The 57,070-nt window shown below is 69.7% G+C and carries 47 protein-coding genes and 2 pseudogenes (1 of these 49 cut by a window edge); 27 read left to right on the top strand and 22 right to left on the bottom strand.

Annotated elements, in window-relative coordinates:
* On the top strand, positions 1-266 hold the 3' portion of the coding sequence (locus KY572_RS35230) for a sodium:solute symporter family transporter (protein WP_224248073.1). Its footprint begins 1,372 nt before the window's first position; the window shows 266 of its 1,638 coding nt (coding positions 1,373-1,638); the start codon falls outside the window, past its left edge; the stop codon is at positions 264-266.
* A gap of 82 nt (positions 267-348) precedes the next feature.
* On the opposite strand, the gene KY572_RS35225 is transcribed toward KY572_RS35230, so the two are convergent.
* Together KY572_RS35225 and KY572_RS35220 are read right to left on the bottom strand one after the other, a co-directional pair.
* Positions 349-1,104, bottom strand: coding sequence for a DUF4476 domain-containing protein (locus KY572_RS35225; protein WP_224248072.1), 756 nt, complete (start codon positions 1,102-1,104; stop codon positions 349-351).
* A gap of 66 nt (positions 1,105-1,170) precedes the next feature.
* Entirely contained in the window at positions 1,171-3,237 is a 2,067-nt protein-coding gene (locus tag KY572_RS35220) for a neutral/alkaline ceramidase (protein ID WP_224248071.1), read from the bottom strand.
* Between the two features lie 152 nt (positions 3,238-3,389).
* Here KY572_RS35220 and KY572_RS35215 point away from each other — a divergent pair, with 152 nt between their 5' ends.
* Complete coding sequence (locus KY572_RS35215; protein ID WP_224248070.1) at positions 3,390-4,958, top strand: HsdM family class I SAM-dependent methyltransferase; 1,569 nt, start codon at positions 3,390-3,392, stop codon at positions 4,956-4,958.
* 123 nt (positions 4,959-5,081) lie between these two features.
* Positions 5,082-5,672: a superoxide dismutase family protein gene (locus KY572_RS35210; RefSeq protein WP_224248069.1), complete on the top strand. Its 591-nt coding sequence runs from the start codon at positions 5,082-5,084 to the stop codon at positions 5,670-5,672.
* A 79-nt stretch (positions 5,673-5,751) separates the two neighbouring features.
* On the opposite strand, the gene KY572_RS35205 is transcribed toward KY572_RS35210, so the two are convergent.
* Together KY572_RS35205 and KY572_RS35200 are read right to left on the bottom strand one after the other, a co-directional pair.
* Entirely contained in the window at positions 5,752-8,037 is a 2,286-nt protein-coding gene (locus KY572_RS35205) for a glutamine amidotransferase (protein WP_224248068.1), read from the bottom strand.
* A gap of 33 nt (positions 8,038-8,070) precedes the next feature.
* Positions 8,071-8,829, bottom strand: coding sequence for a DUF4159 domain-containing protein (locus KY572_RS35200; protein ID WP_224248067.1), 759 nt, complete (start codon positions 8,827-8,829; stop codon positions 8,071-8,073).
* Between the two features lie 58 nt (positions 8,830-8,887).
* On the opposite strand from KY572_RS35200, the gene KY572_RS35195 reads away from it, so the two are divergent.
* From KY572_RS35195 to sitI6, 5 genes are all read left to right on the top strand, one after another.
* A complete protein-coding gene (locus KY572_RS35195; RefSeq protein WP_224248066.1) occupies positions 8,888-9,148 on the top strand; it encodes a molecular chaperone DnaJ in 261 nt (86 codons plus the stop codon).
* Positions 9,149-9,157: 9 nt separating this feature from the next.
* Entirely contained in the window at positions 9,158-9,865 is a 708-nt protein-coding gene (locus KY572_RS35190) for a hypothetical protein (RefSeq protein WP_224248065.1), read from the top strand.
* A 102-nt stretch (positions 9,866-9,967) separates the two neighbouring features.
* Positions 9,968-11,512 carry a DUF6250 domain-containing protein gene (locus KY572_RS35185; RefSeq protein WP_224248064.1) on the top strand — a complete coding sequence of 515 codons (1,545 nt, stop codon included), beginning with the start codon at positions 9,968-9,970 and terminating at the stop codon, positions 11,510-11,512.
* Between the two features lie 31 nt (positions 11,513-11,543).
* Positions 11,544-13,103: a beta-ketoacyl synthase N-terminal-like domain-containing protein gene (locus KY572_RS35180; RefSeq protein WP_224248063.1), complete on the top strand. Its 1,560-nt coding sequence runs from the start codon at positions 11,544-11,546 to the stop codon at positions 13,101-13,103.
* A gap of 74 nt (positions 13,104-13,177) precedes the next feature.
* Positions 13,178-13,894, top strand: a complete 717-nt coding sequence (gene sitI6, locus KY572_RS35175) for a SitI6 family double-CXXCG motif immunity protein (RefSeq protein WP_224248062.1) — start codon at positions 13,178-13,180, stop codon at positions 13,892-13,894.
* Positions 13,895-13,904: 10 nt separating this feature from the next.
* Here the strand turns inward: sitI6 and KY572_RS35170 are convergent, their stop codons facing one another.
* The 3 genes from KY572_RS35170 to KY572_RS35160 all read right to left on the bottom strand — a co-directional run bounded on the left by KY572_RS35170 (position 13,905) and on the right by KY572_RS35160 (position 16,249).
* A complete protein-coding gene (locus tag KY572_RS35170; protein WP_224248061.1) occupies positions 13,905-14,468 on the bottom strand; it encodes a hypothetical protein in 564 nt (187 codons plus the stop codon).
* Between the two features lie 43 nt (positions 14,469-14,511).
* Positions 14,512-15,072: a hypothetical protein gene (locus tag KY572_RS35165; RefSeq protein ID WP_224248060.1), complete on the bottom strand. Its 561-nt coding sequence runs from the start codon at positions 15,070-15,072 to the stop codon at positions 14,512-14,514.
* A gap of 85 nt (positions 15,073-15,157) precedes the next feature.
* A complete protein-coding gene (locus KY572_RS35160) occupies positions 15,158-16,249 on the bottom strand; it encodes a sigma-70 family RNA polymerase sigma factor (protein ID WP_224248059.1) in 1,092 nt (363 codons plus the stop codon).
* Between the two features lie 68 nt (positions 16,250-16,317).
* Here KY572_RS35160 and KY572_RS35155 point away from each other — a divergent pair, with 68 nt between their 5' ends.
* A complete protein-coding gene (locus tag KY572_RS35155; RefSeq protein WP_224248058.1) occupies positions 16,318-18,768 on the top strand; it encodes a DEAD/DEAH box helicase in 2,451 nt (816 codons plus the stop codon).
* A gap of 204 nt (positions 18,769-18,972) precedes the next feature.
* On the opposite strand, the gene KY572_RS35150 is transcribed toward KY572_RS35155, so the two are convergent.
* Positions 18,973-19,461 carry a helix-turn-helix domain-containing protein gene (locus KY572_RS35150; protein ID WP_224248057.1) on the bottom strand — a complete coding sequence of 163 codons (489 nt, stop codon included), beginning with the start codon at positions 19,459-19,461 and terminating at the stop codon, positions 18,973-18,975.
* Between the two features lie 44 nt (positions 19,462-19,505).
* On the opposite strand from KY572_RS35150, the gene KY572_RS35145 reads away from it, so the two are divergent.
* The 3 genes from KY572_RS35145 (at position 19,506) to KY572_RS35135 (ending at position 21,845) form a co-directional block, all read left to right on the top strand.
* Complete coding sequence (locus tag KY572_RS35145; RefSeq protein WP_224248056.1) at positions 19,506-20,735, top strand: Glu/Leu/Phe/Val family dehydrogenase; 1,230 nt, start codon at positions 19,506-19,508, stop codon at positions 20,733-20,735.
* 145 nt (positions 20,736-20,880) lie between these two features.
* Positions 20,881-21,258: a hypothetical protein gene (locus KY572_RS35140; protein WP_224248055.1), complete on the top strand. Its 378-nt coding sequence runs from the start codon at positions 20,881-20,883 to the stop codon at positions 21,256-21,258.
* Positions 21,255-21,845 carry a hypothetical protein gene (locus KY572_RS35135; protein ID WP_224248054.1) on the top strand — a complete coding sequence of 197 codons (591 nt, stop codon included), beginning with the start codon at positions 21,255-21,257 and terminating at the stop codon, positions 21,843-21,845. Before KY572_RS35140 ends, KY572_RS35135 begins: the two co-directional genes overlap by 4 nt.
* Before the next feature lie 3 nt (positions 21,846-21,848).
* Here the strand turns inward: KY572_RS35135 and KY572_RS35130 are convergent, their stop codons facing one another.
* Positions 21,849-24,323, bottom strand: coding sequence for a PAS domain-containing sensor histidine kinase (locus KY572_RS35130; protein ID WP_224248053.1), 2,475 nt, complete (start codon positions 24,321-24,323; stop codon positions 21,849-21,851).
* 213 nt (positions 24,324-24,536) lie between these two features.
* Between KY572_RS35130 and KY572_RS35125 the strand changes: the two genes are divergently transcribed.
* The 3 genes from KY572_RS35125 to KY572_RS35115 all read left to right on the top strand — a co-directional run bounded on the left by KY572_RS35125 (position 24,537) and on the right by KY572_RS35115 (position 31,874).
* Complete coding sequence (locus KY572_RS35125; protein ID WP_224248052.1) at positions 24,537-25,754, top strand: threonine ammonia-lyase; 1,218 nt, start codon at positions 24,537-24,539, stop codon at positions 25,752-25,754.
* A 50-nt stretch (positions 25,755-25,804) separates the two neighbouring features.
* The gene (locus KY572_RS35120) at positions 25,805-27,181 is read left to right on the top strand and encodes a peptidase MA family metallohydrolase (RefSeq protein ID WP_224248051.1); all 1,377 of its coding nucleotides are present in this window, start codon (positions 25,805-25,807) and stop codon (positions 27,179-27,181) included.
* A gap of 136 nt (positions 27,182-27,317) precedes the next feature.
* Complete coding sequence (locus KY572_RS35115) at positions 27,318-31,874, top strand: DUF6982 domain-containing protein (protein ID WP_224248050.1); 4,557 nt, start codon at positions 27,318-27,320, stop codon at positions 31,872-31,874.
* A 246-nt stretch (positions 31,875-32,120) separates the two neighbouring features.
* Here KY572_RS35115 and KY572_RS35110 read toward each other — a convergent pair whose 3' ends face one another.
* Entirely contained in the window at positions 32,121-32,744 is a 624-nt protein-coding gene (locus tag KY572_RS35110; protein WP_224248049.1) for a YceI family protein, read from the bottom strand.
* A 267-nt stretch (positions 32,745-33,011) separates the two neighbouring features.
* On the opposite strand from KY572_RS35110, the gene KY572_RS35105 reads away from it, so the two are divergent.
* Positions 33,012-34,652, top strand: a complete 1,641-nt coding sequence (locus KY572_RS35105; RefSeq protein WP_224248048.1) for a sigma-54-dependent Fis family transcriptional regulator — start codon at positions 33,012-33,014, stop codon at positions 34,650-34,652.
* A 36-nt stretch (positions 34,653-34,688) separates the two neighbouring features.
* On the opposite strand, the gene KY572_RS35100 is transcribed toward KY572_RS35105, so the two are convergent.
* The 5 genes from KY572_RS35100 to KY572_RS35080 form a co-directional block, all read right to left on the bottom strand.
* Positions 34,689-35,372, bottom strand: coding sequence for a DUF1751 domain-containing protein (locus KY572_RS35100; protein ID WP_317987942.1), 684 nt, complete (start codon positions 35,370-35,372; stop codon positions 34,689-34,691).
* A 218-nt stretch (positions 35,373-35,590) separates the two neighbouring features.
* Entirely contained in the window at positions 35,591-35,788 is a 198-nt protein-coding gene (locus KY572_RS35095) for a hypothetical protein (RefSeq protein WP_224248046.1), read from the bottom strand.
* Between the two features lie 96 nt (positions 35,789-35,884).
* A complete protein-coding gene (locus KY572_RS35090; protein ID WP_224248045.1) occupies positions 35,885-36,103 on the bottom strand; it encodes a hypothetical protein in 219 nt (72 codons plus the stop codon).
* A gap of 27 nt (positions 36,104-36,130) precedes the next feature.
* Positions 36,131-37,327, bottom strand: coding sequence for an acetyl-CoA C-acetyltransferase (locus KY572_RS35085; protein ID WP_224248044.1), 1,197 nt, complete (start codon positions 37,325-37,327; stop codon positions 36,131-36,133).
* A gap of 58 nt (positions 37,328-37,385) precedes the next feature.
* Complete coding sequence (locus KY572_RS35080; RefSeq protein ID WP_224248043.1) at positions 37,386-38,033, bottom strand: hypothetical protein; 648 nt, start codon at positions 38,031-38,033, stop codon at positions 37,386-37,388.
* A gap of 94 nt (positions 38,034-38,127) precedes the next feature.
* Between KY572_RS35080 and KY572_RS35075 the strand changes: the two genes are divergently transcribed.
* Complete coding sequence (locus tag KY572_RS35075; protein WP_224248042.1) at positions 38,128-38,613, top strand: hypothetical protein; 486 nt, start codon at positions 38,128-38,130, stop codon at positions 38,611-38,613.
* Positions 38,614-38,628: 15 nt separating this feature from the next.
* Here the strand turns inward: KY572_RS35075 and KY572_RS35070 are convergent, their stop codons facing one another.
* On the bottom strand, positions 38,629-42,348 hold the full coding sequence (locus tag KY572_RS35070; protein ID WP_224248041.1) for a serine/threonine-protein kinase: 3,720 nt from the start codon (positions 42,346-42,348) through the stop codon (positions 38,629-38,631).
* A gap of 361 nt (positions 42,349-42,709) precedes the next feature.
* Here KY572_RS35070 and KY572_RS35065 point away from each other — a divergent pair, with 361 nt between their 5' ends.
* From KY572_RS35065 to KY572_RS35055, 3 genes are all read left to right on the top strand, one after another.
* Positions 42,710-44,344 carry a hypothetical protein gene (locus KY572_RS35065; protein ID WP_224248040.1) on the top strand — a complete coding sequence of 545 codons (1,635 nt, stop codon included), beginning with the start codon at positions 42,710-42,712 and terminating at the stop codon, positions 44,342-44,344.
* A gap of 9 nt (positions 44,345-44,353) precedes the next feature.
* On the top strand, positions 44,354-44,572 hold the full coding sequence (locus KY572_RS35060) for a hypothetical protein (RefSeq protein WP_224248039.1): 219 nt from the start codon (positions 44,354-44,356) through the stop codon (positions 44,570-44,572).
* Positions 44,573-44,685: 113 nt separating this feature from the next.
* Entirely contained in the window at positions 44,686-45,249 is a 564-nt protein-coding gene (locus tag KY572_RS35055) for an imm11 family protein (RefSeq protein WP_224248038.1), read from the top strand.
* A 10-nt stretch (positions 45,250-45,259) separates the two neighbouring features.
* On the opposite strand, the gene KY572_RS35050 is transcribed toward KY572_RS35055, so the two are convergent.
* Entirely contained in the window at positions 45,260-45,784 is a 525-nt protein-coding gene (locus KY572_RS35050; protein ID WP_224248037.1) for a GNAT family N-acetyltransferase, read from the bottom strand.
* A gap of 83 nt (positions 45,785-45,867) precedes the next feature.
* On the opposite strand from KY572_RS35050, the gene KY572_RS35045 reads away from it, so the two are divergent.
* From KY572_RS35045 to KY572_RS35035, 3 genes are read left to right on the top strand one after another with little or no spacing between them, the layout of a single operon-like run.
* On the top strand, positions 45,868-46,764 hold the full coding sequence (locus tag KY572_RS35045) for a heme/hemin ABC transporter substrate-binding protein (protein ID WP_224248036.1): 897 nt from the start codon (positions 45,868-45,870) through the stop codon (positions 46,762-46,764).
* Positions 46,745-47,824, top strand: a complete 1,080-nt coding sequence (locus KY572_RS35040; RefSeq protein ID WP_224248035.1) for a FecCD family ABC transporter permease — start codon at positions 46,745-46,747, stop codon at positions 47,822-47,824. Before KY572_RS35045 ends, KY572_RS35040 begins: the two co-directional genes overlap by 20 nt.
* Positions 47,821-48,645, top strand: a complete 825-nt coding sequence (locus tag KY572_RS35035) for a heme ABC transporter ATP-binding protein (protein ID WP_224248034.1) — start codon at positions 47,821-47,823, stop codon at positions 48,643-48,645. The genes KY572_RS35040 and KY572_RS35035 overlap by 4 nt, the downstream gene beginning before the upstream one ends.
* Positions 48,646-48,742: 97 nt before the next feature.
* Here KY572_RS35035 and KY572_RS35030 read toward each other — a convergent pair whose 3' ends face one another.
* From KY572_RS35030 to KY572_RS47495, 3 genes are all read right to left on the bottom strand, one after another.
* Positions 48,743-50,560 carry a serine/threonine protein kinase gene (locus KY572_RS35030; RefSeq protein ID WP_224248033.1) on the bottom strand — a complete coding sequence of 606 codons (1,818 nt, stop codon included), beginning with the start codon at positions 50,558-50,560 and terminating at the stop codon, positions 48,743-48,745.
* Between the two features lie 32 nt (positions 50,561-50,592).
* Complete coding sequence (locus tag KY572_RS35025; RefSeq protein WP_224248032.1) at positions 50,593-51,492, bottom strand: DUF2381 family protein; 900 nt, start codon at positions 51,490-51,492, stop codon at positions 50,593-50,595.
* Between the two features lie 277 nt (positions 51,493-51,769).
* On the bottom strand, positions 51,770-52,495 hold the full coding sequence (locus tag KY572_RS47495) for a hypothetical protein (protein WP_263452262.1): 726 nt from the start codon (positions 52,493-52,495) through the stop codon (positions 51,770-51,772).
* A gap of 632 nt (positions 52,496-53,127) precedes the next feature.
* Between KY572_RS47495 and KY572_RS47930 the strand changes: the two are divergent.
* Positions 53,128-53,292: pseudogene (locus KY572_RS47930) on the top strand (FHA domain-containing protein); the annotation flags it as partial.
* A gap of 21 nt (positions 53,293-53,313) precedes the next feature.
* On the opposite strand, the pseudogene KY572_RS47925 reads toward KY572_RS47930, so the two are convergent.
* Positions 53,314-53,457, bottom strand: a pseudogene (locus KY572_RS47925) (hypothetical protein); the annotation flags it as partial.
* 486 nt (positions 53,458-53,943) lie between these two features.
* Between KY572_RS47925 and KY572_RS35010 the strand changes: the two are divergent.
* Entirely contained in the window at positions 53,944-54,627 is a 684-nt protein-coding gene (locus KY572_RS35010; RefSeq protein WP_224248030.1) for a hypothetical protein, read from the top strand.
* Positions 54,624-55,826, top strand: a complete 1,203-nt coding sequence (locus KY572_RS35005) for an XRE family transcriptional regulator (RefSeq protein WP_224248029.1) — start codon at positions 54,624-54,626, stop codon at positions 55,824-55,826. Before KY572_RS35010 ends, KY572_RS35005 begins: the two co-directional genes overlap by 4 nt.
* 67 nt (positions 55,827-55,893) lie before the next feature.
* On the opposite strand, the gene KY572_RS35000 is transcribed toward KY572_RS35005, so the two are convergent.
* Complete coding sequence (locus KY572_RS35000; RefSeq protein ID WP_224248028.1) at positions 55,894-56,259, bottom strand: peptidase M16 family protein; 366 nt, start codon at positions 56,257-56,259, stop codon at positions 55,894-55,896.
* Positions 56,260-56,903: 644 nt separating this feature from the next.
* Here KY572_RS35000 and KY572_RS34995 point away from each other — a divergent pair.
* On the top strand, positions 56,904-57,070 hold a 167-nt coding region (locus KY572_RS34995; RefSeq protein ID WP_224248160.1), incomplete at its 3' end, for an FHA domain-containing protein.

Raw genomic sequence — 57,070 nt, 5'->3', positions numbered from 1 at the left:
TCCAGGTGGACCTGCTCGGCCGCGCCGAGGCCCTCTTCCCCCTGAAGAACCCGGGCATCATCACCATGCCCCTCTCCATCCTCGTGGGAATCGTCGTGTCGCTGCTCGCCCCCGAGCCCGACGCCGAGGCCCGCTTCGCCGAGGTCCGCCACCGCATGCACGTAGGCCAGGGCACTCCGGCTCCCGCTCCCACTCCCGCTCCCGCCCGAACGCCGGAGCCGGCTCCCGCTCCATCCGTCCAGCCCGCTCCCGCGCGCGGCACGTGAGCGCCTGCGCCCAAAAGCACTCGGCCCGCCCCGGGCTCTCACGAGCCAGGACGGGCCGAGGATGCTTCAGGCGGGCAGAGCGCTATCTGCCGATGATGTTGCGCAGCTGGTCCTTCTCACCCTCGAACTTGAAGGCCCCGTAGAGCTGGTGGGCGTTCTCGCGGTCCAGCACTCGCGGCCAGAGCATCCGCACCGCATCCAGCTTGTCGTCTCCGAAGGAGAAGCGCTGGAGGATCTTCAGCACCTGCGGCACCAGGAAGTACTGGGTCGGCACCGCCGTCTCCAGCACCCGGAGCTTGCCATCGCCGAAGGACTCCTTCTGGATGGAGCTCAGCAGCTGCTGGAGCTGCCCCTCGGAGATCGGCTGCACCACCGGCGCGGGCGGAGGGGGCGGCGGCTGCGGCTGCGAAGGACGGCGCCGGAAGACCCGCAGGTCCGGGGCGTTGTTGACGTCCTGCCGAAGCCCGTTCATCTCCTCACGGACACGACGCAGCGCGTCACGAAGCTCCCGGTTGTCGCGGCCGTTGTTGCGGTCGGCGCGCTCCATGGCGCGGCCCAGGTTCTCCTCCATCCGCGCGAGCCGCTCGATGATCTGCTCGCGCTCGACGACGACCAGCCGGCCCTGCCGACGGAAGCCCGTGGGGACATCCCAGTCGTCGTAGTCCCAGCCGCCGCCGCCCTGCTGCGCGGGACCGCCCGTGGTGTAACCAGGAACCGGGGTGGCGGGCTGCGAAGGGCCCGTGGGTTGGCCCGGCGGGGGCGGGCGCTGCTTTTCCTGGGTCTGGGCCACGGCAACGGCCGACATCAGCATGACAACGGAGAGTACGAGAGCCCTCATGGCTTGGGTCCTTGTTGGGGGTAGCTGTCCCTACTGACGCACAAGGACGCTCCCCATTCAACTTTCTCAATTCACCGTGAACTCGCGCGAGTACCCCGTGTAGGGGCGGATGGCGCCGTCCCAGCCGGACTTCCAGTCTCCGTCGTGCCGGATGCGGTAGGTGCCCGGCGTCGCCGTGGAGGGGATCTTCCACTCGATCGTCACGTGAGAGCAGGCGAACGTGGGCACGCAGTTGTTGCGCTGCCACTTGTACTTCGTCTCCCAGTCCCAGTCGTACGCCACCGTCACCCACGAGGTGCCCGACTTGCGCTGCACCTCCAGGAACGAGCCCTGCCGCCGCAGGTTGTTCTTCGGGTGGGCGCCCCAGAACTTCACCGACACCGTCTGCCCCCGCGTGTACGAGGCGCTCGCGTTCGTCGCGACGCTGCCGAAGCTCACCGTGAGCAGCTTGTCGTCGAACACCACGCCCGTCTGCAGCGTCGTCTGCTCGTTGCGCAGGTCTCTCGGCGTGGGCCCCGCCGGAACGGAGGCGTCGTCCCGGAGCGCCGCCGCCAGCTTCTCCGACTCCTGCTGCACCGCCGCCAGCGTCCACGGGCCGAAGTGCGTGGAGGCTCCCTCGTAGTCCTGCTTCGTGTACTCCTCGCGGGTGACGAGGTAGCCGGCATAGGCGTTGGAGAGCCCGGCGATGACCACCTGGTTCACGCCGATGGGCGCCAGCTGGTTCAGCACCGCCTGGCGCAGCCGCCGGCCCGCCATCGTCGTCATCTCGAAGGGCACCGCCACCAGCGCCAGGTTGCCCACCGTCGCCACCTGCAGCGGCAGCACCTCGGGCGTCCACGGGTACGGCGTCATGCTCCCCATCTCCAGCACCACGGGCTTCTCGCTCTGGCACGGCGTGGTGGTCACCGCGCAGGTGAAGGCGTTCCATAGATTCTCGACCTGGGCGCAGGTGTTGCCCTCGCTGCCGAAGCCCGGCCCGTCCTCGGCGCCCGCGAGCATGGAGATGCCGATGGCCGCCGTGCACGTGGTGCGCGCGGTGCCGCCCGCGTACTGCGGGGCCACCTGCACCGCGTCCATCTTCACGTGCGTGTGCCGGTAGTCCACCGCGCCCGTGAGCAGCGTGGATGCGCCGTCGTAGAGGGACTTCGCCAGCGTGTACTGCTTGCCGCCGGAGAGCTCCACGCTCTCGAAGTCATTGGCGCCACCGCCGTTGGTGCCTCCGAAGATGTTGGGCGTCACGTCGCCCTCGTTGCTCTGGGCGAAGGCGGCCACGAACGTCTTCCCCGCCAGGTAGTTCGTCCCCTTGGCCTTCTCGAAGAGGTAGGAGGCGTAGCCCTTGTTGTCGCCGCTGATGAGCAGGTTGTCGTTGCCCATGGAGGTGGCGTGCACGGCGAACCAGTTGATCGTCCCCACCTCCGTCCCGTCCGAGCCCTGCAGCCGCAGCAGCGTCATCTTCTTGTCCGTGTCGTAGCCGTACTGGCTCCGCTCCGGAGCGGGGTTGTACAGGTACTGCTCCGGCGAGCGGTTGATGCTCGCGTTGAGCAGGTCTCCGGAAGTGACGCGGATGGAGCCCGGGGCCAGGTTGGTGTGCGCCCGGACGACGGCCTGGACGATGCCGTCCACCACGGCCTCGAAGTTCTGCTTGTCGTAGCCGAGGATCGTCAGGTTGTAGAGCGCGTAGTGCGAGAAGCCGCCCGGCCCGCTGTGCGTGTGCGTGGCGCTCAGCATCACGTTCGCGTCCGAGTACATCGCGCCGTAGCGCGCCTGCAGCCGCTCCACCACCTGCTGCTTCACGCCCTGGAAGATCTGCCCCAGGTCCGCGCTGACGAACACCAGGCGCTTGCCGTTGCACGGCGAGGCGAGGACGAAGGCACGCGCGCGCAGCCGCTGGTGGATGCCGGCCGTCTTCTGGTCGATCATCGCGTAGCCCATCATCCCCAGCTCCGCCGCCGGGCCGGTGATGTCGTAGATGCCCGAGCCCACCTGGAAGGACGTGTTGCCCGCGCAGGGCCCCGTCAGCCCGGCCTGCTGCGTGTCGAGGTTGGAGTCCTCATCGGACGGGAACTCCGGAGAGCAGGAGCCCAGCGCCAGCACCAGCGCCCCCAGGAGCAAGCAACGAGAAGATCTCTGCATGGTTCAACCCCCACCGCGAGCCAGAGGAGAATTCGTGCTTAGCACGGCTGTCCTGGGTCCACCCAGCGCTCGCGGGCCGCACTCCGAACGAAGCTTCCAGGAACAAACGAGAGGTCGGAACTGACTCCCCAAGGTGGATAGGATGGGCGGAGATGTCGCGCGCACGTCTCGCGCCGCCCGTGCTCGACGAGGAGGCGCTGGTCCATCAGTTCCCGGAGATCGACCGGCTGGCGCTGGGGGCCTTCTACACCCCCGCGCCGCTGGTGGAGCGCACGCTGAGGCTCGCGCTCGCGCACCTGGAGGGTGAGCCGCTCACCGTGGTGGACCCGGCCTGTGGCGCGGGCGCCTTCCTCTCCGCCGCCGCCCGGATGAGGCCCGAGGCCCGCCTGTGTGGCCTCGAGCTGCTGCCCGAGGTGGCCCGCGTGTGCCAGGCCCGCGTGCCCGAGGCGGACGTGCACGTGGGCGATGCCCTGCGCGGAGGCCTGGAGCCCCTGCTCGAGCGCATCCCCTCCGGCCACCGCGAGCTGTGGGTGGGCAACCCGCCCTACAACGGCACCTCCGCCCTCTTGAAGGACCGTGCCGCCTGGTCCCGCCTGCGTGCGCTCATGCCGCTCGCCCTGCCGCCCGGGACGAGCCTGCGCGATGACTTCGCCTTCTTCCTCCTGCTCGCGGCCCATCGACTCTCCACGCGCCCCGGGGTGCTCGCCTTCATCACGCCCTCCAGCCTGCTCGATGCCTTCCTCTACGCCCCGCTGCGCCAGGCCCTGCTGGGCATGCTGAAGCTCCGCGCCGTGGTGGACCTGGGCCCCGGGGCCTTCACCGGAACCCAGGTGCGCACCTGCATCACCGTCTGGAGCTCGCTGCCCGGCCGGGCCCGGCCCCCCTCGTTCGAGCGGGACGGCAAGCGCTCCACCTTCACGCCCGAGGCTCCCGAGTGGCGCCTCGCTCCCACGCCCGAGGAGGCCGCGGCGCTCGACGCGCGCTGGCGGGCCCAGGGAGAGCCCCTCACCACGCTCGTCCCCGTGAGCTTCCCGGGCCTGAAGACGCGCTTCGATGAGCTGCTCGTGGATGAGGACCCTCGGCGACTCCTCGACCGCCTGCGCCACTTCGCCCGGACTCCTCCGCGCGGCCTTCCCGCCTTCGCGCGAGCCCATGGCATCCCCGAAGCGCTCCTGCCCAAGCTCCGAGCGCTGAAGGACGGCCCGCCCCTGCGCCTGGAGGCCTCCAACGTGCGGCCCTTCTTCCGCTACGCCGGTGCCCGCCACCGAGGCTCGCTCCCGCCCGAGGCCCGCGCCTTCTGCTACCTGGACCGGCGGCTCATCCCTCGCGGCGATCACCGCCTGCGCGGCCTGTACGATCCGCACCTGGGCGCCGTGAAGCTCCTCTTCAACGTGCGCGAGCTGCCGCTCTCGGCGGCCCTGCTGGAAGAGGAGGGCTGCGTCCACGACCACCGTCATGCCCGCTTCGCCCCGCTCCTCGTGCCTCGGAGGATCCGCGACGAGGGGCTCTCCGTCGCCCGCGCCGCGCGCTCCCTCGAGGAGCTGGGGCCGCTCGTGCCCAACCTCTCCCCGAGAGGGCTGGCCTGGGCGGAGCAGCTCGGCGGCCCGCTACAGGTCTTCCGCGAGCTCGTGCGCTTCCTCAACGGCTCCGAGGTGCAGCAGCACTGGGCCCCCGTGTTCGGCGCGTCCCGAGTCGTCCCCGTGCCGTTCCCGCTCCGCTGAGCGCTGAACGAGGCTCCTGTTGAGCCACGAGCAGAGCGAACTTCCTTGCGAGCGAGCGCGCCCATCCATGGTTAGTGTGCAGCGCGCTTCGCAACACCCAACTTCCGATCAGGAGGAACGCTCATGAAGTCCCATGCACTGCTGACCGCCGCAACCCTCGCCCTCGCCGCTCCCGCGCTTGCCCAGAAGACCACCCCCTCGGCCGTGCGCGAGAAGACCGTCGAAGCGGCGAAGAAGGACGAGAAGACGGCCGCTCCCCAGGAGACGAAGGCCGGCGACACGGCCAAGGCGAGCCTCAAGGACGCCAAGGGCCAGCCGGTGGGCGACGTGACGTTCGAGCAGACGCCCCACGGCGTCCTCATCAAGGGCACCCTCTCCAACATCCCCGCGGGCACGCACGCCATCCACATCCACGAGGCCGGCAAGTGCGACGCCCCCGAGTTCAAGACCGCCGGCGGCCACTTCAACCCGAGCAAGAAGACCCACGGCATGCTGTCCCCGGGCGGCAAGCACGAGGGCGACCTGCCCAACCTCAACGTGGCCCAGGACGGCAAGGTCCAGTTCGAGTTCTTCGCCAACGGTGGCCTCACCGTGGCGTCGATGATGGACACGGATGGCGCCTCGGTCGTCGTGCACGCCAAGGCGGACGACTACAAGACGGACCCGGCCGGTGACGCGGGCGGGCGCATCGCCTGCGGCGTCGTCTCCAAGTAACGGCAGCCCTCGGAGCTCATCGCCAGGAGAGGGAGCTCACTTCTCCTGGCGCTTCGAAACGCTCGGGGCTCCTCGCGGCTCAGACGTAGCCGAACCGGCGGCGCAGGAACCACTCGGCGCCCGCCAGCCCCACGAGCACCACCAGGTAGTACCAGCGGTCCCACAGGGGCTGATCCTTCGCCCGACCCACCTCCACCACCGGCGGATCCAGCAGCGGCACCTCCGGCAGCGTGCTCTCCTGTTGCAGCCGGTAGGCCTTGCCGCCCGTCACCTTGGCGATCTGCTCCAGGAGCGCTGGCCGCACCGAGGCGTCCGACAGCTCCGGCCCCACCGCGCGCACCGCCACCGCGTCCTCGCCCTGCCCCAGGTCCGTCTCGCCCTTCTTCGCCGTGCCCAGCAGCTTGTACGGCCCCGGCGCCGGAGGCGCGAACTCCAGCCGCACCATCCCGTCCGGCCCCGTCGTCCCCGTCTGCACCGCCACCGGCTTCTGCGTGGCCACCGAGAACAGCTCCACCCGCACCTGCGCGTCCTGCGCCGCCTGGTAGTCCGCCGTCCGCGCCGACACCACCACGCCCACCGGCTTGCCCGGCTCCACCGAGGGCGGATCCGCCGTCACCTTCAGCGTCGTCAGGTCCGGATCCCTCACCAGCCAGCGCAGCGCGTTGCCCCAGAAGCGGTCATATGTCCGGTTCGGCGAGCCGCCCTTGTGGGAGGTGAAGGCCCAGTACCAGCTGGCGTCCGTGGCCAGGGCCATCGCCCGGCCCCGCCCGTAGTCCCACACCGCCACCAGTGGCGCGTTCTTCCCGTCCACCAGGTGGAACGGGTGGTCCAGCAGCACCGTCGCCCCCGGCCGCGCCCGCGTGGAGTTGATGCCCGGGATGGCCGGCAGCTCCGCCCACGCCGCCTCCGTGCTCGACACGCCCGTGCCCAGCGCCGTCACCGGGTGGCGCACGCCGTCCGGCGTCAGGCGCGCCTTGAAGGGCTCCACGTTGGCCGGCCCCGCGGCCTCCACCGGCAGCGCCTCCATCAGCGTGGGCATCGTCGCCCGCCCCTCGCCCAGCACGCTGTCGCCGCCGATCATCACGATGGCGCCGCCGTTGTGGACGTAGCGCTCCAGGTTGCGCTCGTACTCGGTGATGGCCAGCGACGGGTCCGCGTACCCGAAGTTCTGGAAGATGACGACGTCGAAGGTGTCCAGCTTCGTGTCGAAGATCTCCTCCATGGGGAAGGGAATCAGCGACAGCTCGCGCTCCTGGCTCACCACGCCCGGATCGTCCGTCATCGTCCGCAGGATGTAGAAGGACACCATGTCCACGTTGGCGTCCTGGCGCAGCAGGCCGCGCAGGTAGCGCTCGTCCCACGAGGGCCGCCCCACCACCAGCAGCACGCGCACGCGGTCGCGGATCACCTTCAGCGTGAACGAGCGCGTGTTGTTGTCGCTCACCGCCTCGTCCGGGAAGGTGGGCACCGTGACGGTGTAGACGAAGCGCCCCGTCTGGTCCGGCGTGAACGTGAACGCCACCGGCTGCACGTCGTCCGAGGACTGGAGGCGCACCGTCTTGCTCGCCACCGTCTTGCCCTCCTGGCTGAGCACCACGGGGATGTCCTTGCCCGAGAAGCCCCGGCCGTGGATCTCCACCTCCACCGTGAGCGAGTTGCGCACGAAGGCGAAGTCGTCCACCTTGAGCCCTTCGATCGCCAGGTCCTTCAGCGTCTCCTGGCCCACCAGGAAGGTGGACACCGGCACGCCCAGGTCCGTCAGCGCCGAGCGCGCCTTGCCCACCGCGCCCGCCGCCAGCTCCGCGTTGTCCGCCCCGTCACTGAAGAGCAGCACGCCGGACAGCTTGCGCGCGCCCTGCGAGCCCGCGCCCACCGCTCGCAGCGCCGAGAGGATGTCCGTGGTGCCCGCCCGCGGCGGCTCGTTCCGCAGCGTGGCCGGAGTCACCGGCGCCAGCTCCGGGTCGAACCCGTACACCTCCACCGTGAAGCGGTCCTGCAGCGCCGCCAGGTTCGGGGCGATCTTGTCCAGGTAGGTGCCCACCTGCCCCGAGCGCGAGGGGCCCCCCGGCTCGGCCGGGAAGCCCATGGAGGCCGAGCGGTCCACCAGCACCGCCACCCGGTTCTTCATCCGCGCCACCTGCAGGTGACGGATGCCGGGCTCCAGCAGGAAGAACAGCGCGGCCACCCCCGCGCCCAGCCTCAGCACCCAGAGCAGCCCCTTGCGCAGGCGCGAGGGCTCGCGGCGCACGCCCCAGGCCGCCAGGGCGATGCCCAGCACGAGCCCCACCCCCAACAGGACCATCACCCACACGGGCAGGGGCGAGAGGCTGACCAGCTTCCAGTCGTTGAAGGGCTGTGAGTTCATCAATCGCGCTCGGCGGGGAGCCAGGCCCCGCGGTCAGCGCCGCTTGTTGAGGATGATGTCCAGGTGGACGGCGTCGTCCTTGTAATCCAGGCAGAGGGCATACATGCACAGATTGATGCCCATCCGGATGGCTAACTCACGCTGCGGCTCTCCGCCAGGAGAGACGTCGAACTCGTAATCTCCCGCCTCGGTGCGGCTCCAGGCGCCCGCAAGGTCGTTCTGCGAGTACATCACCGCGGCGCGCTTGCCCAGCATGCAGGCCTGCAGGTGCGGCTTGTTGAGCAGCCGGCCCGGCGCCGCGTCCAGCAGGAAGAACGTCTTGAAGACGACGTGGGTGGAGGGCACCGTCGACAGCGGGCTCTGCGGCAGCACCCGCGCCATCTCCCGGCGGAAGCTCGAGTCGAAGCCGTCCCCGTCGCTGCCGTCGTTGGCGTCCGCCAGCAGGAAGCCGCCGAACGTCAGGTAGCGCCGCAGGTTCTCCACCTCCGCGTCGCTGAGCGCCGGGAAGCTGCCCTCGCCCCCGAAGTAGAGGAACGGGTATTCGAAGATCTCCGAGCTGTCGAGCAGACAGGGCCGGGCCTCGGGCAGCACCTCCACCGAGGTGCGGCGCTGCAGCTCCCAGGCGATGCGGCGCAAGCCGTTGAGGCGCAGGTCCCACCTGCCGCCGTGCTTCACCACGGCGGGGATGAAACGGCTCTTCTCTCCAAAGGCGGAGGCCCGCCGCGACAACAGCGGCAACAGCGCGGCCGTGCCGAGCAGGAGGTTGCGACGGGTGACTCGCCGGGCGCTCATGGTGGGGGTTGTATATACCGTCGACGCGTCCTTGCATTCCCCGCTATAGAGGCCCCCCATGGCGAAAGGCGGACAAACGCCCAAAGATCCGGCCTCCCCGGAGATGCTCGCCGCCTGGAAGCGGATGGAGGCGGGGGATGTGGCGGGGGCCCGGCGCGAGGCCTCTCGCATCCTGGCCGCCGACCCCTCGCCGGACGACCGGGCGCAGGCCGAGGAGCTGCTGCGCCGCACCCGGACGCCCCCGGCGGTCTATGCTTTCGCCGCGCTGGCGCTCGTCATCCTCCTGCTCCTCGTCGCGCTGGCGCTCTCTCGCTATTAAGGTGATGCCGTGGAAGCTCTCGTCCAGGCGCTCAAGGCCTACCAGACATACAACCCCCAGGGCTGGGTGGGCATCTACCGCCTCCTGCCGATGTGGGCGGGAATCGTGTGCTGTGCGCTGGGGCTGCTGCTGCTGCTCTTCGGCGGCGGGCGCATGTTCCGGCTGGTGGCGGGCCCCGTCGGCGCCCTCATCGCCCTGACGTGGACCGGCGTCATCGCCGCGAAGCTGGGGCTGACCGAGCTGGACCCGCGCCTGCCCAACCTGGTGGCGGCGATCCTGGCCGTCGCGGGCTTCCTGCTGCCCCCCATCATCACCTTCCTGGGCGTGGGCATCCCCCTGGGGCTGCTCGCCGGGCAGATAGCCGGGCCGCAGGACTTCCTGCTGGGCTTCGTGCCCACGCTGCTCATCAGCGGGCTGGTGGCGGCCATCCTCCACCGGGTGGTGGGCGCCATCGTGTCCTCAGTGGTGGGGGCGTGGATCCTCGTCATCGGCGCCCTGGCGGCGCTCTACCAGTTCGTGGGCCTGGTGGCCACGGTGGCCAACCAGCCCTGGGGCGTCATCATCGCCGCGGGCCTGTTCGCGCTGGCCGGCAGCGTGTACCAGATTGCCGTGCGCCCCTCGCCCGAGGAGATGGACCGCATCCGGGCCGAGAAGGAGCGGCTGAAGCTGCGCAAGGCCGAGCAGAAGGCACTCGAGCGCCGTTGGGGCGTCAAGTAGTCCGGCGGACAGGCCTCCAGGCGCCGGTCGGCATGCTTTACCTGACTTGCCGCGGCGCGTAGAGTCCGGCGCCCTTCCCACCTCCGGGGAACACCGACACCGATGGGTCAAGCCAAGCGCAAGGAAAAGGCGAAGGCGAAGAGCCAGGAGCGCGCTCAGCGGAAGAGCGTGGAGGTGGCGCGGGAGAAGCCCGCTGAGGCGGCTCCCGCGCCCGAGAAGCCCGCGGAGGGCGCCAGCCCCGCCGCCCCGGCGCAGGGCACCGCGTCCGAGGCCTCCTTCACCCCCTGGGTCAAGCCCCAGGGGCTGTCCCCGCGAGGTTGGGCCGTGCTGGTGGCCGCCATCCTCGTGGTGCAGTTCCCGCTGATTCACCGGGCGCTGCTGCGCGGCGAGCCCGAGGTCACCACCCAGGTGCCCTACCGGCAGGACTTCTCGGATCCCGGCGTGGTGGCGCGGGACTTCCACAGCATCGGCGGCTTCTGGCGCGTGGTGAATGGCCAGTTGCTCGCCCCGCAGGTGAAGAACAACCCGCTGTGGCTCGAGGCGCGGCTGCCGGAGGACGTCGTCGTCGAGTTCGACGTGCGCTCGGAGTACCCCGAGGGCGACATCCGCGTGGAGGTTTTCGGCAACGGCGTGGACCCGGCCTCCGGGTACGTGCTGGTGCATGGCGGGTGGAACAACACGCTGTCGGTGCTCGCGCGGCAGGACCTCAACGCGCCCTCGCTTCGCTCGCTCCAGCAGAAGGCGCAGACGGCGGCCCAGCGCCTGGGGCTGCCGTCCGCGGACCTGGTGAACTCGGGGGTCTACTTCGCGAGCACCAAGGTGCGCGTGGAGTCCAACACCCTGCCGGTGCAGGCGGGCCGCACCTACCGCTACCGCATCGAGCGGCACGGCGGGCTGCTGCGCTGGAGCATCGACGGGCAGCTCTTCCTGGAGTTCAACGATCCGTTCCCGCTCACGGGCCCGGGGCATGATCGGCTGGGCCTGTCCGGCTTCGAGTCGCAGATCTACTTCGACAACCTGCGCGTGCTTCAGCAGGAGGGCTCGCTGCCGCCGGCCGAGTCGCTGCGGCCGCCCCCGGCCCCGCCGCCCGGCCCCTTCGCCGACAGCTTCGATCGCGACACGCTGGGCGATGACTGGAACGTCACCAACCCGTCGGCCGTGAAGCTGGAGAACGGCGCGCTGACGGTGCAGCTGCTGCACAACCGGCCGGTGTGGCTCAAGAAGCCCATCCCCACCAACGCCACCATCGAGTTCGACGCCTGGACGGACAACCCGCAGGGCGACATCAAGGTGGAGGCGTGGGGCGACGGCCGCTCCTTCTATGCGGGGGACTTGCGGCTGCAGTACACGGCGACCGGCTACGTCTTCATCTTCGGCGGCTGGCGCAACAGCCAGTCCGTCATCGCCCGGCAGACCGAGCACACGCCGGACCGGGCCGTCCGGGACGGCAAGGCCGTGGAGCCGGGCAAGCGCTACCACTTCACCATCACCCGCCGTGGCGCCACCATCGAGTGGAGCATCGACGGCCAGCCCTTCCTCTCCATGCGGGATGCATCCCCGCTCGAAGGCCCGCGCAACCAGTACTTCGGGTTCTCGGGATGGGAGACGAAGGTGCACTTCGACAATTTGAAGATCCAGCCGCTATAGGCCGCGGCTGATGGACTCGAGGAACAGACACGTGCGCAGAGTAGGAATCTTCGGTTGGGGTGTCGTTGCCCCTCGTTCCAAGGACATCGAAGTCTTCGAGCGCAACCTCGCGTCCGGGGAGAGTTGGCTGTCCCCCTTCAACGGTTTCGGGCCCGACAACTTCCTGGTGGGGATGCCGGACTTCACCTTCTCCGAGTACAAGCCGTGGGTGGACGCCCGCTTCCCGTCCAGCCGCTTCGCGCAGCTCGAGAAGAAGATGGGCCTGCCCGCGCAGTACGCCATCGCCGCGTTCATCCAGGCGCTGCGGCAGAACCCGGGGCTCGAGCAGGAGCTGCAGTCGCTGGGCATCCGCTCGCACGTGTACGTGGGCACCGGCCTGGGCGACCTGCCGACGATCCATGACATCACCCTGGACCTGTACCGGGCCCAGCGGCGGTGGAACCGGTTCTGGGCGGAGCCTTCGCGCAACTCGGCGCTGCGCCAGTGGATGGAGACGCGGGAGGCGCGGCCCGGGATGCCTCCGGCGCCGGAGACGGTGGAGGAGACGGAGCGTGATCAGGCCGAGGAGGCCTGGTGGCAGTACTGGACCGCTCAGTCTCCGGAGCTGCGGGAGTACCTGGCCGAGCTGAGGGAGATCGAGGCGCTGGGCGTGGAGGGGGACGTGGAGTCCGCCAAGCTCGCCGTCATCAAGGAGAAGCGCACCCGGAACGCGCGGCTGCAGAAGAAGTGGGGAGCGCCCGAGCCGCCGTGGAACTCGGTGTCCTCCAACGTGTTGTGGAACATCCACAACAGCCCGGCGTCGCAGATCTCCATGCTGGGCAAGCTCACCGGCATGACGTTCGCGCCGGTGGCGGCGTGCTCCTCGTTCGGCTACGGGCTGAAGCTGGCGATGGATGCCATCCAGCGCGGCGACGCCAAGGCCGTGGTGATGGGGATGACGGATCCGCCGCCGCACCCGCTGGTGGTGGGAGGCTTCTACAACGCCCGGGTCATCTCGGCGGACGGCACGGTGTCCAAGCCGCTCACGGCGCTGCGAGGCACGCACGTGGCGGGCGGCGCGGTGCTGTGGATCCTGGGGGACTTCGAGCACTTCACGGCCAAGGGCTTCAAGCCGCTGGGCATGGAGCCGCTGGCGGTGGGCGTGACGGCGGACGCGGACCACATCATCACTCCGTCCAAGGACGGCCCCACGGCGGCGATGCAGGCGGCGCTGAGCGCGGCGCACTGCGCGCCGAGCGAGGTGGGCAGCTGGGACTTGCACGCCACGGCCACGCCGGGAGACTTCCTGGAGGTGGAGACGCTGCGGGGGCTGCTGCCGGAGTCAGTGCTCGTCACGGCGCGCAAGGGCACCTTCGGCCACGGCATGTCTGCGGGCGGTGGGTGGGAGCTGACGGCGCAGTACCTGGGCTATGCCCGGGGCCGCCTCTTCCCGACGCCGCTGCAGACCGCGGAGCTGAACCGGGAGATCGGCAAGGTGCACGGCCGCTTCGTCTACGACCAGGAGGTGCCACCGCCTCCGGGCGTGGCGGGCAAGCTCTCCATGGGCGTGGGCGGCATCAACGCCTGTGTCATCTCGCGCCCCTGGCGCTAAGCCGAGAGCCGAGCACAGCCAGGACCTGGAGAGCACCGTGAGAAGCCGACGATGCTCAGGGCTATTGAGGGGCCATGCGCTTCTACTGGCTTCGCCGTGTCGAGCGTCCACACTACTCGGGTGGCTACGATGACGAGCACAAGTGGGGCCTGCCCGGCATTCAGTGCCCCACGTGTCATGCCATCTGGTCGGACGGCTCGGATGCCTATCCCTCCGTGGACCTGTCCGGCTTCCCGGAGCGGGAGAAGTACTCGGCCCGTCTGGAGAAGGACTACGCGGAGTTCGAGCGCCTGCGAGAGCGGGTACGCCCGCTCGTGCCGCCAGGAGTCCAGCTCGGTCCGGGGACCAAGCTGGGTCCTCTGGTAGGCGCAGCCAGGGGAGAGTTCGGCCCGTTGTGCCTGCACAATCCCTGGACCCTGCTGATGCGGCCCGAGCCACTGGAACGACTGGCCTCCGAAGGCGTCCGGGGCTTGAAGGGGTACCGCACCGAGCTCCGTTTTCGTCAGAAGAAGCCGCCCGAGTTGCTGGAGCTCGAGCTGCTGCCGACAGGCCACGTGCACCCGGACTGCCTGCCCGCGGACCGTCCTGCCCCCTGTACCCGGTGTGGCCGGCGTGGCTGGACGCTGCCGGAAGCTCCCATCCTGGACGCCTCCACCCTTCCGGACCCGCCAGACCTGTTCCGGATGGGAGACTTCATGACGATGCTCATCGGCACCGAGCGCTTCGTGGAAGCCGTGCGGAAGCTGGGCTACGAGCAGGACATCCTCTTCCGCGAGCTGCCGCTCCGATGAGCTCCCTCCCTCACTTCGGGAACTTCGCGGCGGCCTCCTTCTCCAGGGCGGCCGCGGCCTCGGGCTCGATGGCCCGGAACAGCTCCCACTCCATCTGCAGATCCCTATCGGCGTGCCGCCAGACCTCCGTCTGGATGCGGTAGCCCCGGTGGGAGGAGTCGACCATGGCGCCCTGTGGGCTCGTGATGGGCCCCACCCTCCGCCCCTCGGAGTCCACCACCACCTGCCGCGCGGACAGCTCGTGGTGCAGCACCCGCAAGCGCGCCCCCCCGCCCTTCTCCTCCGTGCCCTGGATCAGGAACCGCCTGTACGAGCGCCCCAGCTGCGACGCTCCCCCGTCCATCGCCTTCCAGTCCGTCTCCAGCAGGTAGCCCTGCGAGGTGTCCTCGTCCCAGTAGTACCCCTGGTCATCCAGCACGGCCTTCACCCGCGGCCAGATCTCCGCCAGCGGCTTCGAGTAGACGTGCTCCGCGGCCCTGTCCCTCAGGTAGTTCTCCCGCTGACGGCCCGCGCAGCCCATCAGCCCGCAGAGCACCAGGACACCCCACACCGGCAACCGTGCACGACGCGTCATCAGTCCCTCTCACGTCAGGTGCTCCCAGGAGCACCGGAAGCACTCACTTCGGGTACCGGGCCTGGGCCTCCCGCTCCAGCGCGGCGGCGGCCTCCGGATCGATCGCCTGGAGGAACTCCCACTCCAGCTCGAGGTCCCGGAACGCCCGCTTCTGCACGGGCGTCATGCCCGTGGTGTTGCTGTTGGCCACGTCGTTCAAGGCACTCGCCGCGGCCCGCGCGCTGGAGACCGGCCCCGTCCTCCCCGCGTAGTTGACCGCCGTGGCCTGCGAGGAGGCATCGTTGCGCATCACCCGCAGCAGCGAACCGCCGTTCCTCGTCCGCATTCCCTGGATCAGGAAGCGCGTGTACGAGTTCCCCAGCGTGCCGCCCCCGTTCTCCTTCCACTCCGTCTCCAGGATGAAGCGGTTGGGCACCTCCCGCCAGAAGTACCCCTTCGACTCCAGGATGGCCTCCACCCGCGGCCACATCTGCCCCAGCGACTGGGTGTAGACGTGCTCCGCCGCCCTGTCCCTCACGTAGTTGTCCCGCTGTGTGGCCGCGCAGCCCGTCAGCCAGGAGACCAGCGCGGCAACCCACCACATCCCTCGCGCAAGACGCATCATGACGGCCCTCCACCGAGGCGTGAACGCCCGGTGTCGGGAGCATAGGCCCCGGCCCTCGCGCCGCGCATCCGGGCGGGCCCGGGTGTCAACCCTTCGGCACCGCCACCAGGTCGAAGTCCGGAATCTGTTCGCGCATGTACTCGCGCATCCGGTTGATGAGCGCCGCCTCGATCTGCCGGGCCCGCTCGCGGCTCACCCCGTACTTGTCGCCGATGTCCTGCAGCGTCAGCGGCTCGTCGGCGATGAGCCGGTTCTCGAAGATGAAGCGCTCCTTGCCCTCCAGCGAGCTGGCGAACTCGGCCAGCTTCTCGCGGAACAGCTCCTTGAGTTCCTCGTTGCCCAGGCGCTCCTCCGCCCCCGCCGCCGTCGAGGGCAGGTAGCGCTCCGCCCGCGTGTTCTTCGGGTCGTCCCCCAGCGGCGCGTCGATGGACAGCTCGTCGTGCCCCAGCCGCTGGTCCATCTCCACCACGTCCTGCTCGGTGACGTTGAGCCGCTCGGCCAGCAGCTTCGGGTTGGGCTCGAAGCCCTGGGCCACCAACTTGTCCTGCTCCTGGCGCAGCTTGAAGAAGAGCTTCCGCTGGGCCTCCGTCGTCCCCAGCTTCACCATCTTCCAGTTGTCCATGATGTAACGGAGGATGTAGGCCCGGATCCACCACGCCGCGTACGAGCTCAGCTTCACTCCACGATCCGGATCGTACTTCTTCACCGCCTGCATCAGCCCGATGTTCCCCTCCTGGATGAGGTCCAGCAGGGAGAGCGGGTTGCGGTGGTACTCGTGCGCCAGCTTCACCACCAGCCGCAGGTTGGAGGCCACCAGCCGGTAGGCCGCCTGGACATCCCCCGTCGCCTGGTACTTCTTGGCCAGGGTGTGCTCCTCCTCCCGGGACAGCAGGGGGTGGCGCGTCACCTCGGCCATGTAGGCCTGGAGGGGATCCTTCCGGGTGAGCCCGGACTCCCCGGCCGGGACCAGGGCGGCCGTCGGGACGGCCGGAGCCTCGTCTATCTCGGCGTCCACCTCCGCCAGCTCCTCGGGCTCGGGCTCGAGGGCCTCCGGGTCGGCGGACGCCTCGGCCTCCGCCTCGGCCTCTGGGGCCTCTCCCTGGGGGGGAGGGGCCGCCGGACGCTTCGTGCGGGGCCGGGAGGCCGGGTTTTTGGTTCTCTTCCTCCCATTCGCCATGGGGACTCCATACAGCAAAGTACGGCTATTGTTGCCAGAGGGTAATGCAGGGGCTATGCCCCTGCCTGATGAGCGACATTCCTCAAGACCCGTCCCCCTCTCCGAGCGCCCCCGAGGCCGAGGCGCCGAGCCGTCCCGCTGAGTACGTCGCGGACATCCGCTTCGAGGACATGAACCTCTCGGAGCCTATCCGACGAGCCATCGCCGAGCGCGGCTATACCAACCCCACTCCCGTCCAGGCCAAGGCCTTCCAGCCGGCCATGGAAGGCAGAGACTTGATCGTCCGCAGCAAGACGGGCACCGGCAAGACGGCCGCCTTCGGCCTGCCCCTGCTGGAGAAGATCTCCCCCGAGGACAAGCGCGTGCGCGCCCTCATCCTCTGCCCCACGCGCGAATTGGCGCTCCAGGTGGCCGAGGAGCTGCGCGCCCTGGGCAAGCACAAGGGCATCAAGGTGGCGGCCATCTACGGCGGCGCCTCCATGAAGCAGCAGGAGGACGCGCTCGAGGAGGGCACGCCCATCATCGTCGGCACGCCGGGCCGCGTGTTCGACCACATCAACCGCGGCAACCTCAAGCTCGAGGGGTGCGATCACGCCGTCCTGGACGAGGCCGACGAGATGCTCAACCAGGGCTTCTACGAGGAGGTGACGCGCATCCTCGACCGCCTCCCGAAGAACCGGCAGGTGCTGCTGTTCAGCGCCACGGTGCCCACGGACATCCAGAACCTGATTGCCCGCTACACGACGAACGCGGAGACGCTGCTCTTGTCCGGCGACGTCTTCACGGTGGAGCACATCCACCACATCCGCTACGACGTGTCGGACGCCTTCCCCAAGCCGCGCAACCTCATCTACGTGCTGGAGAAGGAGGAGCCGCAGAACGCCATCATCTTCTGCAACACGAGGGATGACACGGCGCTGGTGACGGCGGTGCTCAACCGCAACGGCTTCGACGCGGAGCTGCTCAACGGGGACCTGCCGCAGAAGGAGCGCGAGCGGGTGATGGCCAAGGTGAAGCGCGGCGAGGTGGCCTTCATGGTGGCCACGGACATCGCGGCGCGCGGCATCGACATCTCCGGGCTGGAGTACGTCATCAACTACTCGCTGCCCGAGGATCCGGCGGTGTACCTGCACCGCGTGGGCCGCACCGGCCGCATCGGCAACAAGGGCACGGCCATCAACCTCTTCTCCGGCCGCGAGCTGGCCACCTACACCGTGCTGGAGAAGAAGTACGGCATCAAGTTCGAGAAGCGCGAGATGCCCGCCCCCGAGGAGGCGATGCACCTGTGGACCGAGCGCCACCTGAGGGAGATCCGCGATGGGGCCTCGGGCACCGTCTTCGAGGGCTTCCTGCCGCTGGCCACCCAGCTCAAGCAGCGCTCCGACTCGGATGACCTGATCGCCTTCCTGCTCAAGTACTTCTTCAGCCACCTGCGCATGGAGAAGGTCCAGGCGGCCCAGGAGTCCGAGAAGCAGCCGGCGCCGGAGCGCAAGTTCGAGGGCAGGTCCGAGGGCCGCTCCGAGGGCCGACGCGAGGGCCGGGAAGGCCGCGAGGGGCGCGAGGGCCGCAAGGAGCGCGGCGAGCGCCGGGACAAGGACCGGGATCGCGAGCGCGACCGGGACCGTCCGCCTCGCGCCGAGCATGGCGAGCGTCAGCCTCGGCCGCCGCGTCGGGACGAGCCCCGGCGTGGCCCCCCGCCCATGGAGGCGGGCCCCGGCGAGGCCAAGCTGTGGGTGAACCTGGGCACCGCGGACGGGCTCGGGCCCGGCAGCGTCGCCACGGCGATGGAGGATGCTGGCGCGCCGGTGGGCAAGGTGCTGCGCGCGGAGCTGCGCCCCACCTTCGGCTACGTCTTCGTGGCCGAGGAGGACGTGGCGGCCTTCGAGGCGCTCAACGGCAAGCAGCACGGCACCAAGACGCTGCGGGTGGAGAAGAGCAAGCCTCGCAGCGAGCGCACCGAGGACAGGCCTCGTCCCGCCCCGTCGCCCGATGCCGGCCCCGGCGAGGTGAAGCTCTGGGTGAACCTGGGCATGGATGACGGCCTGGACGACGCGAAGTTCATCGCCGCGCTGGAGGCCGCCGGGGCTCCCACCGGCAAGGTGCTCAAGGCCCTGCTGCGCCCCACCTACGGCTACGCCTACGTGGCCGAGGCGGACGCGCCCGCCTTCGAGGCCGCCAACGGCAAGCCGCATGGCGAGAAGGCCCTGAAGATCGAGCGCCACCGTCCCCGTGGGGCCCGCGAGGACCGCCGCCGCGAGCGCCGCGAGGAGGTTCCCGAGGTGCCAGGGCAGACCCGCCTGTGGGTGGGCCTGGGCAAGCAGGAGGGGCTCGACGAGGCGGGCGTCACCGCAGCGCTCGAGGGGCTCGGCGCCCCGGCCGGCAAGGTGGCCCGGATCGATCTGCGACCCACCTACGCCTACGTCTTCGTCGCCGACGAGGACGTCGCCGCCTTCGAGGCCCTCAACGGCAAGCAGCACGGCGAGAAGGCCCTGAAGATCGAGCGCGCCAAGAAGCGGTAGCGCGCGGAGCCCAGGGCGGCAGCATGGCCACGGAGCCGGGGCAGCTGGTGCCCCCGCCCCGTCCTCCGTCGCTCATCCATTTCAGGAAGGTCCCTGAAGAGGAGGCCCTGCCGGGCGCGACTTGTCCGAACCGGTCTGCTTGTCATACCAGTTCGGTCCTGGTTCGGCCCGACAGGGGGCACTCACCGACCTACCAGAAGGGGTTCAGGGAGCGGGGCTCTTCGCCCGACGGGCCCGGTGGTAGTGGGCCACGCACAGGCCTCGGGCCAACACGGGCCGGCCGCAGCCCGGCTCGGCGCAGCGGGCAGGGTCCGGCAGCCGCTCCTCCTGCCGAGGCCCCACTCCGGCGAACATCAGCTCCGCCACCGTGAGCAGCCGGTCCACGTCCTCGCGGGACAGCTGCCGGGCGCGGATGAAGTGCACCAGCCGGTCGGCGCCCGTGTCGTCCTCCTCCTCCAGCCGGAACAGCTCGGAGGGGGGCAGCCCGAGCGCCGCGGCGACCTGGAGCAGCGTCTCGTAGCTGGGGCTGCGCTCGCCGCGCTCCAGCAGCGAGGCGAAGCTCACGGAGATGCCGCAGCGCGCGGCGAAGTCCTCCTGCGTCAGCCCTCGGCGCTCGCGCAGGGCGCGGATGCGGCGCGCGAGCCCCTGGAGGTGTCCGCTCGTGTCTGGGGCGTGCGTCGGGCCGGGCCGCATTCCGTTTCCTATGGTAGCGCACCCCATCTGTTAAGGTCGCGCTCATGAACGCCGTCGAGGAGACCAACTACTACTTCCGCAAGGCCGCCCGCATCATGGATGTGGGCACTCCCATCGAGACGTTGCTCGCCACACCCTTGCGCGAAGTGAAGGTGCAGGTCTCCATCGAGATGGACTCCGGGGAGATCCGCACCTTCACCGGCTACCGCATCCAGCACGACAACAGCCGCGGCCCCATGAAGGGCGGCCTGCGCTACCACGCGAAGCTCGATCAGCACGAGTGCGCCTCCATGGCCTCGCTGATGACGTGGAAGACGGCGGTGGCGCACCTGCCCTACGGCGGCGCCAAGGGCGGCATCACGTGCGATCCGTCCCAGCTCAGCCTCAAGGAGCTGGAGCGCCTGACGCGCAAGTACGTGGATCAGGTGCAGGACGTGATTGGCCCCACGCGGGACATCCTGGCGCCGGACGTCAACACCAACCCCCAGGTGATGGCGTGGATCATGGACCAGTACTCGCGCTACCACGGGCACTCGCCGGCGGTGGTGACGGGCAAGCCGCTGGAGCTGTACGGCTCCAAGGGCCGTGAGGCGGCCACCGGGCGCGGGCTGCTCTACATCTGCCGGGAGATCCTCCGGGACGTGCACCTGCCGATGAAGGGCACGCGCTTCTCCATCCAGGGCTTCGGCAACGTGGGCAGCCACATCGCGCGGCTGCTCTGGGAGGACGGGGCGGTGGTGGTGGCGGTGTCCGACGTGCTGGGCGGGGTGCGCAACCCGCAGGGGCTGGACATCCCCAACCTCTTCGAGCACGTGCAGCGCACCGGCACGGTGACGGGCTACGCCGGGGGCCAGGCCTGCTCCAACGAGGAGGTGCTGACGGCGGACTGCGAGGTGCTCATCCCCGCAGCGCTCGGCCACGTGCTCACCAAGGAGAACGCCACCGCCGTGCGGGCGCGGCTGGTCATCGAGGGCGCCAATGGCCCCACCACGCCCGAGGCGGACGAGCTGCTGGAGAAGCGCGGCATCCTCGTGGTGCCGGACATCCTGGCCAGCGTCGGCGGCGTCACCGTCAGCTACTTCGAGTGGGTGCAGAACCTCCAGCACATGTCGTGGGAAGAGGATCGGGTGAACGCCGAGCTGGAGCGCACCGTGAAGGAGAGCTACGAGCGGGTGACGCAGATTGCCCGCTCGCGCAAGGTGCCGCTGCGCACCGCGGCCTTCATCCTCGCCATCGGCCGGGTGGGCAAGGCCACGGTGATGCGCGGCATCTGACCGCGCTTCCATCCCCGCCCGGGTCACCTTGAGCGCGATGCGGAGAGCCCATGGCGGCCGAGCGGGGTGGAGCCCCCTCCGTGCGTGGCTCGCTGTGCCCGTGGCGCTGCTGCCCTGGATCAGCTGTGTTCACCCGGGAACACCCATGAGCTCCACCTGCCGCGAGCTCCCCACCGTGGAGGAGTGCCAGGCGGCCGCTCAGGCCATCACGCATGACTGCCTCAGGACGTGCGTGGAGCTGCAATGCTCGGGGGTCAAGATCAACTGCGGGAGCGCGGAGATCCAGAAGCTCTGCAAGGCGCAGAGCAGCGAGGGCATCGTCGCGCTGGGTTATGTCGTGAGGTTCTCCGATCGTCCCACCTCGTGTGACAACCCCTCGAGCGAGATCAACTGGTGTGAGCAGCCCGCTTCACGCGACTGCCGGGCCAAGGCCATGGTTCACGAGCTGGCGCACTCGTGCGGATGGCGCCACAACCAGGGACTTGGCGTGCCTGGGGATGATGGGAACCTGCCATGCGATTGAGTCTGTCTCCTCTGCTGGCCGCACTCTTCCTGGTGCTTGCAGGTTGCAAAGGCCTGCCCTTCTTCTCTCACGCCCCGACGAACACGAGCGACGCAGGGCAGAGCACTCGGACTGTCGATGGAGCGTTCAAGCGAGCCCGCCTGGAGCTGCAGGAGCCCTCCTATGACGGAGAGAGCCTCCGTGGCCGCCTGCTGCTCAGCCCCCTCGAGGCCGAGCTCCGCATCGACAAGCGCCTCATCGAGAGCATCGACCTGACGGTGGACTCCGTCGTGGCCTGCGATACAGGAGCCGCGCTCCCCTACGTCATCATGGACGTCCTGGCGCCAGCCCGCCGGGACGAGGACATCCTGCTTCTCGAGCCCGGCTTCTGGTACGGCAAGGAGGTCCGCATCCTTCTCTTCGCCGAGCACGCCACGCGGCAGCCGAGCCCTCAGTGCGTCGAAGCCGAGGTTGCGTACCATGCACTCGACGTCAGGAACGTCGCTCGGGTGCGCATCCGCGCCGAGCGATCCTCACCGCACTCTCCAGATGCGGGGGTTCCCACGGGTGGAGCTTCAGAGGGGCCCCCCAGGCCGGAGAGTCCATGAGGCTCAGGGGCGCGGCGCCTCCGGGCCTCGCAGCGGGAGCTCCACGGTGAAGGTGGAGCCCCGCTCGAGCTCGCTCTCCACACCGATGGCCCCTCCCAGCGCCCGGACGATCTGCCGGGTGATGTAGAGCCCCAGCCCCAGGCCTCCGTAGTGGCGATCCGACACCGCGCGCTCGAACTTCTCGAAGATGCGCGCCAGGTGCGGAGCGTCGATGCCAATCCCCTCGTCCCTCACCGTCAGCCGGGCGCGCTCCCCGTGCAGCTCCGCGCGCACGTGGATGGGCTTGCCCGGGCCGTACTTGAGGGCATTGGACAGCAGGTTCGTCACCACCTGCTCCAGCCTCAGGCGATCCCAGCGCCCCACCAGCGGCGCCTCCACGTACACCTGCAGCCTCCCTCCCGCTCGCTCCGCCTCCGCCTCGAACCGCGCGGAGACCTCGCGCACCAGACTCGCCAGGTCCACCTGATCGAGCTCCAGCCTCAGGCGTCCACCGCTGATGCGCGCCACGTCCAGCAGGTCGCTGATCAGGTCCGACAGGCGCCTCACCTGCCGGCGCATCCCATCCAGGTCTCTCCCCAGCCGCTGGGTCAGCTCCTCGCCCTGCTCGGAGCTCACCAGCCGCGCCATGACCTGGAGCTTGAGGCTCAACGGCGTGAGCGGCGTCTTCAGCTCATGGCTGGCGATGGAGAGGAAGTCGTCCCGCAGCTGCACGGCCTGCTGGGCCGTCTTGAGCAGCCGCACGTTCTGGATGGCCAGCCCCGCCCGGTCCGCCATCTCCTGCAGGAACTCCTGGTCCTCCACCGTATAGGGCCAGTCGGCTCGCCCGCGTGAGACGCCCAGCGTCCCGATGACGGCCCCCTGGGCCCGCAGCGGCACGATGAGCACGCTGTGCAGGCCATAGCGCTCCGTGAACGGGCGCGCCTCGGGAACCAGGGACTCGAGCAGCCCCTCCTGGGGAACTCGGGCCAGGAGTATGGGCTGGCCTGTCCTCACCACCCGCATGGCCGGCCCTCCCTCGTTGTCATAGGAGTCGTGCATCGTGGCCTTGAGCAGCCGCCGGGCCTCGGGCTCCGGGTGGTACGAGGCCACGATGTCGAGCACCTGCCGCTCCTCGTCCACCAGCGTCAGCACGCAGCACTCCCCCAGCGACTCGCTGGCCAGCCGCGCCAGATCCTCCAGCGCGGTGCTGAAGTCCGTCGAGGCCTGCGCCAGCGCCGTCGACGTGTCCGCCAGCGCCCTCAGCCGCTCCTCGGCACGCCGCTCCTGCTGGATGTCATAGAAGGCGATGACGCCCCCCGTGATGCGCCCCTCGTGGCGGATGGGTGCGCCCTCCACGCGGATCCACCCCTGGGTGCCGTCCCCTCGCTGGTAGAGGAAGCGCTCCGCCGGCACCGTCTCGCCCCGGAGCGCCCGCGCCAGCGGCCACTCGCTCCCGTCCACCCGCCGTCCATCCGGGTGGTAGCCCACCCACTCGCCATACTCCTCCACGCTCGGCGAATGGAGCACCGGGTGGCGCAGGATGCGCTCGACCTGCGCGTTGCCCAGGACGATGCGCCCGGTAGGAGCCTCCGCCAGCAGCACCCCGGCCGGGATGTTGTCCAGCACGGCCCGGAGCCGCGCGCGCTCCTCGCCCAGCTCCTTCACCAGCTGCTCACGGTCGCGCTGCGTCTTCTTGAGCTCGGTGATGTCCACCGTGACGCCCATCATCCCCACCGGGGTGGCGTCCTCCGCGTGGACCACCTGCCCGCGCGCCACCACCCAGCGAGTCCCTCCCTCGGGGGTGACGACGCGATACTCCGCGGAGTAGTCCTCCCCGCGGGAGATGGAGCGCCCCACCGCCTCCTCCATGGCGGAGCGATCCTCCGGGTGGATGCAGGCACGCAGCCGCTCGTACGACGACAGGTCCGCGTCCGACGGCAGCCCGAAGTTGGCCTTGCAGCCCTCGGAGACCGTGAGCCGCTGCGTCCGCAGATCCAGCTCCCAGTGCCCCAGGCCTCCCGCCTTGAGGACCAGCTTCAGCCGCTCCTGCTCCACGTCCCGCACCGTCCACTCCGCCGTCACGTCCTTGTAGGCGATCACCACGTGGCGGATCTCCCCCTCCTGCGTCTTCAGGGGGAAGCAGGTACAGGAGATGGCCGCCCGTCGCGCGTCCGGCACCTGGACGTGCCCCAGCTCCTTCGGGTCGTACCAGAAGACCGGCGTCTCCACCGTCTCCCCCTGGAAGGCCTGGCGAAACAGCGCGGCGACGCCCAGCCGCTCGAGCACCTCGTCCTCGAAGACGCTGTACGACGCGGGCGGCTCCCGGCCGAACATCGCCCGGTACGCAGGGTTGGTGAGCAGACAGTGCCCGTCCGCCGTGAAGAGGCTGTAGGGCACGGGCGAGTGAAGGAACAAGCCGTCGAGCAGCCCCACCGGATCGGCCAACTCCGCCAGCACTTCCTGGAGCGGCCCGGGGTGCTTCCGGTTGGCAGGACGCACGGAGGCCTCCGAACCGGTCATTCCGTCTTGAACTCGCACCATGGGCTCCTCGCTGAGGACGTGCATGACAGCGTGAGCCACGCCCTTCCCTGTCAGTAACACGGGCTGCACCGTGAACCCATCTGCCGAGGGGTCGTCCTGCTTGCATCTCCAACGTCCCGTACACGCCCTCCCCCTTTCCCACCCGCCCCGCATCCGCTATGGGGCCGGGCAATGGTGAAACTCCAGGACATCCTCGCCGCGCGAGAGCGCATCCGTGGCGCCATCCGTCCCACGCCCTGTGAGGCCTCGGACTACTTCACCGAGCGGACCGGCTGCTCGGCCATCTGGTTCAAGATGGAGAACCTGCAGCACACGGGCGCCTTCAAGGAGCGCGGCGCGCTCAACAAGCTGCTCACCCTGAGCGCCGAGGAGAAGGCACGGGGCGTCATCGCGGCCTCGGCGGGCAACCACGCGCAGGGGCTCGCCTACCACGCCCGCAAGCTGGGAGTGAAGGCCACCATCGTCATGCCCGAGCGCACCCCGCTCATCAAGGTGACGCGCACCCGCGACGAGTACGGCGCCCACGTCGTCCTCCAGGGCGCCAACTTCGACGAGGCCTACGCCGAGGCCCTGCGCATCCAGAAGGAGCAGAACCTCGTCTTCGTCCACCCCTTCAATGACGCGCAGGTCATCGCCGGCCAGGGCACCATCGGCCTGGAGCTGCTGGAGCAGACGCCCTTCATGGACATGGTGGTGGTGCCCATCGGCGGCGGCGGGCTCATCTCCGGCATCGCCTGCGCGCTCAAGGAGACCAACCCGCGCATCCAGGTGGTGGGCGTGCAGACGCAGGCGCTCGGAAGCATGAAGGCCTCGCTCCAGGCGGGGCACGTGGTGGAGCTGCCCGCGGGCGCCACCATCGCGGACGGCATCGCGGTGCGCAGGCCCGGCGAGCTCACCTTCTCCATGGTGCGCAAGTACGTGGACGACGTCGTCACCGTGGACGACGAGGAGATCTCCAACGCCATCCTGGTGATGCTGGAGCAGGAGAAGAGCGTGGTGGAGGGCGCCGGCGCGGTGGGCATCGCCGCGCTCATCAACAACCACATCCCGGCGGCCAACGACAAGAAGGTGGTCGTCCTGCTGGGCGGCGGCAACATCGACATGAACGTCATCAGCCGCATCATCGAGCGGGGCCTCGTGAAGGCCGGGCGCCTGGTGCGGCTGGAGGTGCGCATGCCGGATCGCCCCGGCATGCTCGCCGGCCTCACCTCGCAGATCGCCGAGCAGCGCGCCAACATCGTGGAGATCCACCACAACCGCGCCTTCTCCAAGGCGAGCCTGGGGGAAGTCATGGTGGAGGTGACGCTGGAGACCACCGGCCGTCCCCACATCCAGGAGCTGATCGACGCGCTCAGCCGCCAGGGCTGGCAGGTGGCCGAGGAGACGTAGCCCCAGGGGCCCTTCAACGCCGCACCGGGGCTCGGCCATACTGGGTGGGCATGAGCGCCCTCCTCCTCGCCCTCCTCCTCACCGCCTCGCCTCCTTCGGCCCAGAAGGCCCAGCAGCTCGCCAAGAGCAAGGCGTGGGAGGACCTGTACCTCACCTACTCCTCGGCGGACCCCAAGGGCTACCCGGAGGCCGAGCGCAAGGCCATCGCCGGGCCCCTGCTCAAGGGCTGCGAGGCGCTGGTGGGCAACGACGCGGTGATGGCGTACTCGCTGGGCGAGCGCGCCGTGGCCTTCGAGGAGACCGCGGGCGGACTGCGCTGCCTGGCTCGCGCGGCGCTCGCCACGGATCAGCGCGGCGCCGCCGAGGAGGCGCTGCGCAAGGGCCTGGCCACCTACCCCAAGGAGGGCGCCTTCGGCCTGGAGCTGGGCAAGCTGCTGCTCGCGGAGAAGGACGGAGCCGGCGCGGCGGAGGCGCTCGGCAAGGTGCCGCCCCGCTCTCCCCAGGCCGCCGAGGCGAAGAAGCTGATCCAGAAGGCCAGAAGCCTCTCCGCCGAGGACACCCAGGCGCGCGCCCAGGCCGAGAGCCTCGAGCGGCGCATGAGCGGCGAGGACGGCCCCTCCGGCGGCAGGTCGCGGCCCGCCATCGCCCGGGACGAGGGCGACACGCGCTCGGCCAGCCTCACCTACGAGTCCGGCGTGAGCTCGGACGGCATGCGCACCCGCTCCAACCGGCGCTTCGTGGTGAAGTACTTCAACAACAACCGCGACTTCGGCCAGCGCGCCGAGTACGAGGGCCGCGTCATCGCCACGCTGGAGGAGGCCTACGAGCACACCCGCGACATCCTCGGCGAGGCGCGCGAGTCCCCCGTGGACGTCATCCTCTATACCCGCGAGGAGTTCCGCACCCACCAGGGCGCCTCGCTGGCCCGCGCCGCCGCCGGCCTCTACTCGGACGGCGCCATGCGCATCAACGATGCCGCCGAGCTCACCCAGCAGACCAAGGCCACCCTCGTGCACGAGTACGTGCACTCCGCCGTGGACGACTTCTGCGGCGGCGCCGACCACCAGCTCCCTACCTGGCTCAACGAGGGCCTGGCCGAGTACGTCGAGTGGCGCTACCTCGGCGGCGACGGCCCGCCCGTCCTCATCGGCAACGCGCTGCGCAGCGCGGCGCGCGGCGGCAGGCTCCCCAGCCTCAAGAGCCTGGCCCAGGGCGCGCTCATCCAGAGCTCGGACCCCACCATGGCCTATGCCACCTCCGCCGTGGCCGTCCGCGAGCTGATGCGCCGGGGAGGGGCCCCTCGCCTGCTCGCCCTCATCCGCGAGGTGGGCCAGGGCACGCCCTTCGAGAAGGCGCTCCAGTCCCACTACGACATGGATGTGGCAAAGCTGGACGAGGAGGTGAAATCGGCCCTCTCCCACAGGTAGCGGCCGATCGAGCCATTCTGGTCCGTTTACCGGTTGATGAGACTCTCCTACACTCTCGCCTCCAAATTTGCGCTTCGGGCGTTATGGCGGGAACCTCGCACCGCTTACGCCTTACCCCCCGTAGCAAGGTGGACGGATGTCCGACACGCGCGCGGCGATGAGAGAGTTCCGCTTCCTCGATGAGAAGCGGAAGATGGGGAGCCTTTCCCCAGTAGAGGAGGCTCGCTGGAACGAGCTGCGTGGACTCCTGGGAGTCCAGGACGCGCCGATCCAGGAGCCCCCTCCGGCCGAGGCCTACCCTCAGCAGCCCCAGGGCTACTACGGCGCGGATGGCCAGTGGTACGCCTACCCCGCCGGCTACCCCCAGCAGCCCCAGGGCTACTACGGCACGGACGGCCAGTGGTACCCCTCCCCGGCGCCGGCCTATCCGCCTCAGCCCCAGGGCTACTACGGCGCGGATGGCCAGTGGTACGCCTACCCCGCTGGCTATCCCCAGCAGGGCTATGACCCGAACCAGGGCTATGCCCAGGGCTACGACCCGAACCAGGCGTACGCTCCCAACCCGGCCTACGGCGCCTATCCCGCCCAGGGCTACGACGCCAACCAGGCGCAGGGCTACGATCCGAATCAGGCGCAGGGCTACGATCCCAACCAGGCGCAGGGCTACGGCGCCTATCCCACCCAGGGCTACGACGCCAACCAGGGCTACGCCGCCACTCCGGGCTACGACGCCAACCAGGGCTACGCCGCCGAGCAGGGCTACGATCCGACCCAGGCCGCCTATGCCGCCCCGGGCTACGCGACCCAGGGCCAGCAGTCGCCGTACCCGGCGGACCCCAACCAGGCCTACGCCGCTGGCTACGAGCAGCCGTACTACCCGGAGCAGACTCCGGCGGAGCCGGCCTGGCCTGCTGCGTCCGAAGGAGCGTATGAGCAGCCGGCTCCCGCCGCCGCGCCGGAGACGGCCCAGCCCGCGGCGGAAGAGGTCGACTTCAGCTCGCTGAGCGGCTCGTCCGCCTGGAGCACTCCGCCCGAGACCGCTCCCGCTCCCGTCGAGGCTCTCTCCGGGGGCCAGGCCGAGCAGGACGCCGTGCCGCAGGCCGAGGCGGATGACGTCGTCGAGGTCTCCGCCGACGAAGTGACGGATGTGGAGAGCGTGGAGCCGGAGAGCGCTCCGGACTCCTCCTTCGCGGACCTGAACAGCGACGTCCAGGTGTCTCCGGCGCAGCCCGCGGAGGCTCCCGTCTCCGAGTTCCCAGCGGCCAGCATCGCGCCGGAGGCCCACCTCGAGGCCCAGCCCGCTCCCGAGAGCGATCTGCCCGAGCTCCCGGCCGAGGAGGCCGCGGACGCCATCGAGCTGGAGGCGGACGACGTCTCGCTGATCGAGCCCGACGCCGAGCCAGAGCCCGCGCCCTCGGCGCCCTTCGCGGAACAGTCGGCTCCCGCCCAGGCCGAGCCTCAGCCCGCCTCGGACGTCGTGCTGGAGACCTCCTTCTCCGAGATCGCCGAGGAGGCCGCTCCGCAGCCCGAGCCTCTGCCCGAGCCCCAAGCCGAGCCGCAGCCTCTCACGGCCATGCCGGTCGAGGAGCTGTCGCTGGACGATGTGCAGCCGGAGCCGCCTTCCGCTCCGACGCTCGAGACCGCGCTGCCCGAGAGCCAGCCGGAGCTCACCGCGGAGCCCCTCTCCTCCGAGACGGACTCCTGGAACTCCGCGCCGCTCGCCGTGGACACGGCGGCGGAGCCCGTGAGCCCCCAGCCTCAGCCGACGCTCGAGGCCGCGCCCGTGGCGGCCATGCCCGCCGAGCCTGTCTTCGAGGCCGCGGAGGAGATCTCCCTCACCTCCGAGGACATGTTCGACGACGCGGCATCGGCTCCTGCGGCGACCGCGCCCGCCCAGCCCGTCGCGCCGCCGGCGATGGAGCAGGACCAGTCGGCGGAGAGCCCCGACAGCACGCCGGTCTTCGAGGCGACTGCCATCGAGGAGGAGCCCCCCGCGCAGCCGCAGGCCTCCGCCAGCGCCGAGCAGCCGACGCTCGAGGTCTCCGAGTTCGAGATGGAGCTGGGCGCGGAGGTGTCTCCGCCCCCCGCCGCCGCTGCCGAGCAGGCCCCTGCTGCTCCCGCCGCGGCCCCCGTCCCGGAAGAGGCGCCCACCTTCGACGTGGCCGATCTCGGCGCCGAGGTCGAGCCCGAGCCCTCGGCACCGCCCCTCTCGGCCAGCATCGAGCCTCCGTCGCTCGAGCTCCGTCCGGTGCAGGTCGGGCCGGATCTCCAGGCGGACACCATCGAGCTCACCGAGGATGCCGTCGAGTCCTCGCAGCCCACCGCCAGCGCCAGCGAGGCATCGCCTCCCTGGGAGACGTCCGCTCCGCAGGAGGCCGCGGCGGAGGCTGCCCGCGCCCATGCTCCCCTCGAGGACGTGGACCTCTCCGGCAGCCCCGAGGAGGCCGTCCCGCTCGCGACCAACGCGGACCTCGTCCCGAGCGCGACCGAGGGCAGCGCGTGGGAGGCCTCGGGCAGATCGCTCGAGCTCTCTCCCGAGCCTTCGCAGGAGTCTGGCGGCGACGTCATCGAGCTCACGGAGGCCTCGGTCGAGGCCGGCCCGCCCGCCGCGGCCATGGTGAGCTACGAGACCTCGACGGACTGGGCCAGTCCCGAGGCCGGCAGCGAGCCGCCCGCCGCGAGCATGCAGGCCTCCACCAGCGAGGCCGCGCCCGCGACGGACTGGGCCGCTCCTTCCGAGGGCGCTCAGCCCGACTGGCTGGAGACATCTCGCTCCGCTCCTCCCACCACGGACATGGCGCCCGAGTGGGGCGCTCCGGCCCCCGCGCCGGAGAACCCCTGGGCCGAGCCTGGGTCTTCGGCTGCCTCCTCCGACTGGACCACCTCGCCCGAGGCGAACGCCACGCCCGAGTGGGGCGCCGCTCCCGACACGAGCGCCACGCCCGAGTGGGGCGCCGCGCCCGAGGCGAACGCCCCGCCGGAGTGGAGCGCCACGCCCGAGACGAGCACCACCTCCGACTGGAGCCCGACGCCTGAAGCCAGCGCGAGCACCGACTGGAGCCCGACGCCCGAGCCTCAGGCCACCCCCGAGTGGAGCGCGTCGGCGCAGGAAGAGGCTCAGCCGGTCCTCGAGGCGACTCCCGAGGAGCCGGGGCAGCCCTGGGAAGCGCAGCCCGAGCCCGCTGCCCAGGCCGAGTGGTCCGCCACGCCCGCCGAGGACACGAACTGGCAGGGCTCGCCGCCCCCGGCCCCGACGCAGGGCTGGGAGGCCACGCCCGTGGAGCCCGCGCAGGAGTGGTCCGCGCAGCCCGCCGAGGCGCCACCCGCGCCGCAGGAGCCCGAGCGCGCGGAGTGGGCCGAGCCCGAGCCCGAATGGATCAAGGATCCGCCCGCGCGTGACGTGTTCGGCGCCACCTCGGAGATCGCCAAGCTCTCCGCCGAGCAGGAGAACGAGTACGCGCCCCGCGACCAGTGGCCCGCGGGTCCCAGCCCCTTCGCCGCGCCGATGGACGATCTGGGCGCCGGTAGCCAGCAGCAGCACTACCCGGCGGACCTCACGGCCTTCGGCTCGCCGATGCAGAACCTCTCCGAGCCGGAACGGGGCATCGCCCGGAGCGCTCCTCCGCCGCCCGTCGAGGCCGCCGAGCCCGAGCCGAGCATCGACGTCAGCTTCGATGACGCGCCCCCGGCACCGCCCATCGAGGCCGCCGAGCCCGAGCCGAGCATCGACGTCAGCTTCGACGACGCGCCTCCGCCCCCGCCCCCCGCGGCGAGCGCCAGCGAGGAGCTGCCCGTCATGGACATCGGCGAGGTGGAGTTCACGGAGGAGGCCGCTCCGGCCCCCGTCCCGATGCCGCCTCCCAGCCCCGTGGCGGCGGTGGCCCTCCCGCCTCCCCCGCCGGCTCCGGCCCGGGCGCCCGTGGCCATCCCCAAGCCTCCGTCCGCGGCCGCCGTGCCGATGCCGCCTCCCGCGCCCGCAGCGGCTCGGGTGCCATCGTCCCCGGCCACGCACGCGGGCGCGGTGGTGGTGCCGCCACCGCCTCCTCCGACGGCCCGTCCGCCTGCCGTGGCCGTGCCCCTGCCCTCTCCGGGAGGCGCACGCCCCGCCCCGGGCATGCCGTCCATGAACGCCGCGGTCCCGCTGCCCCCGGCCGCGCCCCCGCCTCCGCCCGCTCGGGCCGCCGCGGCGGCTCCCGTGGCGCTGCCTCCTGCCCCTCCTCGCGCGGCGGCTCAGACCGAGGCCGCCATCGCCATCGAGGAGGCGCCGCTCTTCGAGCCGAAGGGTGCGCCCCTGGCGCCCTCGGAGGCGGGCCCACGCTCCTGCTTCGTGGAGGGCGAGCACCGCGTCATCATCCACACCGTGGAAGGCCAGGTGAAGCGCGGCATCATCCGCGACGTGGATCTCCTGGACGAGGCCATCGCGCTCGAGCAGCAGACCGGCTTCACCCCGGAGCGCATCCCCGGCAAGCGCGTGAAGGCCATCTTCTTCATGCTCCCGGCCGGTGCGCGCCTGCCGCAGGCCGCGGGGCAGAAGATCCGCGTCACCTTCAACGACGGCCGCCAGGTCGCGGGCTTCTCGCAGGACTTCAAGGACGGCGGCCAGGGCTTCTTCCTCATCCCGGCCGACAACCGCACCAACACCGCGCGGATCTTCGTCTACCGCTCCAGCGTCCAGGCCGTCGCCGAGGGCTAGCCCTCTTCAGGGAAGCCGAGTCAGGGGGCAGGCAGCGAAGGCAGGCTCCCCCTCCCTGTCGGCCGGATTTGCCGCGAACTGGTATGACAGGCATACCAGTCCGTGGCGCTCGGGCCCGACACGGGCACCTGCCCAGGAGGCGGTGGGACTCGGGGGCGGTGTGTGCGTCGTGCCACCCCGCAATGAAAAGAGGGGCCTCGTTCGCCGAGGCCCCTCCGTCAGCCCGCACCCAGGTGCGGACGGGAACTACTTGGTGGTCTTCGCGGTGGGAGCGGCGTCCTTGCGGGCCAGCTCGATCTCGAGCGTCACGGCCACCTCGTCACCGACCAGCACGCCACCGGCCTCCAGGGCCTTGTTCCAGTTCAGCCCGTAGTCCTTGCGGTTGATCTTGGTGGTCGCGGTCAGGCCCGCGGTCGGCGTGCCGCTGAACGGGTTCTTGACCTCCTTGGTGGGGCCATCCACATCCAGGACGACCTCCTTGGTCACGCCGTGCATGGACAGGTCGCCGGTGACCTTGAGCTTGTTGTCGCCCGCCTTCTCCACCTTCTTCGACTTGAAGGTGATGGTCGGGTACTTCGCCACGTCGAAGAAGTCCGGGCTCTTCAGGTGGCCGTCGCGCTTCGCATCGTTGGTGTTGATGGTGGTGGCGTCGATGGTGGCCTCGACGGTGGACTTGGTGATGTCCTTGTCGTCCACGTTGACGGTGCCGGTCACGTTGCTGAAGTTGCCCTTCACGTTCGAGACCATCATGTGCTTGATGGTGAAGTTGGCGGACGAGTGGGACGTATCAATCGTGTAGTTGGCGGCCAGCGCGAGCGAGGGGGCGGCGAGGACCACGGCGGCGATGGCGGACTTCCACAGCGTCTTCATGACTTCCTCCAGACTGCGGTTCGGATGCGCGACGTGCCGCCATTCCAGGGCGGGTCGCGTGGTGAAAACCCTCGAGACGATGGACCAGGCCTTCCTCGGTGAGGGCATCTCCGAGGACGAATCCCTTTGTTGGGGCGAGGAATAGCAACAGCCGCGCCAGTTTCCAAACACCCCAAGTGCTTGAAATCACGTACGCCCCGCCACTTCAAGGTGCAGGGAGGCTCTCAAATTGATAGTCAGTCGCATCGTTCTGGAAGGAGCGGAGTCATGGCGGGGCGACTGGAGCTGGACCTGCGGGAGCTGCTGACCTTCGAGCCCGCGGGCGGCCTCATCCACTTCGCGGGACAGCGGGCGCTGCTGATGGACGCGGTGGCGCTGGGGCTGCTGCGCAAGGAGCTGATTGGAACCCTGGGGATGACGGCGGCGCGCGGCATCCTGACGCGGATGGGCTACGCGCACGGCTGGCGCACGGCCGAGGCGATGAAGACGGCCTTCCCCTGGCCGGACGAGTCAGCGTGGCGCCGGGCGGGCGGCCGGCTGCATACCCTCCAGGGACAGGTGATGTTCGAGCCGGTGGAGCGGCGCCCGGAGGATGGGCCTCCCCCCTTCGCCGAGGCCCAGTGGCGCGAGTCCTACGAGGCCGAGCAGCACCTCTTGCACCTGGGCCGGGCGGACCAGCCGGTGTGCTGGAGCCTCACGGGGTTCGCCAGCGGGTACATGAGCTTCTGCCACGGCAAGCAGATCTACTGCCTGGAGACACGCTGCGTCGGGAAGGGGGACGCCATCTGCCAGATCGTCGGCAAGCCGGCCGAGGAGTGGGGCCCGGACTGCGTGGAGGCGCTGCGCTTCTTCGAGACCCAGTGCATGGAGGGCATGCTCGGAGAGGTGACGGACGCGCTCAAGCAGGCCGAGCTGAAGCTGCGGCAGAAGCGGCGGACGCTGGCGCGGGTGACGGGCACCACGGAGGATCCGTCCGGCCTGGTGGCGCGCACCGAGGAGATGAAGCGGGTGCTCGGGCTGGCGCGCCGGGCGGCGAAGGTGGACTCCACGGTGCTGATCACGGGCGAGAGCGGCGTGGGCAAGGAGCGCATCGCCCGGCTCATCCACGACGAGTCCGGCCGGGTGCACAAGGCCTTCGTGGCCGTCAACTGCGCGGCCGTCACCGAGAGCCTCCTGGAGAGCGAGCTGTTCGGCCACGCCAAGGGCGCCTTCACCGGCGCCACGCATGATCGCCCGGGCCTGTTCGAGGCGGCCAGCGGCGGCACCCTCTTCCTGGACGAGGTGGGCGAGGTGCCCCCGGCGATGCAGGCCAAGCTGCTGCGCGCGCTGCAGGAGAAGGAGGTGCGGCGCGTGGGAGAGAACCAGAGCCGCAAGGTGGATGTGCGCGTGGTGGCCGCCACCAACCGCCACCTGCTCGAGGAGGTGAACGGGGGCCGCTTCCGGCAGGACCTCTACTACCGGCTTCGCGTCATCGAGCTGCGGGTGCCACCGCTGCGAGAGCGGCGCGAGGACATCCTCCCGCTGGCGCGCCTGCTGCTCGTCGAGGCCACGGAGCGGCTGGGGCGCCGGGTGATGTCCTTCTCCCCCGAGGCGGCCGATCAGCTGCTGCGCTACGCGTGGCCGGGTAACGTGCGCGAGCTGGGCAATGCCATCGAGCGCGCCGTGGCGCTGTGCGAGGGCACCCGCGTGGAGCGGGAGGACCTGCCCGAGGAGGTCCGCGCCGCGCCGCCCAGCTTCCTGCCGGGGGCCACGCCGCGGACGCTGGAGGACATGGAGCGCGAGTACATCTTCGCGGTGCTGGCGCGCAACGGCGGCAACCGCTCACGCACCGCGGAGCAGCTCGACATCGGCCTGGCCACGCTCTACCGCAAGCTCAAGCAGTACGGGCACCCCGAGGCCCCGAACTGACGGGCGGGGGGCCCGCTGACCAGGCCCCCTCCCCGCTCAGTTGAGGAACCGATCGTTGCTCGGACGCTCGGAGGAGACGACGCGCAGGTTGCGAGAGCGCCCCCGGAGCTGGCGCTGCAGGCGCCAGTGGTTGAAGTGCAGCCACAGCCCCCGCGGGCTGCCGCCCTTCACGTAGCCGAGCGCGAGCAGCAGGCCGATGACCTCCGGCAGGTGGGCCAGCAAGCCCACCAGGGGGCTGCCTCCCGTGGTGAGGATGCCCAGCGCCACGAAGCCCGCGCCGATGCCCGCGAAGGCATTGCCCGACAGGGGAATGCCCCAGAAGTTCGTCTGCCCCCGCCCGATGACGAGCCCGTAGGCCACCCAGAGGATGGACGCCATCACCGTGCCGCCCGCGTAGCCGATCTCCAGCGGCGGCAGGATGAACATGGCCAGCGAGGTGAGGAAGCCGGCCGCCACCGTGCAGCCCACCGCCAGCATCAGCATCCGCCGGGAGCCCCACACGCCCTCCAGCCACCCACCGATGCTCCAGATGATGAGGCCGCCGAAGAGGATGCCCAGCGGGCTGGTCTCGATGAAGCCGTAGGTGAAGGGCTGCCAGAGGAAGCCCCCGAGCGAGCGGGGCGACAGCAGCAGCAGCCCCCCGCCGCCTCCCCGCGTCAGCAGGTACAGCACCGAGCCCGCCACCATGGCAATCGCCAGCTTGGCAGCGGTGGACTCCACCCCCGGAATCCCCCCGAACCCTCCTCCACCTGATCTGCGCACCGGTCGCATCCGTACTCCTCCGCGCTCGAAGGCCGAGCCGTCCAAAGGTGGTGGAAGCCGAGCCACTTCGCAACCACTTCGTCAGCCATTCATCGCCCGAAATGGTGAAGGGCGCCCACCCCGGTCCCGGGAGAGCGCCCTCCTTGTGTCGCCTGTCTGTCAGTGAGGCGAGCGGCTCAGCTCCTGAACTTGTAGAAGAGCGTGATGGTCAGACAGTGGAACTCCTTGTCGGAGGACTGCGTCACCACCTTGTCCACCACCTCCACGTTGGGGTTCTCCTTGAGCCACTTGGTGATGTTCTCGCCCATGTTCTCGCGATCGCGCGCGAGTGTGGTGGAGAACACCTTGACTCCCGTGAAGTTGATAAGCCCCATTCCGACCCTCGTTTAAACCAGAGATTCCGCAGGTTTAACCCGAGTCTACACCCCGAGCAAGAAACGGCGCGGGGTTTTCTGGTAGAGGCCCCGGCCTCAGCGGATGGCGGCCGCCGCCCGGCGCTGCTGGCAGGAGACCTCGTCCTTGCAGGACGGCCCGATGCCATCCGGGTGGGGCCCCAGCGGCGTCTTGTCGCTCTCCTCCACCCCACACACCACACACTTGCGCTTGCGGTTGCGGCGCTCCGCCCGGCGCTGCTCGGCGATCTGCTTGGCCCGCTCGCGGGCCGTCTTGGCATCCACCTCGTTGCTCATCTCATGTCCCGATTGGAAGTCTGTTGCTCAGAGCGCCTCGACCAGGACGGCGATTCCCTGGCCGCCGCCGATGCACGCCGAACCGATACCATAGCGGGCACCCCGGCGCTTCAGTTCATAGAGCAGCGTCATGGTGAGCCGCGCCCCCGAGGCGCCGAGCGGGTGTCCCACCGCGATGGCTCCCCCGTTGACGTTCGTCTGGGCGCGTGGCAGCCCCAGCTCCTTCTCCACCGCCAGGTACTGGGGCGCGAACGCCTCGTTCACCTCGAACAGCTCCACGTCCCCCAGCTTGCACTCGGCGCGCTCCAGCAGCCGGCGGATGGCCGGCGCGGGGCCAATGCCCATGAGCTTCGGCTCACACCCGGAGATGCCCCAGTTGACGAGCCGGCCCAGCGGCTTCAGCCCGTGCTTGTCCACGAAGGAGCGCGTGGCCATCACCATGGAGCCGGCGCCGTCGCAGATGCCGCTGGCGGCGCCCGCGTGCACCACGCCGTCCTTCTTGAAGACCTTGGGCAGCTTGCGCAGGCTCTCCACGGTGGTGTCCGGGCGGTTGTGCTCGTCCTTGCCGAACACCGTCTCGCCCTTCTTGCCCTTGAGGGTGACGGGCGAAATCTCGTCCTGGAGGCGGCCTGCCTCCTGGGCCGCGGCGAAGCGCTTCTGCGTCAGCACCGCGTACTCGTCCACCGCGTCCTGGGAGAGCTGGTAGTCCACCGCGAGCTGCTCGGCGGTGAGCGCCATGGCCTGACCGGTGTAGCTGTCCGTCAGCGCGCTCCACAGCATGTCCTCGAGGCCACCCTTGCCCAGGGGGATGCCCCAGCGCGCGCCGCGGATGACGTGGGGCGCCTGGCTCATGGACTCGGTGCCGCCGGCCAGCACGCACGAGGCCTGCTCGGTGAGCATCAGCTCCGCGGCGGTGACGAAGGCCTGGAAGCCCGAGCCGCACAGCCGGTTCACCCCCAGCGCCGGCACCGGCACCGGCACCCCCGAGCGCAGCCCCACGTGCCGCGGCAGGTAGATGGCGTCCGCGCTCGTCTGCACGACGTTGCCGTACACCACGTGCTGGATCTGCTCGGGGGACACCTGCGCCTGCGCGAGCGCCGCCTTGGCCGACTCCACGGCCAGCTCCGTGGCGCTCAGGTCCTTCAGGCCGCCCCCATAGGTGCCAAACGGGGTGCGCTTGCCGGACAGGAAATAGATCTCTTCGCTCTTCGAAACGCTCTTCATGGGAAATGCGGCTCCGGGACCGGGAACGAAGGCTCCTTAACGTGACCTCTGAATCCCTTCAACGGGCACGCCCGCCGAGAAAGGCGCTGGCGACGATGGCAAGCGCCGCCACCGTCCACAACAAGCCGGGCAGGTTCTGTCTGCGGATCTCCCTCTGTCCGAGCCCTCGGTACCATGAACGCCCGGCTTCCACGCGGCCTTCCCAGGTGAACTCTCCCGTGGGGCTCAAACCATCCAGCCGCTTGAGGTGGGCGCGGAAGAGGCGCTCGGGCGAGGCGTCCTCCAGTCCACCGGAGCGGTAGCGGCCGGGAATGTCGAGCGCCGGACGCCGATAGCCGGCGGTGATGACGAAGCCCTCGGGCGCCAGGGGCGTGAGCAGGTAGAGACGCGGCGTGTCGTGAGGGCCCATGTGGAGCGTGGCGAAGACGCGCTCGGCCGGGTGCGCATAGTCATAAGAGACGCTGGTGCGCCGCAGCAGCGGCTTCTCCTCATGACTGCCGAGCGGGATGAAGCCGATGGCCCGAAGCTGTTCGGCGACGGGGACGAGCTCCGCGGGCAGCTCCATCTGGTCGCCGGGCGCATCCGGCTCCACGCGGACGCGAGAGGGGAACAGAAAGAGGATGGCGCGCCAGAAGTTGAGCACCAGGAGCATCACCGCGAGCCCCAGGCCCGCGACCGCGGTCGCCAGCTGGACGAGGACGTTCATGGGCGGGCTCCGCGCATCGAGGCCATCTCCCCACCGTAGCGACGGGGCCCGGCCCCGTCCACGGTCCACTGGATGAAACGGCCGGAGGCCATGTATGACCGATAGTACCTTGAACGCGTTCCATGATCGCTCCACCCGACGCCTCACCCCCGAGGAGCCGCCTCCCATGACGGGTCGCCCGCCGCCCTCGGAGCCGCCGCTGGTCCGCAAGGACGAGCTCGAGTTTCGTGCGCATCCGCCGGAGCTGGAGGTGCTCGTCTGGGACTACCACGCGGATCCGGTGCACCTGTCCCTGACGGACCTGGACACGCTGGGGCTGGTGGCCACCGAGGAGCGCGCCCCGTCCAGCTCGAGCCTGGTGGCGCCCTGGCGCCGCGCGCTGCGCGAAGGCCGGGGGCGGGACATGCCGCTGCCGCAGCTCAGCGACGAGGCCAACGCCCGGGCCGTGCACCTGGGAGGCCTGGCCCTGCTGCCCGTGGCGGAGGGAGTGGACGTGTACGTCGTGAGCTACCACTCCGCGCCCGTGCGGCTGGGAGCCGCGCACCTGACGCGGCTGGGGCTGCGGTACCGGGACGCCTGAGGCACCCCGAAGGCGCTACGCCGTCGGCCGGAGCAGCCCGAGCTTGTGCATCACTTCCTCGCGCAGGCTGGAGATGCGCGAGAGCCAGAAGGGGGCGCGCGCCGCGTTGAACAGGCGCTCCGCCGCGTCCAGCACGCGCGAGGCCTCCATCGGCGAGCGCGGCAGCAACAGCTCGGCCAGGCCCAGGTTCACCAGGCCCTGCTGCAGCACGTTGCGAGACTCCGCCGCCAGCGCGAGCGCGCGGTTCAGGTGCGCCATGCCCTCGTCGACGGGCACCAGCGGCGCCAGGGCCCGGCGGGCGAGGATCTCGTCGAAGGGGTTCTCCATCTCCGGATTGAGCGCGCGCGCCAGCGCCTCCTCGGCGGCCTCGAGCGCGGCGGCCTCGCGGCCCTGGGCCCGCTCGAAGCGCGACTGGTAGACGCGCACCAGCGTCTCCATGCGGAACTCCCCGGAGTGCGCCAGCGTGAGGGCCCGAGGCAGGGACTCGCGCGCGGCGGCCGCGTCATTGGCGAGCACGTCCCGGCAGGCCGAGTACGCCTGGACATAGAGCTGCAGCCACCGATCGCCCGGCAGCACCTTGGCCAGCGTCTGGCCTCGGGCGAGCACCACCTCCAGCTGATCCAGCTCGCCGCGCTCCAGGTAGTAGGGCGGCGTGTAGATGGCGAGGTTGCGCTCGGGCAGGCGCGGGTTGCCCAGCCGGCGGATGAGCTCCTGCTTCTCCACGAGCACCGGCGCCAGCGCCGTGGCGTCCCCGGTGAAGGAGGCGCGGACGATCTGCGTGAACAGGTGGTAGATGCGGATGTCCGTGAAGCCGAACGTCTCGGCCAGCTCGAAGCCATCCTGGGTGGCCTCGGCGTCGAGCGGCTCGCCGCGCAGGCCGCGGACCATGTTGAGGAAGTAGCACCCCATGCCCAGGGCCCACGCCAGCCGGGGTGAGGGGCGCTCCACCGAGACGCGGAAGGCGCGCAGCCGCTCCACCTGCTCGCGCTGGGCCTTGAGCACGCCGGCGAACTGCCCGGTGTGCGAGCTGAGCGCCGCGCGGGCGATGAGGGCTCCGGCGCGGTAGGGCGAGTCCACCGGGTGCTCATGCTCCACGCGCTCCAGCAGCGCCTGGAAGTCCTCGGTGCGGCCCATGATGGCCATGGCGATGCTCTGGAGGATCTGCAGCTCCGCCTTCTTCCAGAAGACGTCCACCGGCGCCATCTCCGCCGCGATGGGAATCTCGCGGAACACCTGGCGCAGCAGCTCGGCGTGCTCGGGCTGGGGCGCGGTGCGGGCCGCGTCGAGCTGCTCCAGCGCCTCCCTGCGGCCGGCCTCCAGGTCCACCGTGTCCGCCCAGTACTGGAAGAGCTTCTCGGCGTAGGTGAGCGTGGTGGGCGGATCGCTCGTGTAGCCCACCTCGATGAGGGTGGCCCAGGTGCGGATGATCTGCCCCACGCGCTCGGGGGTGCGGGGCTCCAGCTCGAGCAGCTCCGCGGCCTCCTTCAGGAAGTGCGTGGCGTCCAGCAGGGCCTGGGCCCCGATGGCGGCCTGGCCCGCGCGCATCAGCGGCTCGATGGCGCGCCGCGGCTGGGTGGAGCGGGCGAAGTGGTAGCCCACCATCCGGTCCACGTGCGGGTTGTCGTGCCGGAACGACTGGAGCACCTCGGCGACGCGCCCGTGGTACGCCTTGCGCATCTGCTCCGGGGTGCTGTCGTAGACGGCCTGGTGGACGGTGTCGTGGGTGAAGACGTAGCGCGCCTCGATGACCTGGAGGAACTGCCGCGCGACCAGGTCGTCCAGCGCCTGGAACAGATCCACCTCGATCATCCCGGCCAGGGCGCGCACCATCGGCAGCTCCAGGCTGCGCCCGGCGGGAGCCAGCCGCCGCAAGAGCGCCACGCGATCCGGCGGCGCTGCGGCCAGGCGCTCCAGCACGGCCTGCTCGATGGTGGGCGGCAGCTTGCGCGTGGCCAGATCGCTCATGGCCATCCACCGGCCGCCCAGCCGCCGCAGCGCCCCCTCCTCCACCAGCGCGCGCAGACACTCGGTGGCGAAGAAGGCGTTGCCGGCGGTGATGGCGTGCAGCCGCGTGACGAAGTCCGGAGGCACCTGCAGCCCCGGGAGCGCCAGCTGCACCAGCGTCTCCACGTGGCGGGCGGACAGCGGGGCCAGGTCCAGGCGCCAGGTGAGCCCCTCGTCCACGGTCTGGAAGGCGAGGCTCAACCGGCTCAGCGCGTCGGAGCGGTACGAGCCCACCACCATGCCGCGCGTGTGGTGCAGCGCCCGGATGATGACGTTGAGCACCTCGAGCGTGGCGGCGTCCGCCCACTGCAGGTCCTCGAAGCAGAGGACGAAGGTGTGGCGCTGGGCCACCTCCTGCAGCCACTCGGTGAGGGCGCTGAAGATGGCGATCTGCTCGGCGCCCGCATCCTTGAAGGCAGGCACCGGCCCCGCGGCGAGCGAGGGCACCAGCCGGCTGAGCAGCGGCCCCAGGCGCTCGGTCAGCTCCTGGGGCGTGAGCGGCACGAGGCTGCGCAGCGCCTGGGTGAGCGGAGCCAGCGGCGCGAGCCCCTCGGCGCGGCACTGGCCCATGCCGAAGGCGATCTCCGCGAGCTTGGCCTGGAGCTCGAACTCCTGGAGCAGCCGGGACTTGCCCACGCCGGCCGGGGCCCCGAGGAGCACGGCGCGAGACTGGCCCCAGTCGGCCTCGGCCAGCGAGTTCATGAGCTGCTCCAGCTCCGACTCGCGGCCGACGACCTCGGGCACGTGCAGGTAGCTGGCGCGGGCGGACAGCGGCTCCTCGGGGAGCGGCTCTCCGCTGGCGCGGCAGAGCGCCTCGAGCAGCTCGCCCGCGTTCTGGAACCGGTCCCTGGGGTCCTTGGCCAGCAGCAGGAGGATGATCTCCTCCAGGGCCGGGTCCACCGGACAGATGGTCGAGGGCTTGGGCGGGGGCCGGGTGAGGTGGTCGGCCAGGAGCGCGGCGGGGCTCTGGCGCTTGAAGGGCAGCCGGCGCGTGGCGAGGAAGTAGGCCATCACGCCCAGCGAGTACAGGTCGGCGCGCCCGTCGATGTTGGCGCCGCGCTGCCACTCGGGGGCCATGTACTCCAGGGTGCCCTTGAGCTTGCCGGGGCTCGGCGTGCCCAGCTGGTGCATCACGCCGAAGTCCATCAGCTTGATGGTGCCGTCCTCCATGATGCGCACGTTGCTGGCCTTGATGTCGCAGTGCACGTAGAGGCGCGCATGGATGAAGGCCAGCACCTGGGCCATCTGGATCAGGATGCGGTAGAGCGTCCGCGTGTCGAGCGTCTGCTCGCGGGCGACGGTGCTCAGGTCCTTGCCGCCCACCACCTCCATGGCGATGTAGCGGTTGCCGGACTCGGTCATCCCACAGTCGAAGACCTTGAGGGTGCCGGGGTGCTGGAGCTTCGTCATGGCGAAGAACTCGTGCCGGAACATCAGCACCAGCTCTTCCACCTTCGAGGGGCTCAGGCCGTCGGGGACCTGCATCTCCTTGAGGGCCACCTGGCGCAGCTCCTGGAGGTCCTCGGCCAGCCAGATGCGGCCCATGCCGCCCTCTCCCAGCACCCGCTCGATGCGGTAGCGCCCGTGGACCAGGGTGCCCAGCTCCAGCGACCGGCGATCATTGGACCGGACGTTGGGGATGGAGATGGGGGTGCGAGAGCGCTCCTCCACCAGGGCACTCGAGGGCCGGCTACGCTCGTCGAGGACTGAAGTCTTGTCTTCGTCGCTCATCGGGAGCCGAGGCGTAGGGCTGGTCACGGGGATGCAGGAAAGGGAGGAGAACTATCAGGCTCTCAGTGTATCCGACACATTCTGCTCATGCGGACTTTGCGGATCCAATCCTACCTGCTGTGTAGGGTGTCCGCGAGGGAATGGGAGATCTTTCCGGAATGCCTCCAACGGCTTGAGCTTCCTTGAGTCGACAGGGTCGGCGCAAGCCATCGAGCCGCCCTCCCGGGTCATGCTCGGAGCGGCGGGCGCCCGCTCCGACGGCTGGTCTTGGCGAGGTGCGTCACGTGAAACCGCGGCTGCCGCCTGCTCGGTCAGCGAGCGCCCGTTTCCGGGGCCGAGGGGCTCCGGGTAAGGTCGTGGAATGTCCGCGAACAATGATCCCACCGCTCCCATTGGCCGTGATGACGGTAGCCCACTCGATCGCGTGCGCCGCGCGCAGGAGGCCCAGGCGCAGATGGAAGCGGCCTGGGCTGCGAGGGTCCAAGGCCCTACGGCTCCCACCGAGCCCGCCGAGCAGACTGCCCGGGTGGGGACACCCGCGCTGACACGGGACGGCTTCGATCGCCCCGTCACGGACGGTCCGGTACTCGCGCCCCCAACTGGCGCCGCTCCAGCGCGTGCGCCGGCGACCGCTCCCGCCGCCAGGGTCGGGCCTGTTCCGCCCTCCGAGCGGAGAGAAGAGCTGAACGAGGTGCTGCGCGACGCGGTCGGAGCCGCCACCGGCCAGCTCAACCAGTTCACGCCCGACACGGGCCGTGACACGGCGCAGGGCCCTCGTGTGGGCGCCACCCGCGGGCGCGCCGAGCTGCAAGGCGAGGCCCGCGAGCGCTCCACCCAGCGCGTCGCCCAGGACGGCGACGAGACGGTCCAGCGGCAGACGCTGGAGGCGCGCGGCATGACAAGCGGAAAGCTCTCGGGCCGGGTCGGTATCAGCCATGAGTCCGAAGGCAGCCGGCAGGTCTCGGTCGAGCTTCGCACTCCCCGAGGCGCGGCGCCGGGTCAGCCCCCCACCAACCATCTCGCGCTGACTTCTCCGGAGCATCTGCCCGAGGGCGGCGAGCTGCGCATCCGAGGCGAGCGGGCCGGGAAGGGACAGACCGGCGTCGAAGCGCCCGTGGGTGTCGTGGCCGTTGGTGGCGATCGTGCTCAGGAGCAGGGCCTCGCCTCCGAGGTGCGCATCCGCCGCGAAGGGAACGTGGTGACGGCCACGCGCATCGACGAGACGCGCACCACCGACACGGCGCGGCTGGGGGCGAGCCTGGGCGGGCCGCTCAGGGCCGTGGGCGGTGTGTTCTCCGCCGAGGCCCGCGCGGGCATGGATCACGTCCGCACCGAGCGGGAGGAGCGCTCCGCACGGTTCGACATCTCCACGCCCGAGGGCCGCGAGGCCTACCAGCGTTTCACCCAGAGCCTCGAGGTGCCCACCGAGGCCGGTCAGGGCGTGCTCTCGGTCGAGCGCCGCGATGTCAGCCGCTACGAGCGAGGTGTGCTCGGCAGCGCGGAAGCCATCACGGCCGGGACCAGCGACAAGCAGGAGGGCCGCTCGCCCACGTTCTTCCGCCAGGACGTGCGCAGGACGGGCGCCGACGGCAACGTGGAGCGCGAGCGCACCGTGGGCGTGCCGGATGGACAGGTACAGGTCTCCGAGACGACGCGCGGCGAGAATGGGCAGGACGGTTCCGAGTACCGGGTGCGCCTCAACGCCGCGGATCCGCTCACCCGCCAGTTGCTCCAGCGCGCGTTCGGGGAGGAGGTCGCCCGTGGGCAGCCCCGCGAGCCCCAGAGGGACGTCTCCTTGAGCTTCACGCGCGAGCAGTTCGACCAGCTGAGAAGGCGGCTCAACACGGATCACCTCGGACGGCCGCTCGACTCGCCTCCGCCGGGCCCGCAGCAGTTCCTCGAGATCCTGGCGTCGCGCTCGCCGCTCGATCTGGCGCAGGCGCTCGATCGCGCGGGGAGAACGGGTCGCCTCGAAGGCACGCTCTCGAACCCCTGAGCGCCGGCAGTGAACTCGGACCCTCGGGACCACATCCCCGACGTGCGGGATGGGCTCACGCGCGCTCAGCGCATCATCCTCTACACCCTGCGGAACCTGGAGCAGGAGCGCGGCGGACGCTCCGTTCCGACGGCGATGCTCTACGGGCACGTCGTCGAGCACATCAACCTGAGCCCCGATGAGTTCCAGGGGCTCTTGTCGCAGCTCATCGGTCGCCGCAGCCCTTGAGGCCCGGTCCTTCCGAGCAGACGAGGCGGGGCGGCCCTGAAGGGAGGCACTCCATGCCGTGGCGGCTTCTGCGGCGAATCGTCACCCGGCACCAGCCGGGCTAAGTGCTGCCCATGCCCCAGCGTTTCTTCGAGCTGTCCGACGATGTGTATGTCCCGCACCGCTGGCATCTGGACACGCCGATGGATGGCCACGGCCAGAAGGTGGACGACTGGATGTTCAGGCGCGGGGCCCCCGTCCACCTCCCGGAGCGATTGAGAGTTCCCGTCGAGATCGCGGGCACTCCGCTGGACTTCACTGAAGCGAACGTCAGCGTCCCGGTGGTCCATGTCCGGGTCGCGTCCGTGTTCGCGCGGCTGGCTCCGGATGATGTGCAACTGCTCCCCGTGGACGTGGAGGGCCAACCGGATCAGTACCTCATCCTCGTGGCCACACGCCTCATCGACTGCATCGACGAGAAGGCTTCCCGGTTCGATCGTTGGACGCCCGAGGAGGGAGTGCTTCACAAGATCCGGCGGTATCCCGTCATGTACGAACTGCGCATCGACAAGGAGAAGGTGGGAAGCGCCAAGGTCTTCCGTCTCGAGGGGTGGACGAGCGGCCCGATCGTCTCCGAGGAGATCAAGGACGCCTTGGAGCACATGGGCGCCACCGGCACGAGATTCGAGGAGGTTTAGAGGTCGCACTTCAGAGCGCGAGGGTGAGCACGAGATCGCGCTGCCGGTCGTTCCCCAGCAGGAAGTGCATCTCGCCCACCTCGGTGAAGCCCCAACGTGAGTAGAATGCCAGGGCGCGGGTGTTGCGCTCCCACACGCCCAGCCACAGCACGTCGTGCCCCCGCGCGCGCCCCTCCTCCACACAGCGGTGCATCAGCGCGGCCCCTACCCTGGCTCCCAGGAAGGGCCGGTCCACGTACAGGCGGGACAGGTTGAGCGGACGCTCGGCCTGCACTCCCTGCTCGCGGGCTCCGTCGCGCAGCAGCGCGAAGCCCGCGGGGACTCCGGAGACCTCCGCGAGCAGGTACAGGTTGCGCGGATCCTTCAGCTCCGCTTCCTGGAGCTCCGGCCGGTAGTGCGAGGCGAGGAACGCCTCCACGTCCTCCGGAGTGTTGTCGGCGGCGAAGGTGTCTCGGAACGTGCGCGCTCCGAGCTCCGTCAGCGTCGCCGCGTCCGCCAGCGTCGCGGGGCGGATCCTCACCGCAGCCTGGGTCATACCCTCCCTCTCCTTCGTTGACAGCGACCACGGGAGAGTGGCATGACTTGCCTGTCCTTTTTGAAATTGATTCTCAAATTCAGATGATTCGTTCCGTCTTCTCACTGTTGCTCCTGGGCGTCACCCTCGCAAGCCCGCTCTCCCTGGCGGAGCCGCTCAAAGGCGTCGACGGCCAGGCCGTGGACATCGCTCCTCCCAGGCGCGTGGTCGCGGTCAACTCCTCGCTGGTGGAGATCCTGTTCGCCCTCGGCAAGGGTGACGCCATCGTGGGGACGGACGTCGGTGGGACGTGGCCTCCCGAGCAGGCGAAGATCGCCAAGGTGGGCCACCCCTACCACCCCAGCATCGAGGGCATCATCAGCCTCAAGCCGGACGTGGTGCTCGCCACGGAGGAGAACCTCACGCCCGCCACCGCCGGGCAGCTTCGCAGCACCGGGGTCCCCGTCCTCATCCTCGAGAACTCCGCCAAGGATGGGATGGACGGCCTGAAGCGGCGCATCGACATCGTCGCGCGGCTCTTCAACGTCCAGGAAGCTGGCAAGCGGATGCAGCAGGAGCTCGACAAGCAGCGCGCGGACCTCAACAAGAAGATCGCGGCGCAGAAGAAGAAGCCCCGCATCCTCTTCCTCTACGCCCACGGCCCGGGCGAGGCCTTCGTCTACGGCAAGGAGACCGGCGTCCACGTGCTCATCGAGCTGGCGGGAGGCCAGAACGCCGCGGACTTCACCACCGGCACCAAGGCGCTGACGGCCGAGGGCATGGTGGCGGCCTTCCCCGATGCCATCCTCATGCTGAACCGCGGCCTCGAGGCGGTGGGCGGAGTCGAGGGGGCCTTGAAGCTCCCTGGCGTGGCCCTGACTCCAGCGGGCAAGAACAAGAAGATCCTGGCCGTGGACAACACCATCCGGTGGGTCGGTCCTCGCTTCCCCCAGTTCGCTGACACCGTCTTCACGGCCATCCATGAGCAGCCCTCACGGTGAGCTGACGTTGCCGGCGAGCGAGTACGTCCCCGTGGCCCGAGGCAAGAGGGCCAAGGGGCTGCTCCTCCTCGTGCCCCTCCTGCTCCTGAGCATCGTGGTGTCGCTGGGCGTGGGCGCCGTGTCCATCAGCCCCGCCGAGGTGCTCTCCATCCTCCTGTCGCGGGTCGGTCTGCCGCCGCTCGCCGAGTTCACCGAGCAGCAGGACGCCGTCCTCTGCTTCATCCGGCTCCCGCGCGTCCTGCTGGGCGCCCTGGTCGGCGCCGTGCTCTCCGTGGCGGGCGTGGCCCTTCAAGGCCTCTTCCGCAACCCGCTCGCCGACCCGGGGCTGCTCGGCGTGTCGGGCGGCGCCTCGGTCGCCGTGTCCGCCGTCACCGTGCTCAAGCTCCAGCTCCTGGGCTTCTACACCCTCCCGATGGCGGCGTTCATCGGGAGCTTTGGGGCCATCCTCCTCATCTCGTCCCTGGCCCAGGAGAATGGGAAGACCCAGGTCGCGCTGATGCTGCTGTGTGGCGTCGCCATCAACGCCCTCTGCGTGGCCACCACCGGCCTCTTCACCTACCTGTCCACCGACGATCAGCTCCGGACCATCACCTTCTGGCAGCTCGGCTCGCTCGCGGGAGCGACGTGGCCCCTGGTCACCACCATCACGCCGCTGGTCCTGCTCTGCGGCGCGGGGATGGTGCTCCTCGCCAGCCCGCTCAATGCCATTCTCCTGGGCGAGGCCAACGCGAACCACCTGGGCATCTCGGTGGAGCGCACCAAGTGGACGATCGTGGCGCTCGTGGCCCTGGGCGTGGGCGCGGGGGTCGCCGTCTCCGGGATGATCGGCTTCCTCGGGCTCGTGGTGCCGCACCTCGTCCGGCTCTGGCTGGGCCCCAACCACCGAGTCCTGTTGCCGCTGTCCGCGCTCCTGGGCTCGGTGCTGCTGGTCCTCGCGGATCTGCTCGCCCGCACCGTCGTGGTCCCCTCCGAGCTGCCCATCGGCATCGTGACCGCGCTCGCCGGCTCGCCCTTCTTCCTGTACCTGCTCTTGCGGCAGCGGAGGACCCACGCCCTATGACCCCGGCGCTCGAGGCTCGAGATCTCCACTATCGCATCGGCGAGCGGCAGCTCCTGTCCGGCATCCACCTGTCCCTGGAGCCTGGCGAGCTGATGGTGGTCATCGGACGCAACGGCGCGGGGAAGAGCACGCTCTTCAAGCACCTGACCGGAGAGCTGGCCTGCCAGCGTGGAGAGATTCACGTCTTCGGCGCTCCCCTCGGGAGCGGCTCGAGGGCCGAGCTGGCCCGAAGGCGGGCCGTACTGCCCCAGACCACCAACCTCCAGTTCGCCTACGACGCCCTGGAAGTCGTCATGCTGGGGAGGCTCCCTCATCAGCAGCGCCGCCCGGAGTCCCGCGAGGACGTGCGGATCGCTCGCGCCTGCATGGAGCGCATGGGGCTCAAGGGTTATGAGCGGCGCAACTACCTGACGCTCTCGGGGGGAGAGCAGCAGCGCGTCCACCTGGCGCGCGCGCTCGCGCAGATCCACGAGGACGTCGGCAGCCGGCTGCTCCTGCTGGATGAGCCCACGAGCAGCCTGGACGTCGCCCATCAGCACAAGACCTTGAGGGTCGTGAAGGAGCTGACCGGAGAGGGCGTCGCGGCGCTCCTCATCCTCCATGACTTGAACCTCGTCGCGCAGTACGCGGACAAGGTCCTGGTTCTCGCCGAGGGCCAGGCCATCGCCTGCGGTCCGCCGCACGCGGTCATGACGCGGGACATCCTGAGCCAGGCCTTCGGCTACCCGATGACGACCCTGCCGCACCCCTGGCTGGACTGCCCGATCATCGTCTCGGGTGAGCGCCCCTCCCCCGCTGGGGAGACCTCCATCCACTTCTAGGGTGCGAGCGGACGGCCCTCGACGACGGCGCTCCCGGTGGAGACGGAGCCGGGCGTGGCGGCCACGGCAACCCAGTCACGCCTCCCCTGCTCCCGGCTCACCTCCAGCGCTCGACCGCCATCGAATTGGCGATCTTGCTGCCGACGGTGTGGCCTGGCTTCGAGCTCTTCTCCTTGGGAAAGCCCACGTCGGTGTCGGCATCGCCACCATCCGTCAGCTCGAGGCAGATCGGCACGGTGCGCCCGTCAGGAAGGCGGGCTCGGACATAACGGCCGTAGATTCTATCCCCCGTGGTCCACAGGTGCCCATCCACCCGCGTGCCCGCGGGGGCATTGCCATGGGTCTCGACCAACGAACCCGTGATGGGCCCATCCTTGTACACCGCCCACAGGTTTTCCTCCGTCCGCTCCACGCCCAGCTGGTCCGGGTGTGGCTGCGTCACGTCGAGGTTGATGAGGGGTGCGTTGATGCTTTCCAGGAACCACCCGAGCTCTTGTTCCATCGCCTTCGTGGACCCCTCGGGGCAGTCCTCGGGAGGAGGTCGCGTCTGCACCCCGGCGCAGCCCGCCCCCAACCATTCCAGGGAGAACACGAGGAGCGCGCACCGCTGCGCCTTCGAGGATAAGCGCCTCCCGCTGGCCTTTGGCTCTGCTGGAGGGGGAGGTACGGCGCGGGTGAGCGTCGGGGTGGTGTCAGGTGGAGTCACGGAAGGGCTCGCCTCCTTCTGGGTAGGGAGTGGCGAGGGTAACTGACTGGGGCGGGTTGTCGGCTTTTCGGCCGGCGCCAGGGGGACGGGCCGGTGCAGCACGAGCGCGGCGACAGCGACCGCGAGGACGACAGACACCAGCGAGCCGACGAGCACCCGACGGGGCCACGCATGGCGGAGGCTGTTCGGTGACACAGCTCCCTCGGCGAACGAAGCGGCGGGCACCTGCGAACCCTCGAGTTCCCGTGCTGGAGCGGGCACGGGCGCCGCGTCGACGGGTTCGGGTGGGAGCTGCGAGGCAACCGGGTGAATGGGCGTGCCGCGCCAGTCTTGCCCCTCGAAGCGGGCGAACTCCTCCAGCGGGCGCCTGGCATCCTTGGCCGTTGCGGGCCGGTCCTCGGGCTCGAGGCGGATCAGCGTCATCGCATAGGCGCTCAGCTCCGCCGGAACGCGCCCCTGGGTGGCCCGGTGCGGAGTGGGTGGCGCCATCACGGAGCCCCCCAGGGGAGGCCTCCGCTTGTCGCGCGTGGGCGTGGGGTCCGTCAGCACGTCATACAGACTGGCTCCGAGCGCGAAGATGTCGTCCGTGGCCTTGAAGGCGTAGCGGGCCTCCGGGTCGTGCTGGTGGGCCTTCCAGAAGCGCAGGGCCTCCGGGCTGCGATTGCGCGGGGTGCAGGGCGGCAGCGGCCCATCCGTCACCTCGTCGGCCGTGGCGTAGTCCGCCGCGCCGAAGTCGATGATCACCGGCTCGCCATCCTTGGAGACCAGGATGTTTCGCAGGCTCAAGTCGCGGTGGAAGACCTGGTGCCCGTGCAGGTGCTCCAGGGCGTCAAACAGCTTGCGGAACAGGACGACGACTTCATGAGGCGTTGGGTGAGTCTGCTCGACCCAGCGTTCCAGCGTGTAGCCGTCCACGAAGTCCAGGACGATGTAGAGGAAGCCCGAGCGTGGATCCGGCCAGCGGCCATGCGCCCACATGCGGATGACGTGGGGGTGACGCAGCTGCTGGAGGCAGGCCACCTCGCGCCTGGCGCGCGCGTCCACCTGCCATGGGTCATTGATGCGCTCCGTCAAACAAGCCACCTTGAGCGCGAAGCGCTGGCCGTCCTTCTCCACCTCGTAGACGACGGCATAGCCGCCCCTACCGATACGCCGGACGATGCGCCAGCCGTCCACACGCTCGCCGGGCTCGAGGTCCAAGGGACTCACTTGCGCCACCATGCGGCACCTCCCACGCGTTGCTACAGCTCCACTCCGGTGACAGCCAGACAGCGGAGACCGTCCTCGCTGCACACTCGCAGCGCGTGCAGCTCGCTCAGCCATTGTTTCGGCTTCCTCGCGGGCATCTCCACCTCCACGGCCACTCGCGCGGTAGCGCCCGGAAGAACGTGGGCAGCCCCAGAGAGCACCGCTCGAGCGCGGCGCCGCTCCCCTCCTGTCGCGGGCGACACCTCGGCCCACCCAGGCGCCCATGGCTCTTTGCCCGTGTTGCTCACTTCGAGGATGACGACGGACCACCTCGACGCCCCGAGCCCTCGGCACGCGACAACGTGAAGTTCGCCGCTCAAGTTGCGGCACGCACGTGCGAAGTCCTTCCCCCGCATGCCGTGCTTATCCACGAGCTCCGCGAGCACCACGGCGGCTGGGCTCACCGCTGGGGGCCGTGCCTTCAACGCCGCCAGCTCCTGGCTCCGCGCCTCGCACCGCTCGCGCGTGGCGGACAGCTCCCTGCGGCATGCCTCCACGGGCTGCTGGGCGCGGCTGACGTTCACCACCTCATCCACGGTGCCTGGCTGTCCGGTGAGAAGGAACACGACGCTCGAGGGGAAGCCCTCGCGGTAGCTGACGCGCAGCGCGAGACGCTCGCCGGGCCCGAGCGCCACCGTGGGCGAGAGCGTGACGATGGTGTCCCCCACGTACAGCACCGCGAACCGGGCGCGGCCCTCCACCTCGACGGACTCCCGCAGCAGCGGTGCGTCCAGGAGGAGCACCGTGACGGTGCCCGGCGCCACGGAGATCAACGGGGCCTCGCCCTCCTGGCCCGTGAGCACAATGGAGCGAGCAGCCGCAGCCTGGGCGGTAGCGGTCAGCCCCACCAGCAGAGAGGCGAGCACGGACGGCGAGGCAATGGGTCGGAACACGAAGGAGGAACCTCACAGGTAGGTTCCCAGAGTAACAGACGAGCGCGGCTGCCGCGTCGAAGTCCGGCGCTGACGTTCACTTCAGCGGACCAGGAGCCGGCACTCGCGGCAGGTGGCGTCTACCGAGCCATGTGGCGCGCCAGGCCTCTTCTCCAGGCACCAGGGGCACCAGTCCTGACGCAGGGAGTACAAAAAAGAGAGGCCCCGCGTCCTCATCAGGAACGCGGGGCCTCGCCTCACGAGCCCGGGATTACGACGACCGGACCGTTACCGGCGGCTACGGCAGCTCGTTGACCGGGGGCAGCTCGCCCGTGAGCGCGAGGACCAGCTGGTTCACCTGCTCCAGGGGAATGCCCTTGAAGTCCAGCACCGCCTTGCCCTTCTGGTTGCGCACCGTCACCTTCACCAGCGTGCCCTTGCCCTTGGGGAAGCGCAGCGCCACCGCCTCGGTATACTGCTCGGCCAGCAGCAGCGCCTCCGGGGGCAGGGGCTTGGTGGAGGCCGGCTTGCGCTTGTGCTGCAGCGCCCGGCGCATCTGCTCCACGCTGCAGGCCCCGAACGTCTGCACCGTCACCTGCCCCTTCTCATCCGGCACCTCGATGGGGGTGGGGCCCGGGTCCTCCGGGTTCACCTCCAGGTCCGCGGCCTCCTTGTAGCTGAGCAGCAGGGACAGGCACGTGACGCCGAAGCGGCGAGACACCGGCTCGCTGAAGGCGTTGGCCACCGCCCCGTACGTGGTCAGGGTCGCCTGGGACAGGTCCGCCAGGTGCTTGCTGAAGTAGTCGCGAGCGTCCTTGAACCCGGCCTTCTCCGCCAGCCGCTTCTCCACGATGTAGTTGTAGATTGTCCCCATGCGGTGGTGGTTGCTGCTCTCCTGAGCCATCAGCTGGAGCAGCTCGACGCGCAGCTGCTCGAGCGTGGTGCCCTCCGGGATGGCGGGGCTGACGGAGGCGCCCGTCGGCGTGGCGTGGGTGTCATTCTTGAACTTGAACAGATTGAACATGAGAGCTTCTCCCCCTGGGAACGCACCATGCGTCCCGGCCGCATGACGTTGCGGTTGAGCAACCCAAGAGCACGTGGCGCGCCAACCTCTGCGTTCGTGCGAAAACAGGCACTTGCCAGAACGGACCCTCGAGGACCGTCCGCGGACGCGGACGATTCGTCCGCCGTGGGAAACGGTGCGACCAAAAGGAGTGAGATTCCGAGAGGTTGTGGAGGTGCCGCCAGGGATGGAGTGCGGAGGTGGCGCGGTAAACCGTTGAATGAAGGAGGGTGAGCGCCCCTCGTACACGACAACCACTGTCCGCGTTCGCGGACGGTGCCGCTGGACCGGTGCCCGCTCTCCACTCCTGACTCAGTCAGGAGTTCGCACGCGCGGCCTCTGCCGGGGAGCGACACCCCGCTCGCCACTTCTGACTGAGTCAGAAGTCCGAACGCGCAGCCTCTGCCAGGAAGCGCCCCCCCTCGCCGCTCCTGACTCAGTCAGGAGTAGCCCCTCGCCGCTACTGACTCAGTCAGGAGTAGCCGCTCGCCGCTACTGACTCAGTCAGGAGTAGCCCCTCGCCGCTACTGACTCAGTCAGGAGTAGCCCCTCGTCGCATCTCATAGAGGAGATCCCCTTCCGAGGAGGCGTCCATGCCGGAGCTGGTGTTCTTTCGCAGGGGCGAGGAGGTGCTCCGGGTCGCCCTGGAGCGCCAGCGCCTGGTGCTGGGCCGCGCCCAGGAGTGCGACATCGTCATCCCGGATCCCCACGTGAGCCGCCAGCACCTGGCGCTGCTGCTGGACGGCACGCGCTGCCTGCTGGAGGACTTGTCGGGCCAGGGCACCGTGGTGGCCGGCCAGCCCATGCAGCGCGGCGAGCTGCCGACGGCGGGCCGGCCTATACGCCCCAAGCTTGCACGCCTCTGCCAGTGTTCGAGCGTCGCGCTTGTCCGTCTTCACCTTGCGGCTGCGCGTGGCGTACATGGGCGAGAAGTTGGGGTCTGCCACCACCACTTGGTGTCCAAGTTGGTCCAGGCATCTCGCCACTCACTCGCTCTCGGTGGACGCCGCCTTGAAGATGCCGCCTGGGGCCTGCGGCCCAACAACTCGGCGAACCGTCCTGGCTCGGTGCGGATCCGCTGCTCGAGGACGACTTCTCCCCTGCAGCCACGATGTACACTTGCCTCTCACTCTTGTGCACGTCGATGCCGATGAACTCCACTGCTAGCCCCCACTGTCCTGCGTTGTGGGGCTGCTGGACCAGCACATGGGTAGTGTCCTGGCGCTTCATCTCATCTATACGCCGGTTTTTGAGGGGGGGCCCCCACGAGGCGCCCAGAGGTAAGTCGGTGGCGCATGACGTCGCACAATGCCCAGCCAGGAGCAAGGGCTACATGCGTCGTCGGTTGACTCGCGCATTTTTTCCGCTGTAGTTTCCGGTTTGTCGCAAGTGCTTGAGGGAGATGCGTGATGGAAGCTGGCAAGGCCCTAGAGATTCCGGATCTGCTCGTTGCTCACCTGCCGCGGGAGTTGGTGCTCAGCGTCGCAGACGCTCTTGAGGACGGTGCCGGTATGGCCTATCCGGCTGTGCAGAAGGTGGATGTCAGGCACCGCTCATCTGCGCTGGGGCAGATGCGGCACTTCTTCATGAACGAGCGTTTTGCCGAGGCCCTCGCAGTGGCTGATGCGTCCCCCTCGGATCTTCGCGGCAACGAGGTTGTTGTTGGAACGAAGGGTATCTTCCGCCTCTCCCGCTTCAACATCTCCAAGGGCCCCTGGTACAACGCTCGCCGCAGCCTTAGCCGGCGCGCTCTCGCTGAGGCCAACCGTGCCATCGAGCAGATCGTTCGCCCATCCCTGCCGCTCTGGCCGCCCGAGCCGATCACCGCAGCGACCGCCTTCTTTGTGGGGGTCTTCAGCGGCAACTTGCGAGTCTCGCCCGAGAAGCCGCTCGATGTTGTACTCGCTGTGCCGGATCACTCCATGCGGACGTGGCTGTTCCAGGAATCTGTGAGCACCTTCGTGTCCCGGTACACCATCGAGCCCTCGAGCGGCATCGAGGCTTCGAGCCCGAACGCCTCGTCTAGCGGCCAGGAGGACAAGGCTCATCCAGTGCTCAAGAAGAAGCAGACGAAGAAGGAACAGGGGGAATGAAGCACGGGATCAACGGCTTCGTTCCCGAGCGCCTTGCTTTGGTGCTCGCTGCGCGGCGGCTTTCCCAGGTTCAACTCGCCGCGATGGTCGGCGTGTCCCCGTCCACCATCAGCAAGTGGCATACGCGCCAGCAGGCGCCAGAGGCAGAGACGCTGGAGCGGCTTGCCGCTGTTGTCAACGTGAGTTCGGAGTGGTTCACGCGCCCCATCGAGGTGGAGGCCTCCAAGCCACTCTTCCGCAGCAATGCGGCAGCGCACAGTGCTGCACGCGCAATGCTGAAGGCTCGTCTCCACTTGGGGCATGAGCTGGCCCACCTGCTGGCAGACTTCGTCGATTTGCCAGAGGTGAACGTGCCCTCACGCACATTCACAACGCCGGAGCAGATCAGTACGGAGGACATAGAGGCTGCGGCCACAGAGTGCCGCGCGCGCTGGCATCTTGGTGGCGGCCCCATTCCGAACGTGGCCCTCGCCCTTGAGAACGCGGGGACCATTCTGGTCCGTGAGGAGACAGGCGTAGCCCAAATCGAAGGCTTGTCGGCCTGGAGCACAACCCTCGCACGTCCGCTCGTGCTACTCGTTGCTGACAAGGACAACGGGTTCCGTGGCCGGTACGACGCCTCGCATGAACTCGGTCACCTTGTGCTCCACCGACATGTTCCAGAGGCTACAGCAAGGGAGCAGCACAACGAGATGGAGCGGCAGGCACACGCTTTCGCTGGCGCATTCCTCATGCCCTCCGAGAGTTTTGCGGCACAGGTCCGAACCCCCGTCACGTTGGACAGCCTTCTTCTCCTCAAGGTGCGGTGGGGTGTGTCGGTTGCGGCGATGATCATGCGGCTTTCAGCGCTCAAGATCATCGACGAGCACCAGAAGATGGCCCTCTTCAAGCGCCGCTCTGCACGGTGGGGTGCCAAGGCCGAACCTCACGACTCAGCTTGGCCCCCCGAGGAGCCTCGGCTATTGAGGCGCACGATTGATCTGCTTGTCTCAGAGAACGTGTTGCCGTTAAACGGAGTGGTGCGCCACGTTGGCACCTCGGCGCGTGATGTTGTGATGTTGGCTGGCCTGCCAGAGCGGTACTTCGAGAAGCCAGCCACTGTGGTGGAGTTCCCCAAGATCAAACGGCAGCCTGAGCCACCCACTTCACACAGCGATGGAACGATAGGCGAGTTGGTAACGTTCCCCCGCAGGGGATAGCGGCGGGATCAACACAGGGAGGGCTATACATCGGCCCTCCCCACGCTGAGAAGTCAGTCCCTACCGGCTACCCCTTGACCTCTCGCACCTGGCCGACCTGCTCCAACTCCATCTCCACCTTCTCATCGCCCACAACCACGATCGTCTGGTTGCCCGAAGTGAAGAGCTTCTTGGCGGCCTCGCGCACCTGTTCGGCCGTGACGGCGTTCACCTTCGGCACGAACTCGCTCACCGCCTTGGGCGGCATCCCCACCACCCAGTAAGTGCCCGGCAGCGAGGCGAAGGCTTGCTGGGATTGGCTGCGCAGCAGGTAGGCCCCCGACTGGAAGCGCTGAGCGGTCTTCAGTTCCTCGGCGGCCACGTCCGTCACGCCGATGCGCTCCAGCTCGTAGAGGATCTCCAGCAGCGCGGCGGCCGTCTCCTCGTTGCGCACCTGGGCGCGAACCTGGAAAAGCGCGCCCCGCTGCGCTGAGTCCCGAGCGTGGCGAGTACGAATAGCCTTTATCCTGTCGGATGTTCGCCATCCGCCGGCTGGCGAAGCCTCCCCCGTATACGCTGTTGGCGACCAGCACCCGGAAGAACCCCCGCTCAGCCCGATGCGGCCCACCAGGATGTTCGATTGCACGGAGCCAGGAAGTGGCGCGAAGAGGATCTCCCGCCCCTTGGGTCCGCCTTGGGAAACGGTGCGAACAAAAGGAGTGTGATTCCGAAAGGTTGCGAAGGTGCCGCCGGGGATGGAGTGCGGAGGTGGCGCGGTAAACCGTTGAATGAAGGAGAGTGAGCGTCCCTCGTACACGACTGGGCCGGTGCCCGCTCTCCACTCCTGACTCAGTCAGGAGTTCGCACGCGCGGCCTCTGCCGGGGAGCGACACCCCGCTCGCCACTTCTGACTGAGTCAGAAGTCCGAACGCGCAGCCTCTGCCAGGAAGCGCCCCCCCTCGCCGCTCCTGACTCAGTCAGGAGTAGCCCCTCGCCGCTCCTGACTCAGTCAGGAGTAGCCCCTCGCCGCTACTGACTCAGTCAGGAGTAGCCCCTCGTCGCATCTCATAGAGGAGATCCCCTTCCGAGGAGGCGTCCATGCCGGAGCTGGTGTTCTTTCGCAGGGGCGAGGAGGTGCTCCGGGTCGCCCTGGAGCGCCAGCGCCTGGTGCTGGGCCGCGCCCAGGAGTGCGACATCGTCATCCCGGATCCCCACGTGAGCCGCCAGCACCTGGCGCTGCTGCTGGACGGCACGCGCTGCCTGCT

The sequence above is a fragment of the Hyalangium gracile genome, from assembly GCF_020103725.1.
Classification (GTDB): domain Bacteria; phylum Myxococcota; class Myxococcia; order Myxococcales; family Myxococcaceae; genus Hyalangium; species Hyalangium gracile.
This window is presented reverse-complemented; position numbering and strand designations above follow the sequence as displayed.

Bases quoted from the DNA above. Each gene is read 5' to 3' on its own strand.
- KY572_RS35170 (WP_224248061.1), bottom strand. From the start codon at position 14,468: ATGACGCGTCGTGCACGGTTGCCGGTGTGGGGTGTCCTGGTGCTCTGC.
- KY572_RS35050 (WP_224248037.1), bottom strand. From the start codon at position 45,784: ATGACCCAGGCTGCGGTGAGGATCCGCCCCGCGACGCTGGCGGACGCG.
- KY572_RS35150 (WP_224248057.1), bottom strand. From the start codon at position 19,461: ATGCGGCCCGGCCCGACGCACGCCCCAGACACGAGCGGACACCTCCAG.
- KY572_RS35055 (WP_224248038.1), top strand. From the start codon at position 44,686: ATGCCCCAGCGTTTCTTCGAGCTGTCCGACGATGTGTATGTCCCGCAC.
- KY572_RS35225 (WP_224248072.1), bottom strand. From the start codon at position 1,104: ATGAGGGCTCTCGTACTCTCCGTTGTCATGCTGATGTCGGCCGTTGCC.
- KY572_RS35205 (WP_224248068.1), bottom strand. From the start codon at position 8,037: ATGAACTCACAGCCCTTCAACGACTGGAAGCTGGTCAGCCTCTCGCCC.
- KY572_RS35165 (WP_224248060.1), bottom strand. From the start codon at position 15,072: ATGATGCGTCTTGCGCGAGGGATGTGGTGGGTTGCCGCGCTGGTCTCC.
- KY572_RS35065 (WP_224248040.1), top strand. From the start codon at position 42,710: ATGTCCGCGAACAATGATCCCACCGCTCCCATTGGCCGTGATGACGGT.
- KY572_RS35215 (WP_224248070.1), top strand. From the start codon at position 3,390: ATGTCGCGCGCACGTCTCGCGCCGCCCGTGCTCGACGAGGAGGCGCTG.
- KY572_RS35195 (WP_224248066.1), top strand. From the start codon at position 8,888: ATGGCGAAAGGCGGACAAACGCCCAAAGATCCGGCCTCCCCGGAGATG.
- KY572_RS35080 (WP_224248043.1), bottom strand. From the start codon at position 38,033: ATGAACGTCCTCGTCCAGCTGGCGACCGCGGTCGCGGGCCTGGGGCTC.
- KY572_RS35115 (WP_224248050.1), top strand. From the start codon at position 27,318: ATGTCCGACACGCGCGCGGCGATGAGAGAGTTCCGCTTCCTCGATGAG.
- KY572_RS35210 (WP_224248069.1), top strand. From the start codon at position 5,082: ATGAAGTCCCATGCACTGCTGACCGCCGCAACCCTCGCCCTCGCCGCT.
- KY572_RS47495 (WP_263452262.1), bottom strand. From the start codon at position 52,495: ATGTTCAATCTGTTCAAGTTCAAGAATGACACCCACGCCACGCCGACG.
- KY572_RS35110 (WP_224248049.1), bottom strand. From the start codon at position 32,744: ATGAAGACGCTGTGGAAGTCCGCCATCGCCGCCGTGGTCCTCGCCGCC.
- KY572_RS35160 (WP_224248059.1), bottom strand. From the start codon at position 16,249: ATGGCGAATGGGAGGAAGAGAACCAAAAACCCGGCCTCCCGGCCCCGC.
- sitI6 (WP_224248062.1), top strand. From the start codon at position 13,178: ATGCGCTTCTACTGGCTTCGCCGTGTCGAGCGTCCACACTACTCGGGT.
- KY572_RS35070 (WP_224248041.1), bottom strand. From the start codon at position 42,348: ATGAGCGACGAAGACAAGACTTCAGTCCTCGACGAGCGTAGCCGGCCC.
- KY572_RS35005 (WP_224248029.1), top strand. From the start codon at position 54,624: ATGAAGCACGGGATCAACGGCTTCGTTCCCGAGCGCCTTGCTTTGGTG.
- KY572_RS35185 (WP_224248064.1), top strand. From the start codon at position 9,968: ATGGGTCAAGCCAAGCGCAAGGAAAAGGCGAAGGCGAAGAGCCAGGAG.
- KY572_RS35105 (WP_224248048.1), top strand. From the start codon at position 33,012: ATGGCGGGGCGACTGGAGCTGGACCTGCGGGAGCTGCTGACCTTCGAG.
- KY572_RS35085 (WP_224248044.1), bottom strand. From the start codon at position 37,327: ATGAAGAGCGTTTCGAAGAGCGAAGAGATCTATTTCCTGTCCGGCAAG.
- KY572_RS35045 (WP_224248036.1), top strand. From the start codon at position 45,868: ATGATTCGTTCCGTCTTCTCACTGTTGCTCCTGGGCGTCACCCTCGCA.
- KY572_RS35095 (WP_224248046.1), bottom strand. From the start codon at position 35,788: ATGGGGCTTATCAACTTCACGGGAGTCAAGGTGTTCTCCACCACACTC.
- KY572_RS35140 (WP_224248055.1), top strand. From the start codon at position 20,881: ATGAGCTCCACCTGCCGCGAGCTCCCCACCGTGGAGGAGTGCCAGGCG.
- KY572_RS35075 (WP_224248042.1), top strand. From the start codon at position 38,128: ATGACCGATAGTACCTTGAACGCGTTCCATGATCGCTCCACCCGACGC.
- KY572_RS35035 (WP_224248034.1), top strand. From the start codon at position 47,821: ATGACCCCGGCGCTCGAGGCTCGAGATCTCCACTATCGCATCGGCGAG.
- KY572_RS35090 (WP_224248045.1), bottom strand. From the start codon at position 36,103: ATGAGCAACGAGGTGGATGCCAAGACGGCCCGCGAGCGGGCCAAGCAG.
- KY572_RS35010 (WP_224248030.1), top strand. From the start codon at position 53,944: ATGGAAGCTGGCAAGGCCCTAGAGATTCCGGATCTGCTCGTTGCTCAC.
- KY572_RS35040 (WP_224248035.1), top strand. From the start codon at position 46,745: ATGAGCAGCCCTCACGGTGAGCTGACGTTGCCGGCGAGCGAGTACGTC.
- KY572_RS35220 (WP_224248071.1), bottom strand. From the start codon at position 3,237: ATGCAGAGATCTTCTCGTTGCTTGCTCCTGGGGGCGCTGGTGCTGGCG.
- KY572_RS35125 (WP_224248052.1), top strand. From the start codon at position 24,537: ATGGTGAAACTCCAGGACATCCTCGCCGCGCGAGAGCGCATCCGTGGC.
- KY572_RS35120 (WP_224248051.1), top strand. From the start codon at position 25,805: ATGAGCGCCCTCCTCCTCGCCCTCCTCCTCACCGCCTCGCCTCCTTCG.
- KY572_RS35155 (WP_224248058.1), top strand. From the start codon at position 16,318: ATGAGCGACATTCCTCAAGACCCGTCCCCCTCTCCGAGCGCCCCCGAG.
- KY572_RS35145 (WP_224248056.1), top strand. From the start codon at position 19,506: ATGAACGCCGTCGAGGAGACCAACTACTACTTCCGCAAGGCCGCCCGC.
- KY572_RS35200 (WP_224248067.1), bottom strand. From the start codon at position 8,829: ATGAGCGCCCGGCGAGTCACCCGTCGCAACCTCCTGCTCGGCACGGCC.